Origin of the sequence: Brenneria sp. g21c3 (assembly GCF_040240345.1) — a bacterium.
Taxonomy (GTDB): Bacteria; Pseudomonadota; Gammaproteobacteria; order Enterobacterales; family Enterobacteriaceae; genus Brenneria.
Genome location: NZ_JBEIAB010000013.1, coordinates 1 through 57,671, shown reverse-complemented (window position 1 = coordinate 57,671; position 57,671 = coordinate 1). Strand labels below are relative to the sequence as shown.

At 52.0% G+C, this 57,671-nt stretch carries 47 protein-coding genes, 1 tRNA gene and 6 pseudogenes (1 of these 54 running past the window's edge); 22 read left to right on the top strand and 32 right to left on the bottom strand.

The window, feature by feature from the left end; translation table 11 throughout:
- The 6 genes from ABRZ28_RS17375 to ABRZ28_RS17350 form a co-directional block, all read right to left on the bottom strand.
- A protein-coding gene (locus ABRZ28_RS17375; protein WP_150437325.1) for a PFL_4669 family integrating conjugative element protein crosses the window boundary here: on the bottom strand, window positions 1-481 show its 5' portion. Its footprint begins 341 nt before the window's first position; the window shows 481 of its 822 coding nt (coding positions 1-481); the start codon lies at window positions 479-481; its stop codon lies off the left edge, out of view.
- 288 nt (window positions 482-769) lie between these two features.
- Entirely contained in the window at window positions 770-979 is a 210-nt protein-coding gene (locus ABRZ28_RS17370) for a TraR/DksA family transcriptional regulator (RefSeq protein WP_150437326.1), read from the bottom strand.
- Window positions 969-1,553 carry a DUF2857 domain-containing protein gene (locus ABRZ28_RS17365; protein WP_150437327.1) on the bottom strand — a complete coding sequence of 195 codons (585 nt, stop codon included), beginning with the start codon at window positions 1,551-1,553 and terminating at the stop codon, window positions 969-971. Before ABRZ28_RS17365 ends, ABRZ28_RS17370 begins: the two co-directional genes overlap by 11 nt.
- Complete coding sequence (locus ABRZ28_RS17360) at window positions 1,550-2,998, bottom strand: ParB family protein (RefSeq protein ID WP_150437328.1); 1,449 nt, start codon at window positions 2,996-2,998, stop codon at window positions 1,550-1,552. The genes ABRZ28_RS17365 and ABRZ28_RS17360 overlap by 4 nt, the downstream gene beginning before the upstream one ends.
- A gap of 21 nt (window positions 2,999-3,019) precedes the next feature.
- Window positions 3,020-3,205 carry an AlpA family transcriptional regulator gene (locus tag ABRZ28_RS17355; RefSeq protein ID WP_150437329.1) on the bottom strand — a complete coding sequence of 62 codons (186 nt, stop codon included), beginning with the start codon at window positions 3,203-3,205 and terminating at the stop codon, window positions 3,020-3,022.
- 131 nt (window positions 3,206-3,336) lie between these two features.
- Window positions 3,337-4,272: a hypothetical protein gene (locus ABRZ28_RS17350; RefSeq protein ID WP_319604374.1), complete on the bottom strand. Its 936-nt coding sequence runs from the start codon at window positions 4,270-4,272 to the stop codon at window positions 3,337-3,339.
- 688 nt (window positions 4,273-4,960) lie between these two features.
- Between ABRZ28_RS17350 and ABRZ28_RS17345 the strand changes: the two genes are divergently transcribed.
- A complete protein-coding gene (locus ABRZ28_RS17345) occupies window positions 4,961-5,761 on the top strand; it encodes a MipA/OmpV family protein (RefSeq protein ID WP_150437331.1) in 801 nt (266 codons plus the stop codon).
- 129 nt (window positions 5,762-5,890) lie between these two features.
- On the opposite strand, the gene lepA is transcribed toward ABRZ28_RS17345, so the two are convergent.
- The 3 genes from lepA to ABRZ28_RS17330 form a co-directional block, all read right to left on the bottom strand.
- On the bottom strand, window positions 5,891-7,690 hold the full coding sequence (gene lepA, locus ABRZ28_RS17340) for a translation elongation factor 4 (protein WP_150437332.1): 1,800 nt from the start codon (window positions 7,688-7,690) through the stop codon (window positions 5,891-5,893).
- A gap of 188 nt (window positions 7,691-7,878) precedes the next feature.
- Window positions 7,879-8,976: a metal-dependent hydrolase gene (locus tag ABRZ28_RS17335; RefSeq protein WP_150437333.1), complete on the bottom strand. Its 1,098-nt coding sequence runs from the start codon at window positions 8,974-8,976 to the stop codon at window positions 7,879-7,881.
- 130 nt (window positions 8,977-9,106) lie between these two features.
- Window positions 9,107-10,057: a Gfo/Idh/MocA family protein gene (locus ABRZ28_RS17330; RefSeq protein WP_223881674.1), complete on the bottom strand. Its 951-nt coding sequence runs from the start codon at window positions 10,055-10,057 to the stop codon at window positions 9,107-9,109.
- Window positions 10,058-10,397: 340 nt separating this feature from the next.
- Here ABRZ28_RS17330 and ABRZ28_RS17325 point away from each other — a divergent pair, with 340 nt between their 5' ends.
- The 5 genes from ABRZ28_RS17325 to ABRZ28_RS17305 all read left to right on the top strand — a co-directional run bounded on the left by ABRZ28_RS17325 (window position 10,398) and on the right by ABRZ28_RS17305 (window position 16,319).
- A complete protein-coding gene (locus ABRZ28_RS17325) occupies window positions 10,398-11,399 on the top strand; it encodes an alpha/beta fold hydrolase (protein WP_150437335.1) in 1,002 nt (333 codons plus the stop codon).
- A 355-nt stretch (window positions 11,400-11,754) separates the two neighbouring features.
- On the top strand, window positions 11,755-12,996 hold the full coding sequence (locus ABRZ28_RS17320; protein ID WP_150437336.1) for an MFS transporter: 1,242 nt from the start codon (window positions 11,755-11,757) through the stop codon (window positions 12,994-12,996).
- A 15-nt stretch (window positions 12,997-13,011) separates the two neighbouring features.
- Complete coding sequence (locus ABRZ28_RS17315) at window positions 13,012-14,088, top strand: sugar phosphate isomerase/epimerase family protein (RefSeq protein ID WP_150437337.1); 1,077 nt, start codon at window positions 13,012-13,014, stop codon at window positions 14,086-14,088.
- Complete coding sequence (locus ABRZ28_RS17310; RefSeq protein ID WP_172290885.1) at window positions 14,081-15,232, top strand: Gfo/Idh/MocA family protein; 1,152 nt, start codon at window positions 14,081-14,083, stop codon at window positions 15,230-15,232. The genes ABRZ28_RS17315 and ABRZ28_RS17310 overlap by 8 nt, the downstream gene beginning before the upstream one ends.
- A gap of 106 nt (window positions 15,233-15,338) precedes the next feature.
- A complete protein-coding gene (locus tag ABRZ28_RS17305) occupies window positions 15,339-16,319 on the top strand; it encodes a LacI family DNA-binding transcriptional regulator (RefSeq protein ID WP_150437339.1) in 981 nt (326 codons plus the stop codon).
- Window positions 16,320-16,845: 526 nt separating this feature from the next.
- Here ABRZ28_RS17305 and ABRZ28_RS17300 read toward each other — a convergent pair.
- Window positions 16,846-17,860 (bottom strand): annotated as a pseudogene (locus ABRZ28_RS17300) (IS110 family RNA-guided transposase).
- Window positions 17,861-18,431: 571 nt separating this feature from the next.
- A pseudogene (locus ABRZ28_RS17295) lies at window positions 18,432-18,734 on the bottom strand (winged helix-turn-helix transcriptional regulator); the annotation flags it as partial.
- A 102-nt stretch (window positions 18,735-18,836) separates the two neighbouring features.
- Between ABRZ28_RS17295 and ABRZ28_RS17290 the strand changes: the two are divergent.
- From ABRZ28_RS17290 to ABRZ28_RS17265, 6 genes and pseudogenes are all read left to right on the top strand, one after another.
- Entirely contained in the window at window positions 18,837-19,958 is a 1,122-nt protein-coding gene (locus tag ABRZ28_RS17290) for an NADH:flavin oxidoreductase (RefSeq protein WP_150437341.1), read from the top strand.
- A 26-nt stretch (window positions 19,959-19,984) separates the two neighbouring features.
- Window positions 19,985-21,874: pseudogene (locus ABRZ28_RS17285) on the top strand (primase-like DNA-binding domain-containing protein); the annotation flags it as partial.
- A 211-nt stretch (window positions 21,875-22,085) separates the two neighbouring features.
- The gene (locus ABRZ28_RS17280) at window positions 22,086-22,403 is read left to right on the top strand and encodes an ArsR/SmtB family transcription factor (RefSeq protein ID WP_150437342.1); all 318 of its coding nucleotides are present in this window, start codon (window positions 22,086-22,088) and stop codon (window positions 22,401-22,403) included.
- Window positions 22,400-22,924 carry a rhodanese family protein gene (locus ABRZ28_RS17275; RefSeq protein ID WP_330521003.1) on the top strand — a complete coding sequence of 175 codons (525 nt, stop codon included), beginning with the start codon at window positions 22,400-22,402 and terminating at the stop codon, window positions 22,922-22,924. Before ABRZ28_RS17280 ends, ABRZ28_RS17275 begins: the two co-directional genes overlap by 4 nt.
- A gap of 846 nt (window positions 22,925-23,770) precedes the next feature.
- Complete coding sequence (locus ABRZ28_RS17270) at window positions 23,771-24,859, top strand: reverse transcriptase domain-containing protein (protein WP_330521001.1); 1,089 nt, start codon at window positions 23,771-23,773, stop codon at window positions 24,857-24,859.
- A gap of 68 nt (window positions 24,860-24,927) precedes the next feature.
- Window positions 24,928-25,861: pseudogene (locus ABRZ28_RS17265) on the top strand (IS3 family transposase).
- Between the two features lie 283 nt (window positions 25,862-26,144).
- On the opposite strand, the gene ABRZ28_RS17260 reads toward ABRZ28_RS17265, so the two are convergent.
- Window positions 26,145-26,924 (bottom strand): DeoR/GlpR family DNA-binding transcription regulator, encoded by a 780-nt coding sequence (locus ABRZ28_RS17260; protein WP_150437345.1) that lies wholly within the window; start codon window positions 26,922-26,924, stop codon window positions 26,145-26,147.
- 456 nt (window positions 26,925-27,380) lie between these two features.
- Between ABRZ28_RS17260 and ABRZ28_RS17255 the strand changes: the two genes are divergently transcribed.
- The 8 genes and pseudogenes from ABRZ28_RS17255 to ABRZ28_RS17220 all read left to right on the top strand — a co-directional run.
- The gene (locus ABRZ28_RS17255) at window positions 27,381-27,710 is read left to right on the top strand and encodes a PTS sugar transporter subunit IIB (RefSeq protein WP_150437346.1); all 330 of its coding nucleotides are present in this window, start codon (window positions 27,381-27,383) and stop codon (window positions 27,708-27,710) included.
- Window positions 27,711-27,727: 17 nt separating this feature from the next.
- Window positions 27,728-29,020 (top strand): PTS sugar transporter subunit IIC, encoded by a 1,293-nt coding sequence (locus ABRZ28_RS17250; RefSeq protein WP_150437347.1) that lies wholly within the window; start codon window positions 27,728-27,730, stop codon window positions 29,018-29,020.
- 40 nt (window positions 29,021-29,060) lie between these two features.
- On the top strand, window positions 29,061-29,369 hold the full coding sequence (locus ABRZ28_RS17245) for a PTS lactose/cellobiose transporter subunit IIA (protein ID WP_150437348.1): 309 nt from the start codon (window positions 29,061-29,063) through the stop codon (window positions 29,367-29,369).
- A 25-nt stretch (window positions 29,370-29,394) separates the two neighbouring features.
- Window positions 29,395-30,795 (top strand): glycoside hydrolase family 1 protein, encoded by a 1,401-nt coding sequence (locus ABRZ28_RS17240; RefSeq protein WP_150437349.1) that lies wholly within the window; start codon window positions 29,395-29,397, stop codon window positions 30,793-30,795.
- Between the two features lie 62 nt (window positions 30,796-30,857).
- Window positions 30,858-31,823 carry a Gfo/Idh/MocA family protein gene (locus ABRZ28_RS17235; protein WP_150437350.1) on the top strand — a complete coding sequence of 322 codons (966 nt, stop codon included), beginning with the start codon at window positions 30,858-30,860 and terminating at the stop codon, window positions 31,821-31,823.
- Between the two features lie 4 nt (window positions 31,824-31,827).
- The gene (locus ABRZ28_RS17230) at window positions 31,828-32,856 is read left to right on the top strand and encodes a Gfo/Idh/MocA family oxidoreductase (protein WP_150437351.1); all 1,029 of its coding nucleotides are present in this window, start codon (window positions 31,828-31,830) and stop codon (window positions 32,854-32,856) included.
- 147 nt (window positions 32,857-33,003) lie between these two features.
- Entirely contained in the window at window positions 33,004-34,539 is a 1,536-nt protein-coding gene (locus ABRZ28_RS17225) for a carbohydrate porin (RefSeq protein WP_150437352.1), read from the top strand.
- 341 nt (window positions 34,540-34,880) lie between these two features.
- Window positions 34,881-35,138: pseudogene (locus tag ABRZ28_RS17220) on the top strand (integrase core domain-containing protein); the annotation flags it as partial.
- Between the two features lie 40 nt (window positions 35,139-35,178).
- Here ABRZ28_RS17220 and ABRZ28_RS17215 read toward each other — a convergent pair.
- The 7 genes and pseudogenes from ABRZ28_RS17215 to ABRZ28_RS17185 all read right to left on the bottom strand — a co-directional run.
- Window positions 35,179-35,403 (bottom strand): annotated as a pseudogene (locus ABRZ28_RS17215) (group II intron reverse transcriptase/maturase); the annotation flags it as partial.
- Between the two features lie 52 nt (window positions 35,404-35,455).
- Window positions 35,456-36,139 (bottom strand): TetR/AcrR family transcriptional regulator, encoded by a 684-nt coding sequence (locus ABRZ28_RS17210; protein ID WP_150437353.1) that lies wholly within the window; start codon window positions 36,137-36,139, stop codon window positions 35,456-35,458.
- Window positions 36,140-36,337: 198 nt separating this feature from the next.
- Window positions 36,338-37,036 carry a hypothetical protein gene (locus tag ABRZ28_RS17205; RefSeq protein WP_223881676.1) on the bottom strand — a complete coding sequence of 233 codons (699 nt, stop codon included), beginning with the start codon at window positions 37,034-37,036 and terminating at the stop codon, window positions 36,338-36,340.
- A gap of 218 nt (window positions 37,037-37,254) precedes the next feature.
- On the bottom strand, window positions 37,255-38,151 hold the full coding sequence (locus ABRZ28_RS17200; RefSeq protein ID WP_150437354.1) for an NAD-dependent epimerase/dehydratase family protein: 897 nt from the start codon (window positions 38,149-38,151) through the stop codon (window positions 37,255-37,257).
- 113 nt (window positions 38,152-38,264) lie between these two features.
- Complete coding sequence (locus ABRZ28_RS17195; RefSeq protein WP_150437355.1) at window positions 38,265-38,462, bottom strand: tautomerase family protein; 198 nt, start codon at window positions 38,460-38,462, stop codon at window positions 38,265-38,267.
- Window positions 38,463-38,594: 132 nt separating this feature from the next.
- Entirely contained in the window at window positions 38,595-39,515 is a 921-nt protein-coding gene (locus tag ABRZ28_RS17190) for a LysR family transcriptional regulator (RefSeq protein WP_150437356.1), read from the bottom strand.
- Between the two features lie 147 nt (window positions 39,516-39,662).
- Window positions 39,663-40,562, bottom strand: coding sequence for a LysR family transcriptional regulator (locus ABRZ28_RS17185; RefSeq protein ID WP_150437357.1), 900 nt, complete (start codon window positions 40,560-40,562; stop codon window positions 39,663-39,665).
- A gap of 721 nt (window positions 40,563-41,283) precedes the next feature.
- On the opposite strand from ABRZ28_RS17185, the gene ABRZ28_RS17180 reads away from it, so the two are divergent.
- Window positions 41,284-42,753 carry a DHA2 family efflux MFS transporter permease subunit gene (locus tag ABRZ28_RS17180; protein ID WP_150437358.1) on the top strand — a complete coding sequence of 490 codons (1,470 nt, stop codon included), beginning with the start codon at window positions 41,284-41,286 and terminating at the stop codon, window positions 42,751-42,753.
- A gap of 1,093 nt (window positions 42,754-43,846) precedes the next feature.
- Here the strand turns inward: ABRZ28_RS17180 and ABRZ28_RS17175 are convergent.
- Window positions 43,847-44,161 carry a DUF1493 family protein gene (locus ABRZ28_RS17175; RefSeq protein WP_172290888.1) on the bottom strand — a complete coding sequence of 105 codons (315 nt, stop codon included), beginning with the start codon at window positions 44,159-44,161 and terminating at the stop codon, window positions 43,847-43,849.
- A 480-nt stretch (window positions 44,162-44,641) separates the two neighbouring features.
- On the opposite strand from ABRZ28_RS17175, the gene ABRZ28_RS17170 reads away from it, so the two are divergent.
- Window positions 44,642-44,722 (top strand) — tRNA-His (locus ABRZ28_RS17170).
- A gap of 1,003 nt (window positions 44,723-45,725) precedes the next feature.
- Here the strand turns inward: ABRZ28_RS17170 and ABRZ28_RS17165 are convergent.
- The 12 genes from ABRZ28_RS17165 to ABRZ28_RS17110 form a co-directional block, all read right to left on the bottom strand.
- The gene (locus tag ABRZ28_RS17165; RefSeq protein ID WP_150437360.1) at window positions 45,726-46,115 is read right to left on the bottom strand and encodes a nitrile hydratase accessory protein; all 390 of its coding nucleotides are present in this window, start codon (window positions 46,113-46,115) and stop codon (window positions 45,726-45,728) included.
- Between the two features lie 18 nt (window positions 46,116-46,133).
- The gene (nthA, locus tag ABRZ28_RS17160; RefSeq protein ID WP_150437361.1) at window positions 46,134-46,745 is read right to left on the bottom strand and encodes a nitrile hydratase subunit alpha; all 612 of its coding nucleotides are present in this window, start codon (window positions 46,743-46,745) and stop codon (window positions 46,134-46,136) included.
- A gap of 12 nt (window positions 46,746-46,757) precedes the next feature.
- Window positions 46,758-47,441, bottom strand: a complete 684-nt coding sequence (gene nthB / locus ABRZ28_RS17155; protein WP_085689560.1) for a nitrile hydratase subunit beta — start codon at window positions 47,439-47,441, stop codon at window positions 46,758-46,760.
- 291 nt (window positions 47,442-47,732) lie between these two features.
- Window positions 47,733-48,530, bottom strand: coding sequence for an ABC transporter ATP-binding protein (locus ABRZ28_RS17150; protein ID WP_150437362.1), 798 nt, complete (start codon window positions 48,528-48,530; stop codon window positions 47,733-47,735).
- Window positions 48,527-49,543 (bottom strand): FecCD family ABC transporter permease, encoded by a 1,017-nt coding sequence (locus tag ABRZ28_RS17145; RefSeq protein WP_172290889.1) that lies wholly within the window; start codon window positions 49,541-49,543, stop codon window positions 48,527-48,529. The genes ABRZ28_RS17150 and ABRZ28_RS17145 overlap by 4 nt, the downstream gene beginning before the upstream one ends.
- The gene (locus ABRZ28_RS17140) at window positions 49,540-50,634 is read right to left on the bottom strand and encodes an ABC transporter substrate-binding protein (protein ID WP_199378709.1); all 1,095 of its coding nucleotides are present in this window, start codon (window positions 50,632-50,634) and stop codon (window positions 49,540-49,542) included. Before ABRZ28_RS17140 ends, ABRZ28_RS17145 begins: the two co-directional genes overlap by 4 nt.
- 167 nt (window positions 50,635-50,801) lie before the next feature.
- A complete protein-coding gene (locus ABRZ28_RS17135; protein WP_172290890.1) occupies window positions 50,802-52,316 on the bottom strand; it encodes an amidase in 1,515 nt (504 codons plus the stop codon).
- A 77-nt stretch (window positions 52,317-52,393) separates the two neighbouring features.
- On the bottom strand, window positions 52,394-53,446 hold the full coding sequence (gene oxdA / locus ABRZ28_RS17130) for an aliphatic aldoxime dehydratase (RefSeq protein WP_150437365.1): 1,053 nt from the start codon (window positions 53,444-53,446) through the stop codon (window positions 52,394-52,396).
- A 267-nt stretch (window positions 53,447-53,713) separates the two neighbouring features.
- Window positions 53,714-54,613, bottom strand: a complete 900-nt coding sequence (locus tag ABRZ28_RS17125) for a transporter (protein ID WP_150437377.1) — start codon at window positions 54,611-54,613, stop codon at window positions 53,714-53,716.
- Window positions 54,614-55,037: 424 nt separating this feature from the next.
- Window positions 55,038-55,982, bottom strand: a complete 945-nt coding sequence (locus ABRZ28_RS17120; protein WP_150437366.1) for a helix-turn-helix domain-containing protein — start codon at window positions 55,980-55,982, stop codon at window positions 55,038-55,040.
- An 847-nt stretch (window positions 55,983-56,829) separates the two neighbouring features.
- Window positions 56,830-57,297 carry an IS3 family transposase gene (locus ABRZ28_RS17115; RefSeq protein ID WP_330521026.1) on the bottom strand — a complete coding sequence of 156 codons (468 nt, stop codon included), beginning with the start codon at window positions 57,295-57,297 and terminating at the stop codon, window positions 56,830-56,832.
- Window positions 57,298-57,459: 162 nt separating this feature from the next.
- A partial coding sequence (locus tag ABRZ28_RS17110; protein WP_330520997.1) for an integrase core domain-containing protein occupies window positions 57,460-57,671 on the bottom strand: 212 nt, incomplete at its 5' end.

Below are 57,671 nucleotides of genomic sequence, written 5' to 3'. Positions count from 1 at the left end.
GGTTAATCAGCGCCATGTGATTCGCCAGCATCAGGTTGCGCATCAGCTTGTCGAAATCGGTCAGCAGATAGACGGCAATAAACCCTAACTGGGAAGCGGCAAACACCGGGAACCGCGCAGGCTGGATACTGAGGCAGCTTTCAACGGTCATCATTTCCGGGATCTGGGCGAATACGGCGTCCATACTGCCGATTAATGCGTTCATTTCCTCCCGAGCGGACAGTAACCGTTCTTCCAGCCTCAGCATCCAGATATCGGCATAGGGGTTGTCGGTGATGGCATCCAGGCGGAGGATATTCATGATATTAAGGAAACGCGGCATCCCGATGATGCCGTGGACATCTTCTTCCGGGTTTGCCTGGCGCCCCTGCCACAGCTGGGTCGCCAAATGGGTGTGCAGTTCAATGGTGATGGCGCTGCGTAACGGGCCGCTGGTGAGACGGTAATTATCCCGGCTGCTTTGCTGTTCGTTTTCGTTCATGAGAGGCTCCTGCAAATGAAGGAGCGGACAGGGTGTTACAGTTTATTCTAGGGTGATATTGCAAAACCAATTATAAAAATGAAGGAAATGGGCTGGCTGGTTTGATAGGCTATAATTTTGACTTTCTTATTATTGATAGGAAACGGTCTAAAAATATTCTGCCAGAATATTTTTAGACCGTTTCCGTTTGAAAGTGAGATATTAATCGGTAAAAACTATGTCTATCGATTGCACTGATAAGAAAAACACGCAGAGAAAGAAACTCCCCGCCTTTGGGTCGTCTTATTCTTAGCGCAGCTGGCGCTCAAGCTTTGCCTGGCAATCAATACACGTTGTTACGCCGGGCAATGTCCCACGCCGTTTGTCTGGAATGCGTTCACCGCATAGCCGGCAGTAAGACAATGATGGCGTTGCAGCAGGTCTGAAACGGTTTTTTTCGATAAGCTTTTCCAACTGCTGCTCATTGAGTTCCTGATCGCGATCGATTTCATCTGGCATGTGATTTCCTCCTGTCCGATGCTTCTTTTTCGCAAAGCGTGATGCGGTTCCAGACCACGGTGAGCGACGGGCCCTCATCTTGTGATGAGAGTTCTTCGGTAACTTGCATCATGATGTCCAGCGCGTTGAGCGAGTCGATGTTTTCCGGGCGTCGTTTTTGCCAACGAACCCAGATTTCAGCATCGGTATCTTCATCCGGGATTTGCGTCCGGCCCTGAGAAATAGATATACCTAGCAACCGGCGTCGGGCGCTGATTTCATTAGACGACAGGCCAAAATACTGGTTCAGAAGCTCAATCGAACCGCCCAGACAGATGGCCCGGTTAATCTGTTGTTGCAGGAGTACCTCCTGACGGGACTGAGCCAGGATCTGGCGTAGAACTTCGTGTTGGATCGTGACATTCATAAACTGCGCGGACGCCCGGCTGACAATGAACAGCTCGTCTAGGGATAACTGATTGATGGCGTTCATTTCGTCGTAAGTGAAACCCAGCGCTTCGCAGTAGCGAATGTTGCCTTCTTTCAGCGCATGCAGTACGTCAGTCAATACCGCGTAGTTCAGTGACGGGATCATGATGATGCCTCCTCCCGTTGTTTCTCATGCAGGCGGCGCAGCAGACGGATCAACTGGAAAATATTTATGACCACATCGTCGCCAAATCCGGCTGACGTCATCGCGGAGCCCAGTAATAAATGCTGCCACAGTGACGCGGCTCCCCCCATTTTTTGCGCCAGAAAAGACAGAAGTTGCCAGTAGGTACGAGCCTCATTCGACAACGGGCTGTCTGGCTCTGCCAAATCAAAGCCGTTTTCCTGCGAGGGTTGTATCAGATGTTCCAGACCGGCTTTTGCCGCCAGCCCCCATGCCGTTTGTTCGGCAAGCGATGGCAGATTTTCGGTAGTGTCAAAGACAGGCTCGATATCCCATCCAGCCTCCGGGCGTTCCAGGGGCGATATCTCCGCCGGATCAGTATCGGTGATATTCCCGCTTTCGCTTTCCTGTTCCTCTTTCCCTGCAGCATGGGGCTTGACAGAAGGGGCGGATCCGGGTTTTGCGTGAGAATCATAAAAAGGTTCGTCATTTTGTTCCGGTACTTCGTCCGCCGTATTTCGGGGTGTTGAGAGGACCGTTCTGACCTCTGGTTGATAACGGCGTTGCTCGTTGATCTCAGGGAGTGTTGGGGTTGGTGATCCCAATAGCGCTTGGCGTTTCTGAGCCCCGGCATCGGTGATCAATGCCACGGCATTGTAATCGATCTCCAGCGCCTGGCTGATAAGTCCCGTTAGTTCGTCCCGAATACCGTCATACGAGAAACCCGCCAGCGGGCCATTAAAGGGGATAAGAGCCATAGCGAAGACATCATTAAAGTCAGGTTTGCCAGCGACAGATTGATACTGGGTATCCCAGAATTTTGATGTGCAGGCGCGCAGCATTAACAACCTTTCAATGGTGGTTTTAGGCAGGCCGCTGTACAGCAAATCCGGAATATGAGGCAGGAGATAGTTAATCGTCGCTGTCATTCTGCTGTATACCGACTGGTGGATTGCATAGCCGGCCTGATCAAGTTTCTGGAGTAATTCTGTTTGGGACATCGCGCCATAGAGCGACAGGCAAATATCAGCCGCTTTTTGTACGGCCAGGGATTTTTCAATAAATGTCAGCGAACCGCGCAGATCATTCTCGACCAGATGACCGAGCAGACAGTGTAAATTACCGCGCTCTACAGGACCGGACAGCCATTTGTGGAACAGGCAGGTGATATCCCAGAATACTTTATCCTGCGTCTCCAGCCAGAGTTCATTCAGAATAGACAGTCGGGTATTCCCGCCATTGAATACAATATAATGGCTTTCGCCTGGTCGTTGGGTGATTTTCGGAGGATGGTCGAGCCCGCGGTTTTTAATTGATGTCTTGATTTCCTCATAATAGGGATTCCGGATAATTCTGGGATCGAGTTCAAAGGCCCTGAGTTGGTCCAGTTTCACGGATAAAAGGGTACCTTGATTATCTTTCATCATCCTTTTCCTCTGAAAAAATGATTAACGGTTGGCTAATTTAATATTGATCCATTCATCAATTTCAGATTCGAGCCAGGCTACGCTGGCCGGACCTATTTTGACCGAATGAGGAAAGTTGCCGCTTTTCATATACAGATATATTTGCGAGCGTTTTAAACCGGTTTTTTCTTCAACCTGCTTTAGTCGTAATAGCTGATGTGATGTCATAGTATCCTCCTGTGGCAGAAATGGGTTATGTCCGGAAATGACACGACAACACAAACAGGAGCAGGGATAAAGTTAATGAACCCGTATTAAGGATTGGAAAACCCTTAATACGGGGTTCAGTCAAATAATGCTTATCTTGATGATGTTGATACCCCAAGGAAAGATGGTGAGCCACGCTCAAGAGCAGTTTTTAGTGTCTCGCCGCTTAGACGATCCGTTATACCGTCGGCTAATGCCCATTGTTCAAAGATGGACAGCAGCTTGTAAGGCTGGTTAACCAATGGACTGATGGCCTCATTATGCTTGCAGGAGAGCCAGAACAAGCGCGATAGCGGGGTGGATATCCGTGTTGTAGAAGTTGATATAGTTTTATTTTTCGCCAGTATCTGGATTAATTTTTCAAGCTCAGTATGGCGGAGAACGAAACAGGCATCTAGAGGTAGGGCGTGGAGCGGAAAGTGTTCTTTTCGACAATATTTATTTATGTTGTGAAAGATAATGCGATCGTGAATTTGGGGGGCGATGTTTTTAGGTAGTAGTTTTATTTGTTTTTTCATCCTTTCTTGCCATGTGGTTTCTTCAAATACCTGAAATATTTCTCCTGAAATGATAGTGGAAAAACCGTAGTTTATTGTGTTTTTCTCTGTCATCGGCGATGGAATACTCAACGATTGAGCTAGTAAATGTTGTATTAAAATATATTCGTATCCTATTAATGGTGTGTCAAGGATTTTGTTTTTAGAAAGAAAGTACTCTCCCTCAGTGTCGATAATTAAATCTCTTTTATTGATGAAGCAATCTTTTTCAAGCAAGCAAAGTCTATGGGTAAGTTTGTTTTCTGCTTTTTTTAATTTTACTTTGTTATTTAAGGTTTTTACTTTTCTTAACCTAACAGGAGACTGAAAATAAATGGAGAGGTGTATTTTCCCACATAAGGCATCTCGATAAATATCTCTTTTTTTTATTTTTATATTCGTCGATAGAGTAGCTATTTTGACTGCTTCTCTTATTGTAACCCAGTCAGGTATTCTACTCATTGAATAAAATGGTTTGTCGTGTTTTTTCATAATGCTTCTCCTTCTATATTACGAGGCTAACTGTTTTGATAGTCATCAATTCCCTGTTGTTTAATGATGTTAGAATGTATTTTTTTCTAGAAAAATAATTAAACTGAGTGAAAAATTGTCTTGTTGACGGTAGTTTTCTTTAATTGGATAACAGCTGATTCGTTGGAATATCAACATGGTAATGTATTATACGTTCACGTTATCAGTGAGTATTTTCTAACGAGGATTTAGGAGTTTAATTTCATATATAATAATTGGTTATGTTGATTTTTTGCATTTTTTCCTGTTAGAGCTTCCCTCTCGATTGCTGCGTATTGACAACAATGAAACGAAACAGTATCGTTTCGTTATTGTTGATCTATCTCATACTGTATGTAAATAACAATGTGACGATCTGTACGAAGGTGCGTTACCGGTGAATTGATTTCATCCTGTCTGAGGCGCTTTGGCTAGGCGGAATATGCCCTCCCGTAACGGAGCGATTTGATGTATTTTTTGTGCTAAATATCATGATGTTAGGTTGATCTTAAGTGCGTGGTGCAGCCTGTTGAGTGTTCGCTCGAACGGGTTCACAAAGAGGGGGCGGGTCACTACAGCACGAATGATGGATGTGTTTTTCTGGCTCCAGGGACGATTCAAGATTGACGGCCCTTGAGCTTCCTCACTTACGTTAAAAAAGGACTATGCAATGAAGCACCCCACCGATTCTTTCAGATTGACCAGCTGTTCCGTATCGGCGGCATTGGCGATGTTTACCGTTTCGCTGTCCTGGGCGCCGATGGCGGCTGCGCAAACTGCCAAGCCCGACGGAGATGGATCTTCAACATGGGCATTAGGCGCGGGCGTTGCCGTTGTTCAGAAGCCTTATCGCGATATTGATACTGATGTTGTTCCCTTACCGCTATTTTCGTACGAAAACAGATGGATTAGCGCTTCTGTTCCAAAGCTGGACTTAAAACTCCTTTCCAATGAATCCGTTACCCTGAGCCTGAGGGCCAGATACGCCGGGGACGGCTATGATGCGGACGACTCCCCGTTCCTTGCCGGCATGGATGATCGCAAGGGCAGTATATGGGCAGGGGGGGCAATGATGTGGAAGACGGGCATCGTCGATCTTTCGGCGGAAGTCCTCGGCGACGTTTCCGGCAATAGCAAGGGCTCTCGTGCAAAATTGCAGGCGGAGCGGCGTTTTTCCTCCGGCGCTTTTGGCATAACGCCGAGGTTGGGCGTTGCGTGGGTGGATAGCAAATTCGTTGATTACTATTATGGCGTGAGGCGTTCAGAAGCGCGTCCAAACCGCGGTTTTTATGAGGGGGAGTCTGCCACCAATGTTGAGGCGGGGGTGCGCATGGATTACACTCTGGCGCGGCGTCACACCTTGTTTCTTGATGCGAGCGCCACCCGGTTCGGCAGCGCCATCAAAGATAGCCCGTTAGTTGACAGTTCAAGCCAAACGATGGTGAGCGTCGGTTATCTCTATCGTTTTTAATCAAACTTGATTTATCGCTCATGGCGGGCCGTCGCCGTGAGTCTCTTCCTGAGAGCGGTTGACAAATACGCCCTGTCTATACAGGGCGATCTGTGTGCTTCGGCCGCCGTATCCGGCGGCGATGGATAATCAGCCGTCAATCGCCAAAATCGCCATAAACGCCTCGCGTGGGATTTCCCGTTTTGAAAACCCGATGTTGTGTTTCTTATTTTCGCGTTGCTTGCGAATGAGCCGTTTTTTCTGCGAGAGGCTGCCCTGAAATCCTTGTGCCAGCGCGCTTTTGCGCAACGGTGGGATATCTTCCCGCGCGATGAAGCGGTTTTCCACTTTTGCTTGCACCGGCACCGGATACAGCTTGCGCGGGATGACGTACTTCAGCGTTTTCACGATTTCGGACGCCCGCGCCCAGGCTTTTTGTCGGGCGATGATAAAAGAAAAGGCGTCCACCAGTTGGTTATCGAGATAAATATCGCAACGCACCAGATCGGCGCGGCGATAGCCTGAGAGTTCGTAATCCAGCGTGGCGTAGCCCTGGGTGAGGGATTTGAGCGTATCAAAAAAGCCGAAAACCATCTCATTAAGCGGGATCGCCCAGGTCAGACGCACGGCGCCGCCGTCCAGATAGCGCATATCCACAAACTCGCCGCGCCGGGAGGCGCAGAACTCCATCATGGCGCCCACATAGGTATCCGGGGTATGAATGGTGCTGACGACATAAGGCTCTTCGACGTAATTCAGCACGTCTTCGCCCGGAAAATGAGCCGGATTATCGACGCTCAGGCATTGGCCGTTATGTAACCAGACGCGATATTCAACGCTTGGCGCGGTGGCAATCACCGAGATGCCGTATTCCCGCTTCAGGCGCTCGCGGACGATATCCATGTGCAGCATCCCCAGAAAACCACAGCGGAAGCCCGCGCCCAGCGAGGCGGAGACTTCCGGTTCAATGTGCAGCGCCGCATCATTAAGAGACAGTTTATCCATGGCGTTGCGCAATCCTTTCAGATCGTCATCCGCATCGGGATAAAGCCCGGAAAACACCATCGGTTTCATCTCCTGATAGCGGGAAACCGCTTCGGTTGCGGGATTCGCCGCCAGCGTCAGGGTATCGCCGACGCGGATCGCGCCCGCATCTTTAATTCCGGCGGCGATATAGCCCACTTCTCCGGTATCCAGTTTTTCACACGGCTGGCGTGCGGGTAGGAAAGCCCCGGTTTCAGTGACCTCAAAGCGAAAACCGGATGACATGAAACAGAGAGCATCGCCGGTGTTGATGCTGCCGTCCACGATACGCACATGCATGATGGCGCCGTGATAAGGATCGTAATGGGAGTCAAACACCAACGCCCGGAGCGAGGTGTGCGATTCGCCGAGCGGGGAGGGGAAATGCCGAGCGACGAACGCAAGCACGGCGGCCACACCTTCCCCGGTTTTTGCCGATACCGGCAACACCGTGCTGATATCCAGGCCGGGAATGTCGGCCAGTTGCTGCATCACGCCGGCGATATCGGCTTGCGGACTATCAATTTTGTTCAGGACCGGCAGTAGGGTCAGGCCATGTCGTCGAGCCAGATTGAGATTGGCGATGGTCTGAGCCTGAACGCCTTGCGCGGCGTCAATCAGCAGTATCGCGCCTTCGCAGGCGGCCAGGCTGCGCGAAACTTCCGCGGAAAAATCGACGTGTCCCGGCGTATCCACTAGATTGAATTGATACTGGCGGCCCTCATCGCTCTGATAGCGCATACGCACCGTTTGCAGTTTGATGGTGATGCCGCGTTCACGCTCAATATCCATGGAGTCGAGCAGCAGTTCCCGCATGTCCCGCCGGGCCACGGTAGAGGTGAGTTCAATAAAACGATCGGCCAGCGTGGATTTACCGTGGTCGATATGGGCGATAATGCAAAAATTGCGAATGGAGGAAAATGACATGGGAATGGCCTTTTACATCACTGTTCCGCTTATCAACCAGCACGGTTAATCAAGCGAACAAAAAAATCCCACTGAAGATTGACTCAGTGAACGCATAATCAAAACGATGTAAAAGTAGATAGCCGGGGCGGATGATAACGCATTTCACTTTTGCCGCGCAAGCGCGCGGCAAAAGTGAACGCCGACGGTTATGACGATGCCGGCTTGCCGACCGGCATGGCGAGATCGCAGGTGTGCGCCGCGGATGTCTCTGCATAGGGCGCCGACCAGGCGGACAGCGGCAAAGGCGGTTGCTGATGAAAAATACGTTTCATCATCAGCTTCAATTCCGTCAGGCTGGGCATGCCGCTTGACCAGGCGGAGGGAACCACGGTGACCCACTTCCCATCGGCGGCGCATTCGGCCATTTTGAAACGAAAGGTGTACTGCCCGGCAATCCCCATTCGTAAGTCGCTGACGACCAACGCGTTACCGATGATGTCGTAACGCAGCCAGTCATTGGTAAACCAGCGCAGCCTGTCGTGCAGCGGTACGCCGTTTACGATGTGCGCGATATCGGGATGAAGCGGAAGACGAATCCATTCTGGTGGTCTATCGTCAAACCAACTGCTTACGGATTCGTAGTAGTGGCCGTCCGGGGTTTTGGCGATGACGCGCCATATCAGAGCATTGAACGGCATGGACACGGCGCGTAATTCCGTCACCGCGATCCCCTGATTGCGCATGGCATGGGAAACCCGCTGTTCAGCCAGCATGCGTCCGCCCATCCCAAAAGCAAGGTAGGCGGTACTGAGCGCCAGCGCGACGGATAATATACGGATACTGCGGGTATTAAGTCCTTTTCGCGCGGCGAAAACCACGGCAGCCAGCAACGGTAGGGTGTAGGCGGGGTCAATGATGAAAACCGCCGACCAGCTTTCAGGCACGGCGGGAAACGGCCAGAAGAGCCGGGTGCCGTAGACGGTAAACGCATCCAGCAGCGGGTGGGTGATAAGGACCAGCCATAAGGTGAAAAACAGACGTCCACGGCGATAGGGCGCATCGGGCCAACGCCGCCGAATCAGCCAGGTCAGCAATCCCGCCAGTCCGGTCAGCACAAAAAGGGAATGCGTAAAACCGCGGTGATAGGTCATCGCCGACACCGGATCGGCATAAGGGATGAGTACATCCAGATCCGGCAGGGTTGCAAGCGCGGCTCCGTAGAACAGGGCGCGCCGTCCCTGCGTCCGCCCCAGCAGACTGCCTTGTATTGCGCCTCCCAACAGAGCCTGTGTGACGGAATCCATGGTGATGATCCTTGCTTTTATCCAGTGGTTATTGTCCGGCGATACGCGCCGAATGAACATGGGCGGCATAGCCTATTGCCCGTCGTTTCGCCGTCGGGCTGACGGCGCCCGCCGCGCGTTCATTCTTTCATCATGGCGTCATTCTGGATGACTCAAGGATACGCACAGCTTGCATACTGATATCAAGCATAGTGTTTGCCGCCGCCGTGTCGTTGTCATCGATGATTTCATTGAATTTTTTAAATTCATAAAAGTGCCGGTGTTTTCCCTGATTAAAGTCCAGCTCTTCTGATGCGCCGTCATTCCGGTTTATTGTGAATTTTGTCATGCTATTGAGCGGCGTTCTAATAACGATATTTCCGGTTGTGCCCTGAATGGTATTGATTATCGGGGCTTTGCAATCCTTTGCGCCAATGCTTGATACTTTGAAACCCGGATAATCAAGAGAAAGTATCCCGCTGGTATCCACGCCCTTCTCTATATTCGCCGAGTAGCTGAATGTCTTCGGCGAACCGAAAAGTCCAATGATGGCGTGGATATTATAGATGTTGAGATCCATCAAGGCGCCGCCATATTTTTCCTTGTCGAACGCAGGGTGGATAATTCCTTTTTTGAAGTCGTCATAACGGGACGAATACTGGCTATAATTAAGTTGAACGATTTTTATATCGCCAATGTCGTTGATTTTATTTTTGAGGTCGGCATAGGCCGGGAGATAGTGAATATTCATGGCCTCAAGAATGATTAAGTTATTGTTCTTCGCCAGTTCATACAAGGAGTAAAGCTCGGCAAGGTGCGGAACAATGGGTTTTTCGATAATAATGTGCTTGCCTTTTTCGAGGGCTTTTTTGGCGAATGTATAATGTAAATGATTGGGCAATGCTATATACACGGCATCGCAGTCGCTTGCCAGCAATAAATCGTAATCGGTAAATACGTTGCGAATACCGTATGTTTGGCTCAATGCCTCGCCCTTGCTCTGGGAGTGTTCTGTGGCAAGAATGGCATCCAGAGTCAGGTCGAGTTCTTTGAGGACGGGTAAAAGCTCTTTGACAATCATACCCGTACCAACAATTGACATTTTCATATGTTCTTCGTGTTACCTCTCGATATGGCCGTTTTGCCGTTGTCTTCTTTTTACCCGAAGTTCGGCGTGGAGTAAATTTCAATGACGCCCGGCTTGCGACCGGACACTTTCGCCTATAGCCAAAAATAACCGGCCCAGCGCCGTCAATGTTCTCGCTTGCGGGCACCGAAGAACCATCGATGGATATGGCCGACATGATTTAAAATATATTGTTTCCAATGTTGATGCTTTTTAGTTGTTTATCAATCCAGCGGATTTAACTAAGCTTTTCTGTCGATCTTCAAACTACTGTCCCCGTGCATCCGGCCGGATAACACCTGCAAGGTAAAACGTTATGCGTCATATCATCAAAATAGTCAGCGTTATGTTATTAATGGCTTCCGCCTGTTCTGTCCATGCCGCCGATGTGGTAACGGCGCTTGGCCGGGATTTTACTTTTCCGAACAAAATTGAAGGATTACCGCAAAAATTGTCGGATTTCAAGGGATTACAGATAAACACATTTACCACCAGTGACGGCGTCAAGCTGAGCTACTGGGAAGCGGGAGCAGGCGATCCCCTGATTTTTATTCCCGGCTGGTCGGGGAACGGGGCGGAGTATGTCAATATTATGTCTCTGCTCAGTAAGCAATATCACGTTTATGTGCTTGACCCACGGAATCAGGGGTTGTCGCAAAATGTGGAGTACGGCAACCGATTGTCGCGTTACGGCGCCGATCTTAAAGAGTTTACCGACCATATCGGCGCAAAATCCGTGAACCTTTGCGGCTGGTCGATGGGGGCGTCGGTCATCTGGTCGTATATCGATCTTTTCGGAACAAAAAATATCAACAAGCTGATTTTTATTGACGAACCGATTTCTATCTACACCCATTCGGACTGGTCGGAAAAAGAGCGTCTGGAAGCCGGCGGAATGACGACCTCGCCGGAACGCATGATTGCGGCATTTACCCAGGGCGCGGCGACCAATAATCAGATTGTGGATATGGCCGCAATGGAACGTTACGCGGCGATGGACTCGAAATATTTTCAAAATTCAGAGGCGCTTGCGCGTGAATTCATAAAAAACGATCCCAAATTTCTCTCGCTGGTGCTTTTTGACCATGCAACAAACGACTGGCGTGACGTGATCCGCCATAAAATTAATGTGCCGACCGCTATTTTCACTGGCGATTACAGCCATAACGTTCCCAGTCAGCAATGGATGCATTCCGTTATTCCGGGATCGGAATTGTTTGTCTACACGAAAGAACAACAAGGGGATCACTTCCTGGCGTTCAAAAATCCGCTGCGTTTTACCCAGGATGTCGTGACTTTCCTTAATAAATCGAAGTGAAACGCGCTTACGATGCCGGCGCAACGGAATTGCGCCGGCCGTAAGCGCCCCGGCGGCCGGTTCCAGGCGCTGGACAGCAGCCGGAGCGCGTTCTATTGGGACCGCCGCCGGCGTTTATCCAAAATCCTGATTTCTCCGGCCGACGCGTTCCTTCCAACCAGACGACGCCTTTATCCCTTATAACCCTTTTCCGTGATGCCCATAGAGGCGACGCGTTGTCGCCTTGCCTACCGCCAGGTTTTATCGTGACTGCTATCCCAAATTTGAACAGGGATGGTGTAACCTTAAAAGTAATCGATTACATTTTAGTTGTGTTTTTTTTGTAATCGATTACTTTTACCTGGTGAGGCTGAAAATGATGTCAACAACGGGAAGTAGTGAAAGGGCGGGCGCGCAGCATCGGTTTATTGTGCCGCGGTTATCGCTGATGATGTTTCTGCAATTTTTTATATGGGGAAGCTGGTCGGTAACGTTGGGGCTGGTGATGACGCAGCACAATATGTCATTGCTGATTGGCGACGCGTTTTCCGCCGGACCGATAGCCTCTATCCTGTCGCCGTTTGTGCTGGGAATGCTGGTTGACCGCTTCTTCCCGTCGCAAAAAGTGATGGCGGTCATGCATGTGGCCGGCGCGGCCATTCTGTGGTTCGTGCCGCAGGCGCTGATCAGCGAAAACGGCACGCTGCTGATCGCGTTGTTGTTCGGCTATACGCTTTGTTATATGCCGACGCTGGCATTAACCAACAACATCGCCTTTCACAGCCTGAAGGATATTGATAAAACCTTTCCTGTGGTGCGGGTATTCGGCACTATCGGCTGGATCGTCGCCGGCATTTTTATCGGCGTGACCGGTATTTCCTCAACGGTGCATATTTTCTCATTGGCGGCGATATGTTCTATGGTGCTGGCGGTTTATAGCCTGACGTTGCCGCATACGCCGGCGCCGGCCAAAGGCTTGCCCGTGGCGTTGCGCGATCTGCTCTGTGCCGATGCGTTTGCCTTACTGAAAAACCGGCATTTCTTTATCTTCGCGCTGTGCGCCACGCTGATTTCCATTCCTCTCGGTACATACTACGCCTATACAGCCTCTTATCTTGCCGATGCGGGGGTGCAAGACGTCAGTACCGCCATGTCTTTCGGCCAGATGTCTGAAATTTTCTTCATGCTGGTGATCCCGCTGTTGTTCAGACGGCTGGGGGTGAAATACATGCTGTTTATCGGGATGTTCGCCTGGTTTGTTCGCTACGCGTTCTTTGCGCTGGGAGTGAGTGAAGAAGGCCGCTGGCTGCTGTATATCGGTATTCTGTTGCATGGCGTCTGTTATGACTTCTTCTTCGTCGTCGGTTTTATCTACACCGAGCGTGTGGCCGGGGACAAAGTCAAGGGGCAGGCGCAGAGCATGATCGTCATGTTTACCTACGGGATTGGGATGTTGCTGGGGTCGCAGATTTCCGGCGCGTTGTACAACGCATTGGTGGCCGGTCAGACGGTGCCGCAGGCATGGGTGACGTTCTGGTGGATCCCGGCGGTTGCCGCAGCGGTTATCGCGCTTATTTTCCTCTTTTCGTTCAAATATGACGAGAAAGAGAGGGTTTGAGTATTCGGAGGTGAAATGAAAACCATTAAGGGGCCGGGGATTTTCCTGGCGCAGTTCATCGGGGAGCAATCCCCGTTTAATACCCTCGAGGGGCTGGCGGCATGGGTCTCTTCTCTGGGATATAAGGCGCTCCAGATCCCTTGTAATCATAAAACGATTTTCGATCTGGAACTGGCCGCCGCCAGCCAGACCTACTGCGATGAGGTTAACGGCAAACTGGCGCAGCATGGCCTGGTCATCAGCGAGCTGTCCACGCATCTGGAAGGGCAACTGATGGCGGTGCATCCGGCCTATAACGATGCGTTTGACGGTTTTGCGCCCGACGCGGTGCGGGGGGATAGCGCCGCCCGCCAGGCCTGGGCGGCCGGCATGCTGAAACGGGCCGCCCAGGCCTCGGAACATTTGGGGCTGCGGGCGCATGCCACCTTTTCCGGCTCTCTCGCCTGGCCGTATATTTATCCCTGGCCGCCGCATAATCAGACGTTGCTGAGCGAAGCGTTCCATGAACTGGCGCGCCGCTGGCGGCCGGTACTGGATTGTTTTGACGCGCATGGGATCGACGTTTGTTATGAAATTCATCCTTGCGAGGATTTACATGATGGCGCGACCTTCGAACGTTTTCTGGCACTGGTGGATCATCACCCGCGCTGCAATATTCTGTTCGATCCCAGCCATCTCTATCTGCAACACATGGACTATCTGGCGTTTATCGATCTCTATCACTCGCGCATCAAAGCGTTTCATGTGAAAGATGCCGAATTCACCGTCAATGGGCGAAGCGGCGCCTACGGCGGTTTTCAACGCTGGTCGGACCGCGCCGGACGCTTTCGCTCGCCCGGCGATGGCGCTATCGACTTCAAAGGCATTTTCAGCCGGCTGACGCAACATGACTACGACGGCTGGGCGGTGCTGGAATGGGAGTGCTGCCTGAAAGACGGCGAAACCGGCGCGCGCGAAGGCGGCGAATTTATTCGCCGGCACATTATACCTGTCGCCGATCGCGCGTTTGACGATTTCGCCGCGGCAGTGGAGCGTCGCGCCGACGTGCGCAGAATATTGGGTATCGCGCCGGGGGAAACGTCTCATGATTAATGTCGGCATTATCGGCACCGGTTTTATCGGGCCGGCGCATATCGAAGCGATCCGCCGTCTGGGGTTCGTCCGGGTGGTGGCGCTCTGCGACACACCGTTAGAGGTGGCGCGCGCCAAAGCGGCGCAGCTCAATGTCCCGCATGCGTATGGCGATGTGGACGCGTTACTGGCGCATCCCGGTCTGGATGCGGTGCATAACTGTACGCCGAACCACCTGCACGCGGACATTAACCGTAAGATCCTCCGGGCCGGCAAGCACGTTTTTTCCGAAAAACCGCTTTGTATGACCGCGGATGAAGCGCGAGAATTGGTTCAAATGGCGCAGGAGGCCGGCGTGGTGCACGGCGTCAGTTTCGTTTATCGCCAGTTCGCCATGGTCCGTCAGGCGGCCAGCATGTTGCGTCATGGGCAGGCAGGCCGTCTTTTCTCGGCGCACGGCAGCTACTTGCAGGACTGGATGCTGCTGGAAAGTGATTACAACTGGCGCGTCGAGGCGAATATCGGCGGCGTTTCGCGCGCGGTGGCGGATATCGGCTCTCACTGGTGCGATACGGTACAGTTCGTCACCGGACGGCGCATTACCGACGTCATGGCGGATTTATCCATCGTCTGGCCGACCCGGAAAGCCGGCGTGCGGGGCGGCTCGACTTTTACCGCGCGTCAGGAGGCCGGCGGCGATGAAGACCGCCCGGTCACCACGGAGGATATGGGGTTCGTGCTATTTCGTTTTGATGACGGCAGTAAGGGGGGTTTTCATGTTTCGCAGGTCTGCGCGGGCAGAAAAAATAGCCTGAGCTTCGAGGTGAACGGCAGCGAGGCGTCGGTGGCCTGGGATCAGGAAACGCCGCAGAAACTCTGGGTGGGGCATCGCAGTCAGCCTAACCAATGGCTGTCGGACGATCCCGGTCTGATGGAGCCGGATGCGGCGGGGTGGGCGCACTTTCCCGGCGGTCATATCGAAGGATGGCCTGATGCGTTTAAGAACATGATGTTGCAGTACTATTCCGCTATTCGTAACGGTAAAACGCCGGCGCCGGATAGCCGTGGGTTCGCCACTTTCCATGACGGCGCCAACGTGATGTTCATCATTGAGGCGATCATCAAAAGCCATCGGCAGCAGCGTTGGGTCAGCGTCGCTTCCTGAACGGATTTCCCGATGCGCAAGGATGGCGTCGGGCTTTGATTCAGTCCCCCGTTAAACTGTGATAGCCTTCCCCAATAAGTGGTTAATTCCAGGATATGTCATTGTTATGTCAATTCAGAAAATCGCCAGGCTTGCCGGGGTTTCAGTGGCGACGGTTTCCCGTGTGCTGAACAATATCGATACGGTAAAACCGAAAAACCGCGAACGCGTACTTCAGGCTATCAGCGAGAGTAATTACCAACCCAACTTACTGGCGCGCCAGCTCCGAACCGCCCGGAGCTCCATGATTCTGGTGATGGTGTCGAATATCTCCAATCCCTTCTGCGCCGATGTGGTGAAAGGCATTGAAGAGGAAGCGGAAAAAAACGGCTATCGCATTTTATTGTGTAATTCCGGCACGGATATTCAGCGTTCCATATCCAGCCTGAAGCTACTCTCCGGCAAGATCGTCGACGGGATTATCACCATGGATGCGTTCTCGAAACTACCGGAATTAACCACCATGATCGATCGCATGCCCTGGGTTCAGTGCGCCGAATATGCCGACGACGGCGGCGTCTCCTGTGTCGGGATCGATGATATCGATGCCGCCGGATTTGTCATCCAGCATTTGATCACGCGCGGACGCGGCCGTATCGCATTGATTAACCACGATCTGAGTTATAAATATGCACGATTGAGGGAGCGGGGTTATAAAATGGCGCTGGAACGGCAAGGGCTAACCTACCGCGCCGTCGAATACGCCAGCGATCTCACCTTCTGCGCCGGCAAAACGGCGATGGAGAATCTATTGCGGGGCGAACGTCGTCCCGATGCCGTGTTTGCGGTTTCGGATACGCTGGCGGCGGGCGCGATGCGCGCGATTGAAGAGGCGGGACTGTCCATCCCCGATGATATGGCGATAGTGGGGTTTGACGGCACGGAACTCTCGGAGATGGTATCGCCGCAGTTAAGCACCATCGCCCAGCCATCCGCCGACATCGGCCGCAAAGCCGTGGGGCTGCTGCTGAATAAAATCAATAATCCCGATTCGCCGGCGGAGCGGGTCGTTCTGGACTGGCACTTTATTTCACGGGCCAGCGTCTGACGGCGCACCGCTTATCAGGTTACACGCGTGGCGCAGAGCATTCATATCAACGTTGCAGCAAGGGCCGCTCTGAGGTTTTTATATAATATTGTAATTATGCTCTAGGGATACCGGTGCGCATCGTGTGTAATAATTAACCATGTCACCCCGCTAGTTTTTGCTGCGGCAAGAATGCTGGTCTAGCCGAGCGAACTCCGTAGTATATTGATTACGGGATGCCCTTTTCACAGATTTTGCTTGCGTCATGGTTCACTATATGAACGCATCCCGTTTGCAAGGCTTCAATTGTGTTGACGTTGATGGTCGGTTGTAGCTCTATATCCGACCTTGGCGCAGCCGGTGCTGCGGGCCTCGATGAGATCCGCTGACTCACGCCTTATTCCCTGAATGAGCTTAAAGTTCAAAGGACCATCCAAGTTTAGTTAGTCATGGTCTTACCTGTCGTTGCTATCTCTACGGCTGCCCTCGCAACCTTTCAGTATTCATCCTTATTTTGAAAGAGTTAATGTTTATCAGCCCATACCCTTCAGAACGGCCTGATGCTGATGTGTTTTTTGTCGCAGGTCCAGTTATGTGCCGATAGGGTACATACTGTACGCGCTATCTTGTTAGCCATCCCCAGCACGGTTACGCTGGCTGGCCGTCTTTTCATCAGCTCTGTTACCCATGGATTTGGCTCTTTCGTCAGCAGCGTCGCTGCCCTTGTACCATGGATAAACAGCGTCTTCAGACAGGCATCACCGCGTTTACTGATGCCCGGGAGCCGCACCTTGCCGCCTGTACCAGTTTGATCAGGCACCAGACCGATGCAGGTCGCGTGAACGGAAGGTTCCCGCATCTATCATCATGGCGACAGCGGCGGTAGTGACCAGCGGGCCAATGCCCGGGATATCCATGAGCCGCTGACAGGCTTCATTCTGTTTCGCCCAGGCGGCAGGCAGTTTTTCAATGCTATCTATCTACATATCAAGGTCGCTGAGCCGTCGGTACTGGTCTTCAATCTGGTAAATAAGGAACGGCGGCAGATTTTCCTTCAGATGTTCATGTACCTCAGGCTTCGTCTTGTCCAGTGATAACCGGCTCTTACGCACCGTTTCGCCGAACACCGGCAGTAATCCATGCAGCACGTTGAGCTGTGCGGTGCGGAACTTCACCAACTGACGACGCATTTTCTGCAGCGACAGTGCGGCCTGCGGCTCTTCAGTTTTGACGGCGACAGCTTTAGACGGTTGCTGGATCGCCATCTAGATAGCGCGGCATCCATCACGTCATTTTTGTTGCCCATTATGAAGGGATTGACGAATTTGCCCTGTAACCTGAAGCAATCTGACCTTATGCCCTAGCTTTTCCAGCTCACGGGCCCAGTACTGATAGCCACCGGGGACCTCCATAGCAATCAGATAAGATTCACGATTGCTGACATATTCTAGCAGTGCTTCGCGCTTAATCTGTTTATCGATAACTTCACCGGTATGCTCATCAATGAAGTGGATCTGCATCAGATGTTTTGCAATATCGATGCCAACAGGGGAATATTTCATCTTGCTGCTCCTCCAGTTATCGGGGAGCTTTATGCGTACCGTATTGGGCATCATGATGCCGTAAAGCTGCGAGGATCCATTCCTCATCTGCTGAACCCTTCGCCGCTCTCAAATAGTTGGGATCAGTTCATCTCACTCATTGCTACGATTTTACTGGATTAATAACGTGTCCACTATTCGTTGGCAGGATTACTGGAACGATGTCGACCGGGAGGAAAAACGGCGGATATACCACTAGGGAAATGGCAATTTCAGCATCGATGGAGAACAGATCAAGCTGGGTGAAAGGATGTTTAAATAGCGCTATCTCATGAATTAAGTCACTAGCCAATGGCTGGCGCAGGCTCTTACAGTCAGAGCTGTACATTTCGAAAATTCCGCTTAAGGGAAACCGGAGCGGGCTTTCTGCTAATCGGCGTCATTACCCTCAGCTATCCAATCCCACCAGTTACGCTTCTTCGACACATACTTCTCTTCAAACCTAAACCTTTGACACCATATTCGGCGTCATTTCCTCCATATCGAATGCTTGCCGCGCGGCTTCGACCGCGGGCAGATAGCTTCGGGTTCATGCGCACAGTGCCTCGATGGGGTCTTTAAGCGTTCGGCCCAGCGGGGTGATTTCGTATTCAACGGCAATGGGTGAAGCAGTGATCACCCAGCGAACAACAATACCATTGCGTTGTAGCCGCCTGAGGCTTTGCGCCAATGACTTTTGGGTGATGACTTTCAGCTCGCGTTTGAGCTCATTAAAGCGCAACGGTTTTTCACATAGGGAAGCGAGGATCAGAACGGGCCATTTATCTGCAATTTGCTCGAGTAGCAGACGATGAAGGCATTGAGTGGCGGAACAGTCTTCCGGTTTTTTCAGCATAGAGGTTCCCTCAGGGAAACCAGGTGGCGTTGAGGTACCTGATTGACGAGTAATATGCATAATATACTATGAACGACGCCAACCTAACCGGAGAGTTAACCTATGACCTCATCCAAAGCCGACATCCTGTTTCAGCCTTTCCATTTGAATAATCTGGTGCTGAAGAACCGTATCGTGATGGCGCCCATGACTCGTTCATTTGCAACTGACGGCGTGCCTGATGAAACAATTGCCGCCTACTACCAGCGTCGCGCCGAAGGTGATGTGGGCCTGATTCTCTCTGAAGGTACGGTGATAAACCGGCCTGCTTCACGTAATGACCCCAAAATCCCCTTTTTTTATGGTGAAAAAGCGCTGGCTGGCTGGCAGCGCGTGATCGACCATGTTCACGCCGCCGGCGGCAAGATGGGGCCGCAGCTGTGGCACACGGGGTCAGTCAGCAGTTTTCTGACGGACTGGGTGCCGGATACCGAGGTGGAAAGCCCATCAGGGCTGATTGCTCCAGGTCAACCACACGGTGTGGCAATGAGCGATGAGGCTATCGCCGACACCATAGCTGCCTTCGGTCAGGCTGCGGCCGAGGCCAAACGGCTGGGCTTTGACGTGGTGGAAATCCACGGTGCACACGGCTATCTGATCGATCAGTTTTTCTGGTCGGGAACCAATCAGCGCACCGACGGCTACGGTGGCGCAACCCTGAAACAGCGTGCACGTTTTGCATCTGAGGTAATAAAGGCCATGCGCAAAGCGGTTGGCCCTGATTTCCCGCTTATTTTGCGCGTCAGCCAGTGGAAGCAACAGGACTATGCAGCGCGTCTCGCGTCAACGCCTGAAGCGATGGCAGACTGGCTGGTTCCGTTAGTTGACGCCGGTGTGAATATACTCCACTGCTCTCAGCGCCGGTTCTGGGAACCGGAGTTTCCCGATATCGACGGTGAAGGCGGGTTAAACTTTGCCGGTTGGGCGAAGAAACTGACCGGTGCAACGACCATCAGCGTTGGATCCGTTGGCCTTTCCAGCGACTTTATGGGCGCCTTTGCCGGTGAGGATGCCAAACCCGCCAGCCTCGATAACCTTATCGAGCGCTTGGAACGCAACGAGTTTGATCTGATCGCCGTGGGGCGCGCATTGCTGAGCGATCCGGACTGGGCAATCAAAATCCGTACGGGTAACCACGCAGCGCTGCAGGATTTTACCGTCGACGCGTTAAAGACGCTAATCTAGCAAACTGACAGTGCAGTGGTGAGATCTATGAGGCCCGGGATGGGCGCGGCACCTGGATTTGCAACCAGTGCGGGGCCGGTGACGGCCTGAACTTGGTGGAAAAGGTTTTATCGCTGTCGGCGAAAGCGGCGGCGGAACGGGTGGCCGACCTGCTGTTGCCGCTGGTTAACTGCGCGGGGGATATCGTCAACGTGCAATTGATTAATGCCGCCGGGGACAAGCGGACCCTGGCCGGGGGCCAGGTCAAGGCGGCCTGTCACTGGCTGGCGGGCCAGGATAATGCCGTTATCTGGCTGACCGAAGGCTACGCCACCGGGTTGTCCGTGCACCAACTGACCGGCGAGACGGTCTGCGTGGCCCTCAGCGCCAACAACCTGGCCGCCGTGGCGCAGGCGTTGCGCGAATGTTACCCGGACGCGCGGCTGTTGCTGGCTGCCGAGAACGGCACCGGCCAGACCCGCGCCGTAGATACTGGGCGACTGGAACGACGTGTACCAGCCGCAGGGCGCGATTGCGACGCAGGCGCAGTTGCTGGCGTTCAGCCAACCGGCCGTCACCAGCCCGTTTGATGCGCTCAGCGATGCCGACCTGAAAGCTATGAGCGCCAGCGAAAAGGCCGAGCTGTTGGCCGCGCATTATGGCAATATGCTGGCCGTGCCATCGCTCGGTGAAGAGATTTGCCGCTACGAACACGGGGCATGGCAGGTGTTGCCGCACCGCCAACTGTGCCGGGAAATCGCCGCGCTGTTCCAGACGGTGCGCGCGCCATTCTCGGCGGCGGGCATCAACGGCATTCTGGGCACCCTCAAGCTGATGGTGCCGCATATGGGCGAACTGGCCCGCCGCCTTATCGGCTTTCGTAACGGGGTGTTTGATACCGTCATCGGGCGGTTTTGCTGCCACCGCCAGGAGAACTGGTTGCGCACCGTCAACAGCGTGGACTATATCGCGCCCAAGGCCGGGGATAATCTGGCCGAGCATGCGCCGCACTTCTAGCTCTGGTTGACGCGGGCCGCCGGACAACAGGCCGAAAAGTAGGAGTGTATCCTCGCGGCGTTATTTATGGTGTTGGCCAACCGCTACGACTGGCAACTGTTCCTGGAAGTGACCGACCCCGGCGGCAGCGGCAAGAGCGTGATGGCCGCCGTCGCCAACCTGCTCGCAGGGCAGGACAATACCACCTCGTCCACCATCGATACCCTGGAGTCGGCGCGCTCGAGTGCTCTTCCGTGGTCGGGTTCTCGCTGATTATCCTGCCCGACCAGGAGAAATGGAACGGCGACGGCGCGGGCATCAAGGCCATTACCGGCGGCGACGCGGTGGCCATCGACCCGAAATACCGGGATGCGTATTCCACGCACATTCCGGCGGTCATTTTTGCGGTCAACAACAACCCGATGTGCTTTAGCGACCGCAGCGGCGGCGTGTCCCGTCGCCGGGTGATCACCACCTTCCCGGATGCGATACAGGCCAATAAGCGTGATCCGCAACTGCTGACAAAAATCCGCGGTGAACTGGCGGTGATCGTGCGCCACCTGATGCCGCGCTTTGCCAACCCGAACGCGGCGCGCGCGTTGCTCCAGGCGCAGCAGAACTTGGCGGAGGCATTGACGGTCAAGCGCCATGCCGATCCGCTGGTCGATTTTTGCGGCTACCTCGCGGCGCTCAGCATGCCGGTCGGGTTGTACATGGGGAACGCCAATATTCGCCCGGCCAACCCGCGCCGTTACCTGTATCACGCTTACCTGTCGTTTATGGAGGCTCGCGGGCATCAACACCCGATGAGCCTGACGGTGCCGAATACGCTGTGTGAGTATGAAATCGTGCTGTTGAAACGCAAGACTAAGCAGGGAATGCAAACCAACCTAGCGTTGCGTGACGAGAGCGACGCCGACTGGCTGCCGAAGTGCGACTAACTGGCAGCGGTGCGATGACTTTAAACCGGCGAAAGCCGGTTTTTTTACGCTTATATTGCGGGGCTTACCGATTTATTACCGCTTAAATATCTTGTTAATATATAAAACAGTGTCTTAGTTATCATTGTTCATGACTTGCACAAATATTTTTGTTTTGTACGCATAATTGTGTATTTTATATTTATCTAAGTTTAGTGAATTCTAAAATAAAATGCCTGAAAACAGTTTAGCTCAACTTAAAGAAAGCGCCCAGGCAGCTTCAGGTTTGCTCAGGTCAATGAGTAACCCCAGTCGGTTGCTGATCCTCTGTATGCTCATTGACTCTCCCGGTACGTCTGCGGGGGAACTAAGCAGAGTGGTCGGATTGAGTCCTTCTGCGACGTCACAACATCTTGCGAGGATGAAGGCGGAAAATCTTATTGAATGCAAGCGGCTGGCACAGCGAATGAATTACTTCATCAAAGATGAGTCGGTTCGGAAGCTGGTAACAATCCTGAAAGAAATTTACTGCCCGGAGGTAGGACAATGAGTGATAACACGGCTTCACCAGCCCAGATCCAGCGCCTCAGAGAGCGTGGGGCTGCCATCGTTGATATTCGTGAAACGGATGAGTTTCGCCGAGAACATATTGACGGCGCCATTTCTCTGCCGCTAACAGAAATTCAAGCGGGCAGACAACTAGAAACGGCTTCAACACGCTATCCGGTGATTTTTCATTGCCAGGCCGGTACCCGTACAAAACAAAACGCTGATGTCTTGGCCCGTATGGTGAAGCCGACGGAGTTTATGATCATGGACGGTGGGATCAACGCCTGGAAACAGGCCGGGCTGCCCACGGTACAGGATAAAAAACAAACCCTTCCTCTGATGCGACAGGTGCAGATCACTGCCGGGAGCCTCATTCTGGCCGGTGTAATTGCGGGTTACGGTGTCAATCCCGGTTTCTTTCTCTTGTCCGGTTTTATCGGCTCAGGGCTCATTTTCGCCGGCGTCAGTGGCTGGTGCGGCATGGCAAATCTGTTGGTAAAAATGCCCTGGAACAGGCAATAACAATACCCGATGGGTGATTGCGGCGCATAGCACTAATCCTGGCCTGGCGTGCGTACGAAAATGCAAGACTAAGCCCGGAGGCGATAAACCCATCGGGTTGTTAATTGGCGACGGCGAAGCCGATTTGTTACCGAAGTGCTACAGGGGGTAACTTCCTTTCACTATTGGTGCTGCCGATCAATAAGGTGTTATTGATCTACAGAACCCATTGGAGGCTATTACAGCGGGCGGCCTATAGTCGGATTGAACACTGCGCCGCCGCCCAGCACCTGGGAACCTCAATGGCCGCGTCCACATGCGCATTCTATAATATGTCTTCACCACACCGGCTCCGGCCGGTTTTTTTGTGGTGTGCCGGGCATGCTCAGCAGCTAGGGGGTGAAAGTCCCCTGTCCAGCTTGATGGTGGCGAAGGACTAGCGAAGCGCAAGGGCGTCGTCGTGAGGCGGGGTCTGAAGGAAGCGTGGAGCAAAACCATGACCTGACGAACAGAAACCCGATACAAGACCTACCCGGCTGGCGGAGCAAGCCAATGATTGCAAAGACCATAACCATCAAGAGCCGGGGTGGTAGATTGGGCAGGTGTGTGGCGAAAGCGGCAGAGCTTACCCCGGGAGGCCTGTCCAGCGTTCTGCATTCAGAACTGGGTGCATCGCAAGGTGCGCTGACCTGCGGACAGGAGTCAGCAGAGGGCATAGTAGGACAAGGTTGTCTGAAGGCCCGAACGGTAATGAGTGACGAGTATCAGCAGAGGTTCTGACCGGTCATGCAGCAGAAAACGCATTGCGCCCCTATAGCGGAAGGACGGGGTGAGGCCCCGGAAGGTCGTTGTCAGGGGGCTGAAACCGTGCAGGCACCGACGAATGGAGAAAGTCCGCCGTCAACCGCATGGCTGATGGAAGCCATCTGTGAACCCGTCAATCTCAGGCAAGCCCTGAAAAGAGTAAAGGCCAATAAAGGCGCGGCAGGTGTAGACGGTATGAGCGCAAGCGAACTGCCGGACTATCTGAAGCATCACTGGCTGGAGCTGAAAGCGCAACTGCTGTCCGGCAGTTACCGCCCATCCCCTGTGAGAAGAGTCTCCATCCCGAAACCCGGCGGCGGCGAACGCCTGCTGGGTATTCCGGCGGTGGTGGATCGCTTTGTCCAGCAGGCGACGATGCAGGTGTTGCAGAGGCAGTGGGACAGCATGTTCTCTGAGCACAGTTACGGGTTCCTGAAAGCAGGCGTGATGGAAGCAGGGCTGGTAATGCCGATGACGGAAGGGACGCCGCAGGGTGGACTGCTGTCGCCGTTGTTATCGAATCTGCTGCTGGACGACTTCGACAGGGAACTGGAGAAACGCGGGCTGAAGTTCGCTCGTTACGCAGATGACTGCAACATCTACGTGAAAAGTGAACGGGCAGGTAACCGTGTGATGGCGGGGCTGACGCGCTGGCTGAGCCGGAAGCTGAAGCTGAAGGTCAACGCGAAGAAGAGTGCGGTAGCGCGCCCTGACACGCGTAAGTTCCTGGGCTATAGCTTCAGAACGGGCAGGAAGGTGTGGTGCGTGGTGTCGCCGGAGTCGGTAAAGCGGTTCAAAACGCGGGTAAGGGCGCTGACGGGGCGTAACACGGGAAGGAGTCTGGAGCAGCTAATCCGGCCGTTGAAGCGATACCTGACGGGATGGAAAAGCTACTACGGTCTGAACCAGTGGCCGTCGCTGATGCGCCCGCTAAACATGTGGATAAGGAGCAGGCTACGCTGCGTCCTGTGGAAACAGTGGAAAACAAGCCGCAGGCGCTTCGAAGAGTTACGTGTTCGCGGAATAGGGAAAGAGCTTGCGGTGCAGACGGTGGGAAGCTGCCACAGTCTCTGGCGAATAAGCTGTAGTCCGGGGCTGAATATGGCATTACCAAACAGTCTGTTCCTGAAACTGGGCCTGCCGGAGTTATAGTCAGGTGACGATAAACTGAACTGCCCCGGAAATCCTGGAGACTAAACTTTTTGAGAGAGGTAAACAGGATGACCAAAAATATGCGTTTTTCCCCTGAGGTCCGTCAGCGGGCCGTCCGTATGGTTCTGGAAAGTCAGAGCGAATACCATTAATTATGGGCAGCCTTCAACTCCATTGCTCCAAAGATTGGCTGCTCGCCGGAGATGCTCCGCACCTGGATTCGCCATCATCTGGAGAAACGCAGCCTGCGTCACTAGCGCGATGAGCGACTGAAGGTGGATATACGGCGGGTGTACGATGAAAACCACAGTGTATATGGAGTACGCAAAGTTTGGCGCCAGTTGCGTCAGGAGGGTATCAGCGTGGCCAGATGCACGATCACTAGGCTGATGAAGGTCATGGAGCTTGCTGGTGTGCGCCGGGGTAAAAAAGTGCGCACCATGGTTAGCCGGAAAGACGTTGCCGCAGGTGACCGGGTGAACTGCCAGTTCGTGGTAGAACGGCCGGAGTAGGTGTGGGTGGCTGATTTTACCTACATGTGCACCCGGCAGAGCTTTGCATACGTGGCCTTCATTATCGACGTGTTCGCCGGTAGTATGGGGTTCGTCGTCGATGGAAACGACGTTCGTGCTGGACGCCCTGGCGCAGGTGTTGTGGTCCAGATGCCCCTGCGGTGGCACTATCCATCACAGTGATAAAGGCTCCCAGCATGTGTCGCTGGCGTACACGCATCGGTTTAAGTATGCAGAATTTCTGGTATCGACCAGCAGCACGGGTGACTCATACGACAACGCGATGGCAGAAAGCATCAACGGACTTTATAAAGCGGAGGTGATCTATCGTAAGAGCTGGAAAAACCGCGCCAAAGTGGAGTTAGCCACGCTGGCGTGGGTGGACTGGTATAACAACAGACGATTACTGGAACGACTGGGTCATATCACGCAGGCAGAAGCAGAACAGGCATATTACGCTTCCATCGGAAACGGTGATCTGGCAGCCTGAGTTCAAAGACAAAATACTCTCCCGGAAAACCGGGGTGATTCAGTAACCAATCCTGCATACGATAATTTTAGTGATTTTTTTTAAAACATGATATTGAGCTAGACATCATTCATGAATTGTGAAATGCAAGCCCTATGCCACTGGCTTATATTCCTTAAAAAGGAATATAAGCTAAATTAAAAAAGTCACAATCAGAAATGCTCACGTTTATTGTAGAGACATTCAGTGTAACAATTATTATCCGGATTTTTTGAATTGGGTTGCTCAAAAAAATTAGGGAGTTTCAGTTATACTTATCTATGTCAACAGTTTTCTCGTTCACCACAATCAGTTCCACATCATTCGCTTCAATAAGTTTTAGTATGTTTTGTGGGGGGAGTTTATCTGTAATAATATGGTCAATGTCCGACCAGGTGCATGACTGATACATCAGTTGAGTGTTGAATTTGCTAAATGAGGTAATGCAGATAACCTTTTTTGACTGTTTCGCCATGGCTACTTTTTGCAGTGCATCAAGTTCCGTATCTGTTGTTATTCCTGCTTCAGATAATGCGCTGACGCCAATAAAAGCTTTGTCAGCATGGTATCTTTTAATTTGCTCTATGGTTGTATTGCCTAATATAGCATGAGAGTAATCATCAAATCCCCCTCCCAATATGGATATGCTGATCCCTTTTTTTCCAATAATCTCACTTAGTACTTCAATAGAGTTTGTAATAACACATACCGATGAGGGTAATTGGCGAGCAAGGGCCACAGATGTGGTGCCGGCATCAATGAAAATGATATCTTTATCATTAATGTTTTTTGCAGCCCAAGCTGAAAGTAGTGCTTTTTCAGGGCTACACTGTGTACGTTTAACATAAGGGTATTCAACACGTTTTTCTGCCAGAATAGCGCCGCCACGGATGCGCATAATATGCGGGAGTTGAGCAAGTTTAACTAAATCCCGGCGAGCGGAATCAGACGAAATATTATATTGCTGGCAGATGTAATCAAGAGTCACTTTTCCCTGCATTTTGATTAGCTCTTCTAACTCGATTAACCGTTCTTCTTGTGTCATTAACATATTCCATTCTTTTTATATGTAAGGATAGCCGATTGATATTATCTGATAACGTTGTCTGCGTACATGGACGATTGGTAGGCCGGATACTTGTGTTCTCAATGTAGCCTTCCATTCATTCGCTTAAAAACACTTAACAATGCACCTGTGTATAGTTAAAAAACAACTTATTGCGAAATAAATTAAGTGAATACTTAATTTTATGTGATTTTTATCACAAATAAGTAATGAATTGTAAGCGCTCCATCTTTTTTGCGTATCTTATCACGGAATCCCCTTGTCCGTGCTGCCAGTATGCAAATGTCATACAGATGCATGTAACCCGAGAGGACATACACGATTTACCAGATACTCTGGTGTACAGGGGAATCCCACCGGTTCATCTAATGTGTCGTGGTTGAAATAGATCGCCTTTGTCACTTACTTATCTTTCTATAAAAAGAGGGCTGAACGATGAACAAAATTTTCCTGTGTTGTGCGGCTGGTATGTCGACAAGTATCGTCGTAAATAAAATGAAACAAGTTGCCAGTTCTAAAGGTATTGAGGCGGAAATTATTGCCGTGGCGATGGAAGAATTTGAATCGACCATTCCACATTTTGATTGTTGTCTGTTAGGACCACAAATTAAATATAAGTTTGAGGAATTTAAAATCATTGCGCAGCGTGAAGGTAAACCTATCGCCATTATCAGCAATATGGATTACGGCATGCTCAAAGGCGAAAAAATCCTTGATGATGCACTGAAACTGATCCGCGACGCTAAAACCAACCCAGTGCAATAATTTTACAGGGTATTATTATGTCGAACGCATTTTTTAATTTTATTGAAAATAAAATCACGCCCGTTGCCGCTATCGCCGGAACACAACGCCATATAATGGCGGTGCGCGATGGTTTTATTGGCGCTATGCCCTTTATGATCGTTGGCTCTTTTTTACTTATTTTTGCTTTTCCGCCTTTTTCGCCGGATACCTCGTTCTTTATTGGTAAGCTGTGGTTATCCGTTGCCCAAGAGTATTTTAACGAAATCATGACCCCCTACCACATGACGATGGGGATCATGGCCTGCTATATCAGTGCGGGGATAGCTTATAACCTGGCGCAAACCTACAAGCAGGATACTTTTTCCTGCGCAATGCTCTCCCTGATGACCTTTCTCCTGATCTCGTCGCCCTATAAAGAGGGTTCACTCCCCGCGGCCTTCCTCGGCGGATCGGGGATTTTTACCGCGATTCTGGTGGGAGTATTCTGCGTCGAACTGGTCCGCATCCTGAAGGTATATAACATCGGTATTAAGTTGCCAGAACAGGTGCCGGATAAAATTCGCCACTCCTTTAATCTGCTAATCCCGGCGATTGTTATTATTTGCACGATTTATCCGTTGAACGTGGTGCTACAGCATCAGTTTGGCATGCTGTTGCCGGAGATCATCATGACTGCCTTCACCCCGCTGATTTCGGCGGCGGACTCCCTACCGGCGGTTCTGATTGCGGTCTTACTCTGCCAGGTATTGTGGTTCTCAGGCATCAACGGTGGGGCGATTGTCGTCGGCATTCTGCAACCGTTCTATCTGATCAACCTCGGACTGAACCAGACGGCGCTAGCCAACGGTTTGCCTATTCCGCACATTTTCGCTGAAGCATTCTGGGCTTTCTTCATCAATCTCGGTGGCTCAGGTGCCACCCTGGCGCTGGTTCTTCTCTACATGCGCAGTAAAGCGGTGCACCTTCGTGCTATTGGTAAGCTGTCGGTGGTGCCGGTCTGCTTCAACATCAACGAACCGGTCATCTTTGGGAGCCCGGTGGTGATGAACCCCGTGCTCTTTATCCCCTTCATTATCGCCCCGGTGGTGAACGCCGTCATCGCCTGGTTTGCCACCACCAGCGGCCTTATTGCCAAAGTGATCTCGCTAGTTCCCTGGACCACGCCCGCTCCGGTTGGCGCAGCATGGGGGGCTGGTTGGGTCATGAACAACACACTGTTAGTTGTGGCGTTGATTGTTATCGACATATTTATCTACCTGCCTTTCTTCAAAATTTACGAAAAGCAGCTTCTTGAGCAGGAACAAGATCAGGAAGTGGCAACGGCATAAGCCGTTCCTCCCGCCTTCTTATATTGAGTGGAGACAGAACATGGATATGGAATCAACGGTAATGGAATTGATCATCAATGCAGGGGAATCGCGCAGCTATGCGATGGAGGCTCTGCGTGCCGCCAAACGTGGCGAGTGGGAGCAGGTAGCGGCGAAACTTTCTGCCTCAGCGCAAGCCTCAAAACGTGCGCACGATGTTCAGACCATGTTGATTGGTCTGGACGAAGGGTGCGGCAAGGTGCAGGTCAATCTGGTGCTGGTCCATGCGCAGGATCACATCATGACCTCCATGTTGGCACGTGAGCTGATTGAGGAAATCATTGACGTCCAGCGTCAGTTACAGCGTTAACCCTTTCTTCTTACTGGAGTAAAACATGACATTTCCAAGTGGTTTCTTGTGGGGCGGCGCGGTTGCGGCCAACCAATGTGAAGGGGCCTGGAACATTGACGGCAAAGGGCCGAGTATCCAGGATGTCACCCCTCAAGGGGTGATGGGACCGATGACGGCACAGCCGACGGAAGATAACCTGAAGCTTACAGGGATCGATTTTTATCATCGTTATAAAGAAGACATTAAACTCTTTGCCGAAATGGGGTTTAAGATTTTTCGCACCTCAATTGCCTGGTCGCGTATCTTTCCCAATGGTGATGAACCGCACCCCAATGAAGCGGGACTTGCGTTTTATGACGCCCTTTTTGACGAGTGCCATAAATACGGCATTGAGCCATTGGTAACTCTTTCGCATTATGAAACACCGCTGCATCTGACCAGGGAATATAACGGCTGGGCGAACCGGGTGCTGATCAGTTTTTATGCCCGCTATGTCACCACGGTGTTTACCCGCTATCAGCACAAGGTGAAATACTGGCTCACCTTTAATGAAATTAACTCGGTGTTACATCACCCCCTGATGAGTGGAGGCATCGAAACGCCTAAGAATGAGCTGAGTCAGCAAGATTTATATCAGGCGGTGCACCACGAATTAGTGGCAAGCGCACTTGCGACGAAGATTGGCCGGGAAATCATGCCGCAGGCAAAATTTGGATGCATGGTTTTAAGTCTGCCCATTTACCCGCTGACCCCAAATCCCGATGATGTGATGGCCTGTATGCACGCCGACCACCGCAATGATTTCTTTGCCGATGTGCACGTGCGCGGTTATTACCCCGGCTATATGAAGCGCTATTTCCGTGAGCAGGGTATTCATCTTCAGATTGAAGAAGACGATATTCAGATCTTGACTCACACGGTCGATTTTCTGTCTTTCAGTTATTACTTCAGTACCTGCGAAACCGTGCAGACCGGTGTCGATGGAGCTACAGGGAATTTAATTGGCGGTGTTAAAAATCCGCACTTAGCCGCCAGTGAGTGGGGCTGGCAGATTGATCCGCAGGGGCTGCGCTACATCTTAAACAAATACTATGACCGCTATCAGATCCCGCTGTTTATTGTGGAGAACGGCCTGGGGGCGAAGGATGTGTTGATAACTGACAGTGCGGGCGAACCCACGGTCAATGACGACTATCGCATCCAGTATTTGCGTGAACACCTGGAGCAGGTCCATGAGGCCATTCTCGATGGTGTACCGGTCATGGGCTACACCACCTGGGGCTGCATCGATCTGGTCAGTGCCTCTACAGCTCAACTATCCAAGCGCTACGGGTTTATTTACGTCGATCGCGATGACGACGGGAAGGGCTCATTGGCGCGCTACAAGAAAAAATCCTTTTACTGGTACCAGAACGTTATCCATTCCAACGGTGTTGAGCTTTAAGCAAGCAGATTTGATTTTACTAATCCAACTGCACTTCTGCGGGGGACACAACGAGGTGGTAGATGAAATTAGGCATTCTTGGCACGGGCATGATCGTCAAAGATTGGCTCTTGACGGTCCACAAGCTGCCCTTTAGGGCTCTTGCGATTTTAGGTACGCCGCAAACGGAAGATGAAACACGTGAGCTGGCGACACGCTACCAGATTGACGACATTTTTTTTGATTACCAGGCCATGTTGGACAGCGATGTCGACACGATTTATGTGGCGTTGCCGAACCATTTGCATTTCCTGTTTGCCAGCAAGGCGCTGCAAAAAGGTAAACACGTCATTATCGAAAAGCCCATCACCACCAGTATGGATGAGCTTAGTACTCTGAAGGGGCTGGCCACAGAGCACAATGTCATCATGCTGGAAGCGATGAATATCCATTCTCTGCCGGCCTATTTATCACTTCAGTCGCAGCTGGCTAGTATCGGCAACATTAAACTGGTGACGCTGAATTACAGCCAGTACTCCTCGCGTTACGATGATTTTATGGCAGGCATTGTCCACCCGGCCTTTGATGTCAGAAAGGGGGGCGGGGCGTTGATGGACATCAATGTCTATAACCTTCATTTCGTCGCCGGACTGTTTGGTGAGCCGAAGGCGGTCAATTACGTTGCCAACGTGCATAACAACATTGATACCAGCGGCATGATGTTGCTCGATTACGGCGACTTTAAATGTGTCTGCATTGCCGCAAAAGACTGTAAAGCCCCGACCACCTCCCTAATTCAGGGAGATAAAGGTAATGTGCAAATACCCCTGCCGGTTAACCAAATGACAGGTTTTGATATGGTATTGAATAACGGTGATCGCGCGCAGTTTACTTTTAATCGTCGTGAACATCGCCTGCTTTATGAATTCCAGACCTTTATTTGCATTATCGACACACTGGATTATCAAGCTGCTGCACGCCTACTTGATGTAAGCACCATTGCAACGCGGATGATTGAAAGTGGTAAAAAACAACTGATTGTGGAGTGAAACAGTGACAACGAAATTAATTCTTGGCTTTATCGGCAATGGCAAAAGCGCTAACCGTTATCATCTGCCGTTTATTCTTTCGCGTGCGGATAAAATCCTCACCAAAACCATTTATTCTGCCACCGCAAGTCGGGACAGATGGCCCCAATTACCGGGTGTGACGTACACCGATAATCTGGATGTGCTGCTGGGCGACCCGGAAATACAGGTGGTGGTGGTCAGTACGCCGTCTGCACTGCATTATGACTTTGCCTTGAAGGTATTACAGGCCGGAAAGCACTGCGTTGTTGAAAAACCCTTTACTCATACTGAGGAAGAGGCGCAAACCTTATTTAACGTGGCGAAAGAGAAAGGATTAATGGTGCAGTGTTATCAGAATCGCCGTTTTGACAGTGATTTTCTGACCACCCAAAAAGTCATTGAATCCGGCAAGCTAGGGGATTTACTCGAAGTAGAAATGCATTATGACTATTACCGTCCGTCTGTTCCTGAATCGGTTAAAGAGTTTAGTGCGATTAACTCATATCTGTATGGTCACGGCTGTCACACCCTCGACCAGGTGATTTCGTACTTTGGTGTACCGGATCACGTCCGTTACGATGTTCGCCAACTGCTGGGCGACGGGCGTATGAATGACTATTTCGATGTGGATATGTACTACGGCACGTTGAAGGTCTCAGTGAAATCGAGCTACTTCCGTGTCAAAGAGCGCCCGAGCTTTGTGGCATACGGAAAAAAAGGGATGTTTATCAAGTACAGCAAAGATAAGCAGGAGCATCATCTCAAGCTCTTTTATATGCCCGATAACGTCGACTTTGGGCAAGATGCTCCTGAAGATTACGGCGTGCTGACCTGGATGGATAATACTGGTGTCTATCATGAAGAAAAAGTGGTCACAGAGCAGGGCGATTATGCCCGCTATTATGACGCGCTTTATGAAACCCTTATTAACGGCAAAGAAAAATTAGTGAAAGATGATGAAACTTTGCTGCAAATTAAATTACTGGAAACAGGGATTTCAGGTTTGAATTAACCCTTGTTTGTTCCATCTGGTTGTATTGTGAACTTTTAGCGGTACAACCCTTTTTTATAATAAGACCGACCATCATAGGTTATATCACCTGTGCGCCCATTACGCCTGTAAACAATAACTAAATAAGTTTTTCATTATAGGATTAATATGAACATTAAACCCGTGCTCTACCTCTTTACATTAAGTGCCTCTTCTTTATTTGTGGCGAATGCGCTTTATGCCGCACCGCTGACGCTTGAAGAACGTGTGGCTATCCTCGAAAATCAGCTCTCCTCTAATATGAAGGAATTGGATGCGACCAAAGCACAGTTAAAAAAATACGAATCGGCTAACCTGCCCACTACGGCGAGAAATGAAACAAAGTCTGTTTCGGTTATAACCTCTGATGTTGCCTCGATGACTTTAGCAGACATAAGTAAATATGTGAAAGAGGATATCGGTTTTAATTACTCAGGTTATTTCCGCTCTGGCTATGCGGCCGGTAACCGGGGGGCGGCGAAATCCTATGCTATTGGCTCACTGGGGCGCTTCGGTCAGGAAAACAGCTCCTGGTATGACCTTGAACTTTCGCAGCGCGTTTATCATGACGGTATTAAAACGGCTAAAGCGGTGGTGATGCTGGATGGCAACGTCGGCGGACAATACAGTGCTGGCTGGTTTGACCGTACCTCCGATAACCTGCTGCAATTTTCCGATATCTATCTGACCACGCGAGGTTTTCTGCCTTTCGCGCCGGAGGCGGATTTTTGGGTCGGTAAACATACGCTGCCGAAATTTGAAATCCAGATGCTTGACTTCAAATACCACAAGTCAGACTCCGCCGCCGGTATTGGGCTGGAAAACTGGCAACTGGGGCCGGGTAAGGTTAATGTCGCACTGGTGAGAGAAGATCTGGATGCGCATGCCATCGACAGTAGCATGGATCAGACCCAGCAGATCAATACCAATACTGTCGATGCCCGTTACACCGGGATGCCATTATGGAATAAAGCCACTCTGGATCTCTTTGGTCGCTATTCTGCCGCCAACAAGACAGACCAGAATAAGCGCGATGAAAATAATGGGACTTACTACAGCGTGAAAGATGCCTGGCACGCTGGGGCAAGGCTAACACAAAACTGGCAAAACGGCGGTTTTACCTATTTGACCGCTCAAATGGCGAACAACTCCATTGCCAGTGGCATGGGGCTGGTAACCGATTCCAGCGCTCTCTATGGCTACAATGGTCAGTATTATGGTGAACACACGAACGGCACGGCCTGGCGCGTGCTCTCGGAAGGGGAAAACTACCTGTTGCCGAATGTTGTCATCGCACATGCCCTCGTGTATGCCGCAGGCAATGACATCTATGACTATTACACAGGTGCTCACACCGACTTCCACTCTACCCGCGCGGTGATGCGTCCAGCCTATATCTGGGACACCTTTAACCAGACAGGAGTTGAGCTGGGGTGGTTCGATCAGCGCAACAAAGCAGACGGGGAGAGCTATCGTGAGTCGGGACTGAAAATGACGCTGTTCCACACCCTGAAGGTGGGCCCCAGCATGTTAACCTCGCGCCCGGAAATTCGTTTCTTTGCTACTTATCTGAAGTCTTTTGATAACGAGATAACTCAATTCACCTTTAACGACGATAAAAAAGATCAGTTTACCGTTGGTGCTCAGGCAGAGGTGTGGTGGTAAATCATCGCTGTTTGCCGATGACTGAGTGCCGTTAATCTCAATTGCTTGTAAAAATAGTGACTGCTCCCCGCCGTATACGGCGGGGAGCAGTCACTTCTCATGTGGTTACGTATGTCATCGGGTATTTACGGGGATGACCAGCCAGATTCATTCCTTTTGATTGCAGAATAGCTGTAAAGTAGTACATCTGGGAGGATAATCAGCCTCAATACGAAATCGGTGGGGACTGATGTATCTGCAGTATGTGGTACTGCATCTTCTGACCTGTTGAGAGAAATATAGCGAATCGTACACTCGTCCATGATGGTGGTGCGAACGATATCCAGGAGTCTGTATATAAAGCAGAACTTCTGGCATCGACCGGAAGCACGGGCGACTCATACGACAACGCGATGGCAGAACGCATCAACGGACTTTATAAAGCGGAGGTGATCTATCGTAAGAGCTGGAAAAACCGCGCCAAAGTGGAGTTAGCCACGCTGGCGTGGGGGGACTGGTATAACAACAGACGATTACTGGAGCGACTGGGTCATATTCCGCCGGCAGAAGCAGAACAGGCATACTACGCTTCCATCGGAAACGGTGATCTGGTCACCTGAGTTCACAGACAAAACACTCTCCCGGAAAACCGGGGCGGTTCAGTAATCGATGATGCACAGTATCGAAGTAATGGGGCAGGTCTCCCTCAATAACCCTGTATCCCCGCGTTTCTCTGCAGAATGTGAGTTGTAATTCTAGCGTGCGGATCGCTGGTGGACACTAAGTTCCGGACGGAAGCCATATGAGCGCGTATTAAAATCGCTCTCCCCGATGGATCGATTGCTACCAGCATTGCCCCTGAACAATACGGTCCCGTAATTTGGGGCTACAGTGGTGATTGTTTTTTGAATAACTTGATGTGGGAGAGCTAAATCTTTTACTCAGGAAATTTGTGCACATAAGCACGCATGAAGACTTCTACCGCGCGTGAAACAATATCCGATATTTGTCTTTCGCTTAGCTGAACAGTCACATTGTATAAGCCTGCTTCATTTATCTCAGATTCCAGTAAGCCAAAATAATGACAGGCGGCAACATGGGGATCCGAACTGTGGAAATAGCCTTTCTCAATCAATGGGTTGAAATATTGTTCAAGATGGTAAACTACCCGCGCGGAACCTTGCTGGTAAAATAACCGGCCCACATCAGGGTTTGTTGAGGCAGCAATCATCATCCGCCGCACGGCAAGTGACTGCGGCGTATGAAAACTGGTAAGGATGTACTGTCCAAATTTGATTAGTGCGTATTGGCAGTCTTCTTCATGATCGGGAAAATTCAGCGAATCTATAGCGTTCCCTGAAGGGGCACTAAATTGAGGATCATGTCCGCTACGGTACAAAAAATTGATTATTTCGCCATCATGTTCTTGCGATGCCTTGGTTATCAATGCAGAAAACAACGACTCTTTCGAGTCAAAATAGCGGTATAGCGTCGATTTTGCGCTACCAGAGCTTGCTGCTATTGCGTCCATTGTCGCGTTTGCAAAACCGACTTCAAGAAAGACATCTCTTGCTGCAGTTAAGAAGGCGTTGCGAATGTTTTCTGTTTTGCTTCTGGGCATTAATGCTCCATCGAATTTCTTATCGCAGATTAATAAAAGTATAACACCGAAACGATGTAGTATCGTTTCGGTGTTGTCAAGCTACATTACTGTCGATCATACGATCAATCAGTTAAGTCGCTGATGTTGTTTATATATTGACTTTAAATCATGTTTTTAATGTAATATCTCTTGTGTCTGTAATGCATTTTATCTGCTTCACTTTGCAGCTGTTACTGTTAAATTGCGGAAAAAAGCAACTGTGCCTGATTCTAGCCAGACACCAACTCCGCCTCGCTGGTTTGCGCCCAGTTTCAAATCGTTGACGATTAATGACGGTGTCGTTTTTCTGTCCAGATAGAGTACTGCCTTCTGTCCGGTTACGACAATTTTCATGTGTATCCAGCGCTCCATGCCCAGCTCGGCATAGCTTTCATACTTTTCCGGCGATTCTTGTCTGAGTCTGTCAAATTTGTAATCAGGGTAAGCGACATACTGAACGCTGTGATTGCGCCGAACCTGATCCTCCGCAATGCTGTTCGTGGGGCGCAGATAAATACTTTCAAAGCGTCCGTCGCTGTCAATGCGGAAAGTCAAACCGATGAACCCTCTGGCGTAGGCCGGAGCCTTTTCCACGAGTTGACTAGCAACATCGACTTCCACCACACCGTCGCCAAAATCAAGCGGCAACCATGCCATAAAATTTCGGTCGGCCAGTTTTTCCTTTTCTGGATCCTGTATCGCCGAAGAAGGCATGGTCATTTTAAACGCCGGCTCGCCTTTGAACGCGCTTTGTTCAAGTGATACACCGGAAAGCGTGAAGTTCCCGACGGCAAGGCTGGCCGCGGCGCCGGCGGAAAAAAATTCAGCGGCGCAGAACAAGCCGAGAGAAAAAGGTAAGGTGCGTATCAGACTCATAAATTCTCCGGTATGCTAATTTAATTGCCTAAGCTAATGGTATGACATCAATTGCTAATTCGATATAAAACAATGGATTCCATGTGATGATAACCAGCGGTGCTCCGGCAGATAAAGCGTCATTTGGATTGGACTCTGCAAACGTTTTGTAGGGGATGAACTAATGGGGTTGAACCGGGGCTCCCTGTCTCTTCGTTCTTTCGCCGGGCAACGGGTTGCTATTCGATAGCCATTTCGGTCAGGATCCATTGGATAACGGAGTTATGTCGCGGTTTCCAGCCTAGTTCCTCGCGGGCGCGCACCGATCTGACCCTGCTGTTGGAACCTAATGAGTAGCGGGCCCGGGTTTGACCCCATACCTGTGCAGCCTGTTCAATCGACCAGCTTTCCGGCCCTTGGACGCCGAGACGTTTCGCCAGCGTCGTCCCTAATTCAGCAAAGGATGATTCTCCATTCTCGACAAAATAGAATGCGCCTGATGACGCATTTTTCAACGCCAGCCGGTAAAGTTCGCAAAGATCATCTATATGGACGTTCGACCAGATATTCACGCCTTTTCCAACGATGCGCATTACGCCGCTCTCCCTAGCCTGATTAATGAGCAGCGGGATCTGTACGCTGCGGGTGCCTGGGAGCTTTCCCTCCCCATAGATGAGGCTGTTGCACAGAACTATGCCGCGTATTCCCTGTGCTGCCAGTATTTTTTCATCAATCGCCCTGCGTGCCTGTTTTTCCGGCGTTATCAGCAGCGCGCTGTTCTCATCAAAGCTGGTGTCGTTGACTTTATTGCCATCACTCATATCGGCGATAACGCTGGTTCCGCTGGTATGGATGAGCGGCTTGCCGCTGCTGCGAAGCGCTGTCAATAAGGTTTCCACGGTATTCCGGTCATCGCTGTTGGCGGCATTGATGACGGCATCGGCCTGCTGTGCCTCGCGGGTGAGCAACTCCCTGTCGTTCAGGTCGCCGAGAATGGGTTCGATCCCTCTGGCCGTCAGCAGTCCGGCCTTATCTGGATTACGGACCAGCCCTCGGATGCGGTGTCCGGCGCTGCGTAAATATACTGACAGCGAGCCGCCAATGTATCCTGTTGAACCGGTGATGAAAATCTTCATTTCGGGCCTCCTTTTCATCGGTAATTATATAACGCCGCATGGGTCAGAACCGTTGTTCACGGTTGAACAACGGCCTGATATAGACACAAGAAGGGATAGGATATAAACAATCCTCAGCCTGATTTTTTCAGCGTCTCGGAAAACAATTCACCGGAAATGGCCCAGTTCTCGGTCTTCACGTCGTTAAAAATAACGTATACATACCGCGGATCGACATTGGCATGTTCGGCAATGGCGTCGGTGACGGCTTTGGCTATCGCAGGTTTGGCCTCATCGCGGCCTTCGAACATCTGGATGTTAACTACGGGCATTATTTGATCCTCTTTCAGCGTTGGAACGATTCTGGTTTGTCAGGTCATCCTGATGGCTCTTTTATCCTAGTGCTAACTTTCAAGTTGATAAAGGTGCGAAAAGAACACGCAGAGTAGATGTAAATTCTACAATCAGCCGAAAGCATTCGCTGCGGAAAGGCTGACCAACTCATCAATGATAAATCTTACGCCAGGTAAAAGGTGGCGCGAACGGGGCCAGATGACGTTCAGTTCCGTGGCCGAAGGCGTTAGCTCCGGCAGCAGCGTAACCAGCTTGCCTGCTTCAATATCAGGCCGTAGTAAGGATTCAGGGAATTGCACGATACCGGCCCCCGCCACGCAGGCTTCAATCATGGCGTCGCCGTCGCTGATCTGGTGAAAAGGCGATGGATTGAACTTTACATCCTGCCCATCGGTGCCTTTAATCAGCCAGCTCAGCGGCTTACCGCCGCGCCAGGCCATAATGCAGCGCTGTTGTTTCAACTCGTCAAGGGAACTCGGTATGCCGTACTGCGCCAGATACGTGGGAGAGGCGCACAGAATCAGGCGTTGCTCATTCAGTCGCCGCGCGATCAGGTCCGTACTGTTTTTCAAAGGGCCGAAGCGGATCGCCAGATCGAAACCCATATCCAACGGATCGATAACCCTGTCATTAAAGGTAAGCGTGAGTTTCAGATGAGGATAACGCCGGCACATATCCAGCAGGACAGGCAGCATGACGGAACGGCCAAATGCGGCGGGCATATCAATCCGCACCAGACCCGACGGTTCCGTGAGCTTTGAACGCAAGGCTATTTCCGCCGACTGTAGTATATCAAGCGCGCTCTGGCAACTGGCCAGATAAGCCTCTCCTTCCGTAGTCAGGCTGATTTTACGCGTGGTGCGGTGAAAGAGTGGCGTTCCCAGACTGTGCTCAAGGCGGCTGATGCTTTTACCTATGGCTGATTTTGTAATGCCAAGCTGTTCCGCAGCTTCAGTGAAGCTTTGTGCGTTGGCGGCGGCGACGAAATGGACGATGCCACGGAAAGATTCGGTCGAGACAGGGATAGACATTTTACCTATACGCCTTTTTATTTGCAGTTCAGCGGATATTTTATTCTAGCGAAAACGGCATACCGCGGGCAGTGACAAATGAAGTCGTCCCCCTCGCCGACACGGGGCTGCATTGGGATGTCTCGCTGGCGTAAATCCCTAATCAGCTCATGAGTCCACCGTCTCTTGCCCGAAATGTTCTGTTGCGAAGGCCAGAAAACGGCGCAGTTTGGGGGTTAGTCTTCTATCCGGCGCATACATCAAATGAAAAGGGCGGGGGGGGATTGTATAATTGGGCAATACGGCATTGAGTCTGCCCGCCTCAATATGCGGAATAACCAGTTCGGAAGGCTGCATAACCACGCCAAAACCGGCCAGCGCCGCGCTGATTAAGGCTTCGCCGCTGTCCAGCAGCAGGCGGCCGCTCACGGGGATAGATATGCTTCCCTCGCGGCCTTCAAAAGTCCACGTCGTTCGCAATGACGTATGCGTGAAAATCAGACATTCATGGTGCAGCAAATCTTCCGGAACATGCAAGGGGGAGGCCGAAGCAAGATAGGAAGGGGAAGCGCAGATCATAAGGGTATAGGGCGCCAGCTTTCTCGCCATTAATCCGCTGTCCGCCAGTTCCCCTACGCGAAAAACGGCATCGTATCCTTCATCAATCAGATCGACATATCGGTTAGTCAGCGTCAGTTCGATGGTGATTTCGGGGTACTGATTGATAAAAAGTGGCAGTTTTTGTGTTAGAGCATTGATGCCGAACGTTACTGGCGCATTAATTTTAAGACGACCTCGGGGGATTATTCGGGCTTCTTCCGCGAAGGATTCGGCGGCTTCGACTTCAGCAAGAATGATTTTTGCCCGCTCGTAAAAGTGGTGGCCTGCTTCTGTCAGGCTGTGCTGACGAGTGGTTCTGTTCAGTAGACGAACACCTAAATGCTGTTCAAGTACTGAAACATGCTTTCCTACAAGCTGTGGCGACATTGTCAGTGCATTGGCCGCTGCTGTAAAAGAGCCGAGTTCAACTGCCTTAACATAAACAGTCATACTGGTAAGACGGTCCATTGGAAACAACCTGTTTTTACTTGTGAAGAATAACACTACTTTATATTGATAATGAGAGTCGACCCTAAAGAGGCATTTGCAATGCATTACACGCAAACTGTTTAAATCAGGTTCATTGCGCCCTTGTGCTGGTAGCTAACGAGGCAAATGTAATGGTATCCCATCCGGTGGAATGGGCGTCAGCGCGTAGCAGCGGCATAGCCGATGCTATGCATCGGGTTGTAATATGGCTGGGGGGATCTTGAAAACGAGATTATGTCTGCGTGGTTGACCTGCCAGATGTTGTCTCGGTCGCGGAAACGATGGGGGAACGGGGGCAAGACGATAACAGCGAATATTTGTGTAATGTGCATTGACGGAGCTTTTACTCACTGCTCAATGAGCATGAAGCCGTGCGAATGGTTAACTGACTATGTCCGTTTCGTCCAAGCCACTGCCACACTGATTTATCCTTCCTGTCGTCATCGTTGACTTTGTCGCACACTCTGTGCATAGCTGGCGTAGTTCGCTATGGTAGAGTGACTCTCTGGTATAAAGTTATACAGACATGATGATTTCCGCGGGGCAAAATGATAAAAATGAAGTGGTCAACTAAAACTGGACCGTTGTGCGGATTCAGAAACTCCTGGATAGAAATTGCTTCCCCCATCCGCTGGGTGCAGCGTTCTGAGGGCCTGATTTTGTTGTGGAATAATTCTAGAACAGTGGTGGTGTCGAGCAAATGAACCGTGAACGGAATATTCTGACACCACGCGCCTTTGCTGAAGTAGGGAGTACTTCCGGTGATCGTCTCGCACCCGGTACGAAACTTGTTCTGGGGATCTTGGTGGTCTCGACGTTCGTGGTCGTGCTTAACGAGACTATCATGAATGTGGCTTTGGCAACTCTCATTGTCGACCTCGGTATCTCTGCAGCGACAGCACAGTGGCTTACGACTGCATACCTGCTCACTATGGCGATCGTGATCCCTGTCTCAGGCTTCCTTCTCCAGCGTTTCACCGTTCGCCAATTGTTCATCACGGCCATGTCGCTATTCACAATTGGCACCTTAGTTGCGGCCTTGTCCTCAGGTTTCGCCATGCTCCTGAGCGGACGTATCGTGCAGGCGGCGGGCGCTGCTGTTATGATGCCCTTGCTCATGACAGCAGTAATGCACTCCGTGCCAGCACGACGACGGGGTTCTATCATGGGCACTATATCGATCGTAACCGCAGCAGCGCCCGCGCTCGGACCTGCAGTGTCTGGTGCGGTGCTAAGCGTATTGGACTGGCCATTCCTGTTCTGGACAGTATTGCCGATTGCTATGACGACGCTCCTCATTGGCATCTTCCGCTTGCGCAATGTAACCCAGACGCGCCGCGTTCGTATCGATGTGCTCTCGGTTATTCTTTCCGTTTTTGCGTTTGGCGGCATCTTGTTCGGGCTCGTTAGCATCGGTGAGTCCGCGAACGACGTGACGCACATTAATCCGCTGGTCCCCCTTATCGTTGGCGCTGCCTTCCTGCTTGTATTCATCATTCGGCAACGATATCTCGCTCATCATGACCTTGCGCTGTTGGATTTGCGCACGTTCCGGACGCCTCAGTTCTCGTGGGCGATCATTGTCACCGGTCTGGTGGCGATGACTTTGTTCGGCACGCTCACTGTTCTCCCTCTCTATCTGCAGAGCGTGCTGGGGATCGGCCCATTTGCCACCGGCCTGCTGCTGCTGCCTGGTGGGGTGCTTCTCGCGGTACTCTCACCGCTCGTCGGGAGTCTGTACGATCGGGGCGGTATTGGTCCTCTTATCATGTCCGGGGCAGTTCTACTGGCGTTATCACAGTTCGCTTTCGTGCTGGCGCTTGCTCAGTACGATTCCTCACTTTCGGCGATGATTATGTTCACTGTGATGCACATCGCTTTGGCCTTTCTCTTTACTCCTCTGATGACTGTGGCCCTCAGTTCGCTCCCCGCCGTGCTTTACTCGCATGGCAGCGCGACCTTTTCAACCGTGCAACAACTGGCTGGCGCAGCTGGCACGGCGACGCTTGTCACGCTCATGACCGTCGGCTCCACCCGCGCTGGTGGGGAAAGCAACATTGCCGCCGGCGTGCGCGACGCCTATATTGGGGCATCCGTCATCGCTGTCATCGCTGTCATCTCTGCGGCGGTACTTGTATTGCTCGTCCGGCGACGTCGTTCTCGCAACTAGCATGGGACGAAATGCAATCCTCGCAGAGGACTTCACACTCTCGAGTCTTGTCATCATCCCTCAACTGAGTCGCGCCGGCTGGCAGGTATGCGAAGTCACCTCGGCCCATGTCGCCGCCACCTCGCCCGATGTCAAGGATGTATGCCAAACGGACCTTAAGCAGACCAGTTGGCCTCCGCCGGACAAGGAGGGCTATACATGGCAGAAGCTCAGGCCCGTTCCCGTCGTCACTGTCGGCGGCATGGTGGAGAGGAGGTGACGAACTTAGCTTTGTAGTCAATGCTTGCGTTTTTAGGGAGGCTCGGAATTTACCTGCAGATATGCCTGCTGGGTGGTGCTACTGAGGGCATCTTTGTGCGTCGGAGATACCAGCGCTGTCGGGTGGGAGAACGTCTGACTATTAAGCCGTGCCGACTTATCGGCATGGTTTATTTATGGATACTGTCGGCGTGGTCGTTACCTGCAGGGGGACTGTAAAAATCAGCAATCAACAAGTAAGTAGCATCTCTAACACGCTCACCACCTTCATCTGTTTTCAGGTCGCCGGATGTTTTTTCCCTTCTGCTTGCCGCCACCTACGAGCTGGCTACTGGCGCAACAGAGGGTGATCGTTCGCCCCAACAAGCAGGCTAGGGTATGTCCCTTAACCTCCCTGCATACCAAAAAGTGATGTAGTAATCATTCCCGGAATGTGATTTTTGGTTGAATACTGAGCATTTTTAGGGCGATTTTTATCGCTTAAAGGTGTTTTTTGCAAAGTCATAACAATGCTGATCTGTACAAAAAACAGTTACGGGACACACCCTAGTTCCCACGTAGGCGAATACGCCATTCACATGTTGCCCATACCTGCGAGGGGAAAGGCCAAAAACACCATCTTGATGCTTATCGCCATCGCAATAATTTTGCATTAAAACACTGTAAGCAAGGGCCGCTTGGAAAATGGTAAATATCTCACGCTAAGACTGTTTTTCAAACGTTAGCGCGGATATTCCCCCTGCAAGCGGCCCGGAACGCAGGTTAACGCAAGCTCCCCGGCAGGGAGGGATGTTACCCCACGATATCGGGAGGCTTATAGTCTTTTGTCTGGTAATCAATCATAAAGCCAGCGGCCCTCCTTGGCGGATTCGATCAACATACCAACGGTTAGAGGTTTTGGTGGTGCCTTTGGTGTAAATGCCTCAAATAACCCCTTCTCATTCGGAAAATAATCAGTGAAACTTATGTCTTGCGTACTGATACCAAAACTTTCAACGTATTCTGTAAGTAGAGCTATAGCATCCTCACTGGCAAGCTTCACGTTCCGCTTTAGATCAGTATCGGGAGTGATTACAAGGAATCTCTTTGCAAAAAAGATGTGACCATCATACTTTTTAATCAGTTCAATTACACGTCGCTCAATGCTCATAATGATGGCTATCCTCTTCATGCATAATAAGGTTGTGATGGGAGACTGCTTCATTATCTTTTGCACCAAAATGGTCGGAAATCTTATCAACAAGCATCCAGAATAAAACGCCCCTTGACTAGAGCCCACCGATTCCCCGTAAATTTACGTGCCGTTTAGTTCTTTTGTTGTATCCATACATGCTTACTCTAAAGTTAAGGTTATCTAATCATAACTCCGTCATATCAGACCCAGAATATAAATTGTCGGCTACCCTACTTTTTCAAGCGCGCAGTCTACGTTTCTGGGCTTCCCGCTTTACCTGTGGATAAAAAACAATCAAACATGTATCTATTACCAACAATAGGAGTAGGGTAATCAGGCAAGAGTGATTTTCTCTTCTTCACCTGTATGTTTTTTTGCCTACTTTTTCTGTGGGCATTTTTTTCTTTTGAAATCATGATGTGATAATATTTCCATGATATTTAAATGTAAATCCAGCCGCCATTAGCTCAACGTGGCAAGAGCATTGCTTCGTGACAGGAAGTAAGAGCCGGGGTTCGAGACCTCGATGGCGGTCCAAATTGATTATCGTAAAATTGACATTCACTCAGTTTTTTTGGGGGGCTACACCACAGAAATTTTCAAGATTGAGCTCGCTACCAAGATCGTTTTCCACTGGCGAAACATGGGGTGAAAAATTTAAAAAACGATAGATTTCAAATAAATTCCAAACTGAAAAATACCAATTTATAGTAAGGTTGCCTTTCATCGAGCAGAGAGGTTCACCAGTCAATGCTATTTACGACAATATTAATAACCGTGGTGGTAATCATTCTGTTTATCGACACTATACACACATATTCAAATCGAAAGGATGCTGTAAAATCCGCTTTCAAGTTTTGGTTCTTTGCCATTGGTGTGGCTGTTTCTTCAGGGATTTTCGCTGATGCTCTATATGACTGGCTAGCCTGTAGATAAGTCAGCATGGTTCACGGGACCATGTCACACGCAATAATCCCAGTCTTTTGTTACTTGCGTATGGTGAAGAATTGTTTCACCTCAAGAGGTGGTAACGCATAACGCCACAACATTTGAACAATCGATTCTAACGTCTCATCAATGTAACATTGAGAGGTCAATCGCCAAGTCTGTTCTTCTAATCTGTCTGCGATAGCTGATAACTAATCCTCAAAAGATTTCCCATCGGATGAAACGCGATCGACTCGATAAGATTCATCCGGTAACTATAAATCAGGCACGGCCCACGTCGGGAAGGGGAGAGCAGGATATTTCACTCAGACTTAGCCTTCCGTTCGATCGTTTCAATCCCACTCATCGCATTTTCCAAACCCGGTGTACACTGGTGTGCAGTCGGACGTTACGGTACTGCCGTTGCTGGCTCCAGCAATACATATCAATCCGCTGAGAGCGGCCGAACGCTGTCGACGGGGGGATAACGTCGGGCATTTAAACGATCAACGCCTGGCAATGTTATCCATTGCCAGGAGTGGGATTTTGTCAGGTCTGCTTGAGCACAACATAAACAGATACGTTAGACAGGCAAAGAAACCCGCCGTAGGAATTAAATCAGAGCTGGCTCGATCATAATAGGATCGTATTTAGCTACATGGTGTTTGTGAACCGGCGTTTCCAGGATCACCTTCGCCCGATGGTCCAGCCCATTTGACGACAGTTTGTCATGCCGCGCCAGCACCACTTCCAATGCGGTGACGAAATGTTCGTAATAGCGCCAGTCGTCTTGGGTAAAACCGGGATTGGCGGCTTCCCACTGTTTTATCGTTTCCGTCAGGGCTTCCTGAAACTCCGACCACGCGAACTCGCCGGCCTCGCAGGCCGCGACGGCGACGGCGAAGGCGCGCAGCTCCCAGGGTTTATTGAAGGGGGCCTGTCCCTCGCGATGATTCAACGCCGTGGCCAGTTCGCTGTTATCCGTGCTGATGATAGGGGTCATGAGACGCCTCCGATATGGTTAGACGGCGGTGGCCGGACCCGTCCCGATCAGGGAGTCGCGGGTCACCAGAGCCGCCAGTTGCTCTTCGGTCATGCCTTCGGTATTCGCCGGACGCAAGGGCAGAACCCAGTAGCGGATCTCCGAGTTGGAATCCCACACCCGTATTTCCGTCGAAGGAGGAAGTTCGAAGTGGAAATCCTCGCTCAGCACTTTACGCGGCTCCCGCACGATCCTTGAGCGGTAGGGCATGGACTTATACCAGTTCGGCGGCATGCCGAGCACAGGCCAGGGGTAGCAGGAGCAGAGGGTACAGACGATCACATGGTGTACGCTATCGGTGCACTCAAGCGCAATCATGTGCTCGCCCTGCAGTCCGCCAACATCGAGCTCCTGACAGGCTTTGGTCGCATCAGCCAGCAGACGCTGTTTGAAGGCGGGATCGGTCCAGGCTTTCGCCACCACCTTCGCGCCAAGATGAGGGCCGATCTCATTTTCATAAAGATCGGCGAATTTATTCACCCCGTCCTCGGACATCAGGCCTTTTTCAATCAGGATGGATTCAATCGCCTTGACCCGGGCGGCGATCTCTTCCTCCGTTTTCTGGGTGTGGGCCAGACTCACTCGTGTCATAACGTCAACTCCTTATTTAGCCAAAGTGATGTAGGGTTCCCAGGCATCGGTACAGACGACGCCGTTCGGCTCAGCCGCCTCTTCGCCATACAGCTCCGCGTTGGTAAAACGCAGGGTATAGAGGTGTTCTGAAGTTTCAGGCAGTCCGTTACCCGTGGTGTCCGGATAGACGTGCGCCCCGTGATACATGATGATTTCACCGGTTCGCCCACGGACATAGCCCGCCCGGCGAGTATGGTGTTTCGGCACGCTGGCATCGACCGTCACGCGATCGCCTACCTTGAATTTGGGTTGGGAATCCAGCTGGCGCGAGGTTGAAAAACCATTGCGGACGGCCCATTCAGCGAAGTTGACCAGCTCCGGGTCTTTGTTGGGCGGCAGCGGCACCTGAGGGTAATGAAGGTAATATTCGGTACGCTTTTCAAGTTCTTCCTGGGTCCAGTAACCTTTCTTCTCGCCGATCTGCTCGGTCGCTTCTACCCAATGTTCATAATAGAAGGCCGTGAGGTAATGGAGAGGATGCAGTTTTTCAAGATGGCAGCGGAACTCGTCAAGCCCGAACATGCCGGCGCGCGCCGCGAAAGGAAACATCGCATAGGCGGCTTTTTCCCATTCGGCATGGTAAGCCGGTTCCCATTGGGTCGGGCCGACGGGGCCCATCCCGTCCATCCCGCCAACGTCATGTATTCCGTTCATATAACCCCCTTATCGCATCGGGATTCGGATTTGACTGGCGACCACCCCGAAAATGGCCATCCAGCGGCGGGATAATCCCGCCAAAACGTGTCGAAAGTCGTCTACCCTCAGGCAAGCTCAGGCCAGTCGGAAAACGGCCACAAAGGACCATAAAGAACAAGATAGGGCGTTAACCTTCCGCATGCTTTGCTGTGCCGGTCACGGGATGGGCTGACAGAGACAAGTTCGCCGCGCGGCGCAAGCCAACGCCCTGTGTCTCCGTCAGACGCCGTGGTTACGCCCGTCGGTCCGTCATAGCGCAGGCGCCCTGAATCGCAGCAGGGCGGCGCCGTCGAACGGATCGACCAGATAGTGGGCATGAACGCCGAATGTGCTGAGCAGCAGTTGCGGCGTCAGAACTTCGCGCGGTGGCCCCAGCGCGATCAGCCGTCCCCGATCCAGCACCGCCAAACGATCGCACAGCAGGGCATGGTTGAGATCGTGCAGGGCCACCAGCGTGGTGACCGGTAAGTGGCGTACCAGCGCCAGAATGGCCAGTTGATGCTGAATATCCAGATGATTGCCCGGCTCATCCAGCAGCAAAATTTGTGGACGTTGGGCCAGCGCCTTGGCCAGATGCACCCGCTGGCGCTCGCCTCCCGACAGGCTGTGCCAGCGCCGGGCGCTAAGGTGGGCGGCGCCGACATCATGCAGCGCCTGGCGCACGATGGCCTCCTCTTGCGCGGACCAAGGGCTCAGCGCCGACAACCATGGCGTGCGGCCCAGCGCAACGACGTCAAAGACGCTGATGACGTCCTCGGTGTCAGCCTGTTGTTCGACCATGGCAATCTGGCGGGCGCGGCTCCAGCGTGGCCAATCCCGCAGGTCTTTGTCTCCGAGCTGGACGGTTCCGCTGTCAGGTTTTCGCAAACCGCTCAGCAGCTTGAGCAAGGTGGATTTACCCGAACCGTTGGGGCCGACGATGCCGAACGTTTCTTCATGGCGTACCGCCAGCGCGATATCCTGCAACAACACATTGCCACCTTGTTGGTAACTCAGATTGGCGCAGCTGAGCACAACCGGTTGAGGTGGCGAGGGGACGGCGGTCATCGCATTCTCCTTCTATCGAGCAAGATCAGGGCAAATACCGGCGCGCCGACCAGTGCGGTGATCACCCCGACGGGGATCACCTGTCCGACTATCAGCGTGCGGGAAAGGATGTCGGCCGCGATCAGAAACAGTGCGCCGCTTAGTGCGCTTAATGGCAACAGATGGGCATGCCGGGTGCCGGACAGCAGACGAACGGCGTGGGGAATGACGAGCCCGACGAAACCGATGGAGCCGACGATCGACACCATAATGGCGGTCACCAGCGCTGCGCTGCTGATCAACAGCAGCTGTATCCGCCGGACGGGGATGCCTAGCCCCGCGGCCGAATCAACGCCGAAGGTGAATGCATCCAACGCCCTGCGATGCCACAAACAAACGATTAGCCCCAGCAAGGATATCGGGACCGCCAGCCAGACCGAAGACCAGCGAACGCCGCTGAGGCTGCCCAGCATCCAGAACATAATGCCGCGCGCCTGTTCAGAGTTGGCCGACTTGGTGATTAAAAATGCGGTCAGCGCATTGAACAGTTGCGAGCCGGCGATACCCGCCAGAATGATTTGCGTCGCCGGGGCCGAGGCGCCGCCGGCCCGGGCCAGCAGAGTGACGAGCGCAAAGGCGGTGATGGCGCCCACAAAGGCCCCGCCGGAGAGGGTGAGCACGCCGGCGCCCAATCCGAATAATGCGACCAGCACCGCGCCGGTCGACGCGCCGGCGGAGATGCCGAGCAGATAGGGGTCGGCCAGCGGATTGCGCAGGAGCGATTGCAGTATCACGCCGCAGGTCGCCAGGCCCGCGCCGCAGGCCCCGGCGACCAGGGCGCGGGGCAGGCGGTAATTCCAGATAATCCCTTCGTCGATGGGATCCAGTATGTAGCCCGCCGACCCCAGTTTATTGACTATCGCCTGTACGACGACGGTGAGCTTTATCGATGTTTCGCCGATGGCGACGCCCAGTAATATCGCGGCGATAAGCGCCAGGCAGGCGATAAGACTGACCAGCCATTTTCTGGTCATTTGGGCAAATCCGCGTTTTTGGCGATGGCGGAAGCGATCGTTTCCAGGCCGCCGAACATTCTCAGGCTGGCATGCATCGCTTCGGCGTCCAGGATAATGATGCGGTTATTCTTGACCGCCGCCATGTTGCGAGTGACCGGATCGTGTTGCAGAAACGCCAGTTTTTTCTGGTGGTCATCGGCCGGGAAACGACGGCGATCCATCCGGGCAATGATGATAAACGTCGGGTTGGCCTTGGCGATGGTTTCCCAGCCGACAGCCGGCCACTCTTCGTCAGACTCGACGATGTTGTGTACGCCCAGCGTGTTGAGCATGAAGTCAGGCACGCCTTTGCGGCCCGCGACAAACGGATCGCTCTTGAGATCGCTGCTGGAAAACCAGAAAAGCGCGCTGGTGTGGGAGAGATCCTGCCGCTGCGTCATGGCTCTGGCTTTGGCCAGTCTGGCCTGCAGCTCGTCATTCAGTTGTTGACCGCGCGGCTGCACATCGAAAATCGCCGCCAATTGGCTGATGCTTTTATACAGACTCTCAATGCGGAAGGTTTCCTGGCGCGTGCCGTCGGCGCCTATCAAATTATTTTTACCTTCGCAATCGGCGGGCATCACGTAGGTGGGAATATTTAACTCGTCAAATTGCTGACGGCTGCCCACCACGCCTTGCGGGCCAACCATCATTTCAAACTGTGAGACCACCAACTGCGGCCGTTTGCTTATGACGGTCTCAAATCCCGGCGCGTTATCGGCCAGCCGCTCAACCTTGGCGTTCTGCGCCTGGTATTGCGGCAGCACGTTGTTAAACCACAGCGACGTTCCCACTAATTTGTCGCCCAGTCCCAGGGCATACAACATCTCGCTTCCCGTCTGGCCAATGGTCACCACTTTTGTGGGCGCGCGCTGAAAGGTCAGCGTGCTGCCGCAGTTCTGCAACGTCAGCGGAAACTGGGTGGCTGTGGCCTGTGCGCCGCACGACGCCATCGCGCAGGCCAGCAGCAGCGACCGCCGGTAGCGGCCCCGCACGGGATGCCGGCGGCGGGTGAAATGGGGGAAGGAGAAGGGCAATGCATGGAAAAGCGAAGAAAATTTATGCGGCATGATATCTCCATAGCGTCAGTGCTTGTGTGTAACCCGCGGCAGGTGCAGTAGGGATCCGGGCATACGCATTTGCTACCCGGCCGTGCGAAAGGCGCCGCGCGGTCGGGTCGCTGAATTCGGCGTGGCATGGATGGCAGAATCAACCCCGTCGTCCATGCTACCGCGTTTTAGAACTTGCGCCAGTCTCCCGCCGCTTCAAACGCCGACGCTGCCTGGTAAAGCGTACCTTCGCCATAGTGACGACCAATCAGCATGAGCCCCACCGGCAAACCATCGACCAGCCCACAGGGAACAGAGAAGGCCGGATGACCGGTAATGTCCTGTGCCGCGGTATTGCCGAGCATTTCAAATGCCCGCGATATGTATTGAGTAACGGAACAGTCTTTCTCAGGCAGAGGTTGCGCGGTGATAGGAACGGTCGGCATCACCAACACATCATAGTTTGCCAGCTCGCGGTCATAACCCGCACGGGCTCTGCGTGCGATGTTCTGTGCCTTGGCATAGTAGCGGCCGTTGTAGCGCTCCAGTCCGTACTGTCCGACGAACATACAGATTTTGAGCGAAGCGGACAGCGCTTCGGCCTGGGAACGCCATTGCGCCTGTTTATCCAGCAGCGCCACGTCATACTGACCTTTCCAGTTAAACCCCATGCCGTTCCCGTGCATCATCTGCATGGTCAGCCCTTCGCAGCCGATCGGCGTCCAGAGCGCGCCCGCCAGTGTATGTTCAGGGAGCGATATTTCGTCGACCGTGGCACCCAGACGTTCAAAACGAGCAATGGCTTCTCGGACTTTGTCCGCGACGCGCGGATCCTGATTGGCGAGCTGGAACCCTTCGGTCACAATACCGATCTTCAGGCCGTCCACGCCGCGGTTCAGAAACTCGGTATAGGATTGCACCGCGGGCGCATACTGACGCGGATCCAACCCGTCGGCGCCGGCGATCGCTTCCAGCATCAATGCGTTATCGCGGACATTGGCGGTAATCGGGCCGGCATGATCCACTGTGGCCTCGATCGGCATAATACCGGTATAAGGCACCAAACCATGGGTGGGTTTCATGCCATAAGTGCCGCAGAATGCCGACGGGATGCGAATGGAACCGCCCTGATCGCACCCTATGGCCATGTCGACCTCACCCGAGGCCACCAGCGCGGCGCTGCCGGAGGAGGAGCCGCCGGCGGCGTAGCCGTGACGGTTGGGGTTGTGCACCGGCGCCGGATGGGAAGTATGGCTGCCGCCGGAAAGACAAAAGTGCTCGCAGGTGGCTTTACCGCTGATCGTGGCGCCGGCATCCAGAAGACGGGTGACGACGGTGGCGTCATAAGAAGGCACGAACCCCTCAAGCGTGGTGGAGCCATTCATCATCGGTACGCCGGCCAGGGAAACGTTATCCTTGAGCGCGACGGTGCGGCCAGCCAGCTTGCCGGCGCCGGCGCCTTTCACTTCGGTTTTGTAGTACCAGGCATTCAGCGGGTTTTCCGCACCCTCGGGGCGATAACCGGCCTCGCGCGGGTAACGCGTCTCGGGGATATCATCAGGCAATTCGTCAACCAGGTCATAGGCGTCGAAATTGGCTTGCATCAGCGCCAGGTATTCACTCGCCAGTTCCGGCGTCAGTTGGATGTGCAGGCGGTCGGCGATCTCTTGCAGTTGTTCGGGCGTGGGGCGTTCAATAGCCATGTTATTTCCTTCATGAATGCGGCGCTTCATCAATAGTTCGACGAATCCGCCCTAGGGGTAGATTGAAAAAGGGGTGATCAGTTCTCAGATTGCGCATCGCGCATCATCCCGGTTTGTGCATGACAGTTGATGTATTCGAACATTTGGTGGCGCGCATCGGAGACGGAAACTTCGTGATAGAGCCGTAGTTTTTGCAGTCCGGTGACGACGCGGAAAAATGTGGTGAATATGCGCAGGTGGGTAGGGTGGGATTCCGCCCATCGCTCCAGCTTGTCGAGCGAGCGCCAGTAGCCGATATCGTAGGCGATATCCAGCAGATTGCCGTCCAGATCGATGTTGCGCACGAAACGGTTGCTGTAGCAGCCCAGCGCCTGACCCTCGTCGCGAAGAAAATCCATGCCGTCCTGCAGGGGGGGCAGCATCTGCTTAAAGTACAGCTCGCGTTCTTCTTCTCCGGCGTCGACCCAGTCCTGTCCGGAACGGATCAGCGCGATATTGTCATGGCCCTGCACCACAACGCGGCCGCCTTTGGCGGGATCGCCGGACAGGAGGCGCAACTCGCTCGAAGGTTGCAGCCAGTCGGTTTGCGAGAGCGGGATACGATCGCGCACCGAGCCCCAATAGCCGTGCTCCTGCACTTCGTCGCTGATGTTATCCATGATGGCGCCGACGCCTGGCAGATCTTCTTTGAATGCATACAGGGTTTCGAACTGGTCGGCGCGCGGGGCGATGATCTCGCGGAAATAGCCCAGCCCTTCGTTCAGCCGTGCGTCATCGGCCCACCAGTCGGCGATCGACGGCGAACGCAGCCAGCGGCAGTATGCCGCCGGATCGCGCCAGTAGCCGACGACGATGAAATTGCCATAGCCCTGAGCGTCGACATGGTAGGTCATATCGTGATTCCCCGGGCCGTCGTCGACGCTAAAACTTGAGACGATGTGGCGCATGGCCTTCAGGGCCGCATCACGCTGCTCTTCAAGGAACTGCACGCCGAGATAGGCCATGACCACCTGTGTGAGGCTTTCATCGGCACGGCCCGCGAACATGGGAAACGGCGGCTGATAGTCATCATGAACACGGCGGGACAGTGTCCGGGGGCATTTCAAATGTTTGTCGATTGCGGATTCCATAAGGGCTCCTGATTGATGTTCAATAGTCAGCTTACCGAAGAGAGCGGACAGGTATGACCGGTCGCCGCCGGCGCACGCGGCCGCTCCCCGACCTGGTTAATACTATGTAGGCAGACGATTCGGGATGCTTGTTTCACCGGGACATCTGTTTTGCTAAAAAGGACAACCGTACCCCGATTCGTTGTTCGGGAGGGCATTACCCTGGTGTAACGCGACTGTGTACGGTACTTGGAATTGAACGTTCCGGGTCCGTCGACCCGGTAGAGATTAAAACAGTTTCATAATACGCAGCGTGGTGCTGAAATCGGTCTGGAACCCGCCGTCTACGCTGATGTCGCGCTGAACCAGCCACTGCACCTGCAAATCGGGCCGCACAAATTTCGCCGTTTGCAAACGCACCTGCTGTGAGCGTGTGGCGGCGCCGTTCGCTGAACCGTCCAGATATTGGGTACCGCCCCAGTTTTTGGCGTAACCGACGGCGAAGGTCCAGGTTTTGTCCTGAGGAGGAATATAGGACAGCCATAATTGCGCCTGATAGCTGTTGTCCTGTGAAAGCGTGCCGTCACCCCGGCTGACGGCGTCGTCATTGTCGCCATACCAGGTGGTATCGAATGATGCCTGTGCGATAAAGTTATCGCCAAGCCGCTGGGTTCCGCCCACCTGAAAATCAAACTTCCAGCGGTTTTCGCCTATGTTCAGCGTCTCCCCGGCATCGTAATTGCCCATAGGGAGATAGAGATAAGGCACAATGGCGAAAGTGGTTCCGGAAGTTGAATTATTGATCAGCCAAAGGGGCGCGGTGAGGATCGGATCGCCCAGCCCTGATGTTGAACTCAGTTCCGTGCCGGCCAGCTTGCCATCATAGAGTCGTCCATAGGGTAATAATACTTGGGGCGCCAGGGTAAATCCGCCGACGTCCATATAATGGACATAACGGAAAATACCAATCATTGAATTCAGCCGAGTATCATCTTTAATATAATTGCCGCCGACGGGTTTATAAGTGTCGCGATGGGCATAGGTGAAATAGGAAAGAAAAGCGTCGGTGCCCACTGGTGCAGGAACTAAATCCAGCGAATCCAAATCCACCGCCTGGGCGGATTGAAAAAATAAGATTGCAGCCAAAGGAATAACATACCGTCGGCGCCAGCGAGTAGATCGCATCATCGCGCTGAGACCTCCTCTTTTCATCGTCTCAGGATCGCGGTTAGGATATTGCAAACGATTACCTTTGACTGATTTCATGATTAACCCCCACGTTTAAAACGGAATAATGACTGCGGCCTGTTAGTGATTTCAGACCATAAGATGTGGTTATTTCTTTCGTCTTGCCTGCCTGTAGATGAAGGCACCGACGCCATCAATGGCGGAGTAGAAAATTGATTCCGCTCCTGATTGACACTTTTAACCCGAGAGTGCTATTACCGCCATGGCTCAAATGGACAAGGGATGTACTCAAAAGGACAGTTTGCCCAGGGGGAAGAAATCCGGTGAAAAAGATCGTATATCTCGTTGAGTTTCGCGTAGGCGGAATAAAAAAAACGACAGCGCCTGTACAGGTCGCTGTCGCTCAGAGGCGGGGCGATAAGACTCAGGACTGGACGATTTCCTGTTTCAACAATGAACTTGGCGCATAACCGAATGCTTGGCGGAACGCCCGGCTGAAGTGGGAGAGATCCTTGAAACCGTACTCCATGGCTATCTGAGATACGCTGCGCGCGCGTTTATCCTGCAGCGCATGGCGACAGGCCAATAGCCGTTCTTGCCATACCATGGCCATGGGCGTTTTTTGCCGGGCGGAGAACGCCCGCACCACGGTGCGGGGGGATACGTAGTGCGCTTTCGCGATCATATCCAACGACAGAGCGTCATCCTGTAAATGGTCGCGGATATATTGCACGATTTTTTCATACAGGTTGTAATAGCGGTCGCTCGCGTTATCGTTATCCGCGACTTGCAGACTAAAGACCAACATGTCCAACATCATGTCGAAATACCTGATAGCCATGTCGTCATGGGTCATCAGAAGGGAATTTGAACTGGCTTGCAACAGCATCTCCCGCAGCGGCGTCATGCCTGGCCGGCTGGCATCCAGCGAGATGGCGGTGAATTTCTCTACGTTAGGGATGCGCCGCATTAACAACGGGCGGGGAATACGCAAGATATGCAGCGCTTGCGAGTCGATGTTGAAAGTGAATTCTTTGGCTGAATCATACAGTACCATACTGCCCGCTGGCAGTACGGCCTGCCGGCCACTTTGTTCGAACCAAGCCTGCCCCCGCTGCACCAGTCCAAGCCAAAGATCGTCATTGGGGCCGCTACGTAGCTCTTGTGCCCCCCGTTTCCAGTGATGTGCCGGTGCATTGAGCGTAGCAAGCGAAAGGGACTTGATTGCCCGGAATTGCATGTATGCCAGAAAGCCGCTCTTGGATACCGGCCGATTCGTTGCCTTGAGGCAATGACGACAAACGACCTCTGTCCAGTATTCAAAACGCTGCTTGTCAGCCATGTTCTCAGTTGAATACACGATGGACATATTCTGTCCTCCACAACACTTTTTGAGAAATGGTGTGTACACCGCTATCAGCGTACGCTTTCATATAGCATGGTATAAGCAAAAACTACGCCAATTATTCTGTTTCTGATGGGTAGATGTAATGTGTTAAAAAAAACAATTAATTATGTAAGTTTGGTGTGTATGAATTCGGATTATGTGCGGATTGCCACAAATTTTATAATGTTTATTGTAGTGCAACTGCACTAAATTGCTGTGCAACGTTGGTAGCTATCGGCGGGAATTGACTAACATCCCGATAACTATTTCATAGTAACGGGTAGTGCAATAATAACGGTAGGTAAAAAATATTAATTTTGTATTTTATGTATGATTATATTTTGTTTTTTTGTATTTGTTGGGGGATTGTGCTGGTTTTTGACTGTCCGATAGTTTGGTATCCGACCGGTAGATAAGCAGATGAGAAGCTATCCTTGCTTGCAGAACATTTTCAAAATGACCTACAATATGGCCTACAGCGATTATGAATGGTAATGAGTTTTGTTACTTATCATATATATAGATGATAAGGTCGATTTCCGTCCGTTCCGCCACTTATCTATTCCGGGATGATCCTATACATCTCTGGATGAATGAAAACCGTATCGCTGTCAAAGGCATACGGTTTTTTTTCGTCTCTATGATACCCCCAGAGTAGCGGGGTATCCGGCGCGAAATGGCTTACGCATCAGAAAGAGAAATTTCGTAGGCCATTTTGGTTTTGTGGCTGAGAAAGGGTTGCGGATACAGGACATTACACCATTCCCATCGTTTGGTTTTTTAACGACTGATCTATCCCCGAAATTATTCCCACCTAATTACGCTGCCATCAGCAGCCTTTCCCGCTCATTGAGCAGACTAACTCATTGTTTTTCAATATCTCACGATACCGATGGCTGGCGTACTGGCTCCCTCTGTCCGAATTTACGATGACCTTCCCCGTCGGTCTGCGCTGTTTTATTGCCATCTCTAACGCGTCAATCACCAACTGCTTTTTCAGGCGATTACTCAGACTCAAGCCGATAATGCGTCTGGAATACAGGTCAATCACCGTCGCCAGATAGAGCCAGTCTTCTCCCGTGCGGATATACGTTATATCCGAAGCCCACGCGATATTCGCCGCTGACGGATTAAACGCCCGGTTCAGCAGATTGGGCGCTACCGGATAATCATGCCGGCTGTTGGTCGTCACTTTGTAACGAACCTGATTCGCCGCTTTCAGACCAGACTGTTTCATCAGGCGGCTGATACGTGCCTTGCCGTGAAATCGTTGCTCATCGCGTAAATCACTTTGCAGGCGCGGATACCGTAAGTCCCCCAGCTGTCATGATGCAACTGAATCAGCCTCTGGCTCAGGGGGTCGTTAGCCAACTGTCGTTGGCTGGGTGTTCGGTTGCGCCATGACTGGTGCCCCGCCCGATGGTAATCCCCCCATTTTTAACGGATGCCATAAGTAGAGTTATGCAGCACGTAACACATGCTGTTTTGGGGTATATCCGCCCAACGCCATATTCGGCCTTTCGTGATTATAAAACCACTGCCATTTCGGCCTTTCGTGATTATAAAACCACTGCCATTCTGTTGCGTACCGTTGTAATTCGTCCAGTGAGGAAAATATATATTGCCCCAGCCAGTCATAACGCACTGTCCGGTTATAACGCTCGATATAGG

Coding starts and splice junctions, on each gene's coding strand:
- ABRZ28_RS17370 (WP_150437326.1), bottom strand. CDS start 979: ATGCCAGATGAAATCGATCGCGATCAGGAACTCAATGAGCAGCAGTTG.
- ABRZ28_RS17365 (WP_150437327.1), bottom strand. CDS start 1,553: ATGATCCCGTCACTGAACTACGCGGTATTGACTGACGTACTGCATGCG.
- ABRZ28_RS17360 (WP_150437328.1), bottom strand. CDS start 2,998: ATGATGAAAGATAATCAAGGTACCCTTTTATCCGTGAAACTGGACCAA.
- ABRZ28_RS17355 (WP_150437329.1), bottom strand. CDS start 3,205: ATGACATCACATCAGCTATTACGACTAAAGCAGGTTGAAGAAAAAACC.
- ABRZ28_RS17350 (WP_319604374.1), bottom strand. CDS start 4,272: ATGAAAAAACACGACAAACCATTTTATTCAATGAGTAGAATACCTGAC.
- ABRZ28_RS17345 (WP_150437331.1), top strand. CDS start 4,961: ATGAAGCACCCCACCGATTCTTTCAGATTGACCAGCTGTTCCGTATCG.
- lepA (WP_150437332.1), bottom strand. CDS start 7,690: ATGTCATTTTCCTCCATTCGCAATTTTTGCATTATCGCCCATATCGAC.
- ABRZ28_RS17335 (WP_150437333.1), bottom strand. CDS start 8,976: ATGGATTCCGTCACACAGGCTCTGTTGGGAGGCGCAATACAAGGCAGT.
- ABRZ28_RS17330 (WP_223881674.1), bottom strand. CDS start 10,057: ATGTCAATTGTTGGTACGGGTATGATTGTCAAAGAGCTTTTACCCGTC.
- ABRZ28_RS17325 (WP_150437335.1), top strand. CDS start 10,398: ATGCGTCATATCATCAAAATAGTCAGCGTTATGTTATTAATGGCTTCC.
- ABRZ28_RS17320 (WP_150437336.1), top strand. CDS start 11,755: ATGATGTCAACAACGGGAAGTAGTGAAAGGGCGGGCGCGCAGCATCGG.
- ABRZ28_RS17315 (WP_150437337.1), top strand. CDS start 13,012: ATGAAAACCATTAAGGGGCCGGGGATTTTCCTGGCGCAGTTCATCGGG.
- ABRZ28_RS17310 (WP_172290885.1), top strand. CDS start 14,081: ATGATTAATGTCGGCATTATCGGCACCGGTTTTATCGGGCCGGCGCAT.
- ABRZ28_RS17305 (WP_150437339.1), top strand. CDS start 15,339: ATGTCAATTCAGAAAATCGCCAGGCTTGCCGGGGTTTCAGTGGCGACG.
- ABRZ28_RS17290 (WP_150437341.1), top strand. CDS start 18,837: ATGACCTCATCCAAAGCCGACATCCTGTTTCAGCCTTTCCATTTGAAT.
- ABRZ28_RS17280 (WP_150437342.1), top strand. CDS start 22,086: ATGCCTGAAAACAGTTTAGCTCAACTTAAAGAAAGCGCCCAGGCAGCT.
- ABRZ28_RS17275 (WP_330521003.1), top strand. CDS start 22,400: ATGAGTGATAACACGGCTTCACCAGCCCAGATCCAGCGCCTCAGAGAG.
- ABRZ28_RS17260 (WP_150437345.1), bottom strand. CDS start 26,924: ATGACACAAGAAGAACGGTTAATCGAGTTAGAAGAGCTAATCAAAATG.
- ABRZ28_RS17255 (WP_150437346.1), top strand. CDS start 27,381: ATGAACAAAATTTTCCTGTGTTGTGCGGCTGGTATGTCGACAAGTATC.
- ABRZ28_RS17250 (WP_150437347.1), top strand. CDS start 27,728: ATGTCGAACGCATTTTTTAATTTTATTGAAAATAAAATCACGCCCGTT.
- ABRZ28_RS17245 (WP_150437348.1), top strand. CDS start 29,061: ATGGATATGGAATCAACGGTAATGGAATTGATCATCAATGCAGGGGAA.
- ABRZ28_RS17240 (WP_150437349.1), top strand. CDS start 29,395: ATGACATTTCCAAGTGGTTTCTTGTGGGGCGGCGCGGTTGCGGCCAAC.
- ABRZ28_RS17235 (WP_150437350.1), top strand. CDS start 30,858: ATGAAATTAGGCATTCTTGGCACGGGCATGATCGTCAAAGATTGGCTC.
- ABRZ28_RS17225 (WP_150437352.1), top strand. CDS start 33,004: ATGAACATTAAACCCGTGCTCTACCTCTTTACATTAAGTGCCTCTTCT.
- ABRZ28_RS17210 (WP_150437353.1), bottom strand. CDS start 36,139: ATGCCCAGAAGCAAAACAGAAAACATTCGCAACGCCTTCTTAACTGCA.
- ABRZ28_RS17205 (WP_223881676.1), bottom strand. CDS start 37,036: ATGAGTCTGATACGCACCTTACCTTTTTCTCTCGGCTTGTTCTGCGCC.
- ABRZ28_RS17200 (WP_150437354.1), bottom strand. CDS start 38,151: ATGAAGATTTTCATCACCGGTTCAACAGGATACATTGGCGGCTCGCTG.
- ABRZ28_RS17195 (WP_150437355.1), bottom strand. CDS start 38,462: ATGCCCGTAGTTAACATCCAGATGTTCGAAGGCCGCGATGAGGCCAAA.
- ABRZ28_RS17190 (WP_150437356.1), bottom strand. CDS start 39,515: ATGTCTATCCCTGTCTCGACCGAATCTTTCCGTGGCATCGTCCATTTC.
- ABRZ28_RS17185 (WP_150437357.1), bottom strand. CDS start 40,562: ATGGACCGTCTTACCAGTATGACTGTTTATGTTAAGGCAGTTGAACTC.
- ABRZ28_RS17180 (WP_150437358.1), top strand. CDS start 41,284: ATGAACCGTGAACGGAATATTCTGACACCACGCGCCTTTGCTGAAGTA.
- ABRZ28_RS17175 (WP_172290888.1), bottom strand. CDS start 44,161: ATGAGCATTGAGCGACGTGTAATTGAACTGATTAAAAAGTATGATGGT.
- ABRZ28_RS17165 (WP_150437360.1), bottom strand. CDS start 46,115: ATGACCCCTATCATCAGCACGGATAACAGCGAACTGGCCACGGCGTTG.
- nthA (WP_150437361.1), bottom strand. CDS start 46,745: ATGACACGAGTGAGTCTGGCCCACACCCAGAAAACGGAGGAAGAGATC.
- nthB (WP_085689560.1), bottom strand. CDS start 47,441: ATGAACGGAATACATGACGTTGGCGGGATGGACGGGATGGGCCCCGTC.
- ABRZ28_RS17150 (WP_150437362.1), bottom strand. CDS start 48,530: ATGACCGCCGTCCCCTCGCCACCTCAACCGGTTGTGCTCAGCTGCGCC.
- ABRZ28_RS17145 (WP_172290889.1), bottom strand. CDS start 49,543: ATGACCAGAAAATGGCTGGTCAGTCTTATCGCCTGCCTGGCGCTTATC.
- ABRZ28_RS17140 (WP_199378709.1), bottom strand. CDS start 50,634: ATGCCGCATAAATTTTCTTCGCTTTTCCATGCATTGCCCTTCTCCTTC.
- ABRZ28_RS17135 (WP_172290890.1), bottom strand. CDS start 52,316: ATGGCTATTGAACGCCCCACGCCCGAACAACTGCAAGAGATCGCCGAC.
- oxdA (WP_150437365.1), bottom strand. CDS start 53,446: ATGGAATCCGCAATCGACAAACATTTGAAATGCCCCCGGACACTGTCC.
- ABRZ28_RS17125 (WP_150437377.1), bottom strand. CDS start 54,613: ATGATGCGATCTACTCGCTGGCGCCGACGGTATGTTATTCCTTTGGCT.
- ABRZ28_RS17120 (WP_150437366.1), bottom strand. CDS start 55,982: ATGTCCATCGTGTATTCAACTGAGAACATGGCTGACAAGCAGCGTTTT.